Source organism: Gordonia phosphorivorans, assembly GCF_042432625.1.
Taxonomy (GTDB): Bacteria; Actinomycetota; Actinomycetes; order Mycobacteriales; family Mycobacteriaceae; genus Gordonia; species Gordonia phosphorivorans.
In genome coordinates, this window is record NZ_JBHLWV010000031.1 from 1 (window position 1) to 48,630 (window position 48,630).

A 48,630-nucleotide genomic window follows, 5' to 3' on the forward strand; every position below is an offset into this window, starting at 1 on the left:
GGAACCTCGAGAACTCACGACGCCGGATACGATTCCACTGCACCCGCAAACAGCGGGCAGGCATCCAGATTCACTGCTGAGGTGCCCGCTCAACTTCGAAGAGCCGGTTTACAGGAGGGTTTAGCAACGAGTTCGTTAAGGCCGAACTATCAATCACAACCGCCGAGACAGTCTCCATCACAATCGAATGCGGAGCGCCCCTTGACCCAAAATCAAGCAAAGGGATTTCCGCCTATCTGACAAGCTACACGCCGAAGTACACGATTGATCGATACTACGTCAGCGGCGGCGGGCTTGCGGAGCGGTCAGCGGTTCAGGAAGGAAAAGAAGGGAGGGCTGTCCAGTGTCGTTCCATAGCTCGCGCTTGAATCTGCCGACGTTCGCTATTGCGATCGTTTGCACTGTCCTTATCTCTGGGTGTTCCGCGAAAACCGTGGCGCCACCACAAGTAAGCTCGGCGACACCAACTTCGAATTTCAAAGACAGTCTGCCAGACCTTGAGGCCTCAGAGTTGATTGGATTGACCGAGAATCAGGTTCAGTCCAGGCTTTACACTAAAAAGTATTCGAACACGAGCAGCGGCATGGAAATCATGAACGACTTTGGGCGAGTTCGGTATCGTCATCAAATAGTTGATCTGACCCGCCTAGTCACGCCGGAAGTGGCGTCGGAATACCGTGACTATACGGGAGAGTTCACGGCGATCGCAGCGTGCGTACGCCACGATGAGAGCGCCGACAGCTACTCAATCTTCGTCGGCGGTCTACCCAGCCCGCTAATCACGACAGCAATCCTGGCACAGGCGAACCGCGGTGACTTCAACCAACATCTCACCGAATACAACGGTTGCAGAGCGCCCGGACCAAAAGTTCCAATATCGCTCGTGAGCTGATCAAGCCCTGTCGGGAAGATCGGCTGCAGGGGCCGAAATTGCCGCTCTCCAGAATGAGGTGAAGAAGAATTTCAACTGGTCAGGTGCTCTGACTGCCGTGTCATCCCGCAACCTCGATGAGACACGCCCTAGAAGATGTCGAAAAGCGGGGGGGGGGCGGGCAATATGCCCGCGGACCCCCCGCTTTTCAGCACTCTTCAACACACGGGGGCCGAGTCCACGATGCTGCCCGGCCGACCGTTCCCGGTCAGCCGTCGGTTACCAACGCGATGGCCGGGTACGACTAGCGTGCGGTCAGCGGCCGAGGGGGCCGCGGCCCAGCCGCAGCAGGAGCATGGCGAGGGTGTGGCCCTCGGAGCCGAGCGAGGAGAACCGCTCGAGGACCTTCACCTCGCGGCTGTGCACCAGGCGGGGACCGCCGGCGGCCATCCGCGCCGCGCCGATCTTCTTCGACACCGCCGAGCGGCGCTGCACGGCGGCCAGGATCACCGCGTCCATCCGATCGATCTCACTGCGCAACTCGTCGATGTCGTCGGGCAGATCGGCCACATCGCTTCCCAGGTCGTAACCCGACAGGTCGATCTCGGAGAACTGCTGTTGGGAATCCTGGTCGCTCACGGTTTCCGATTTTGCCATGTCGGCCGCAGGGGCCCGGCTCCAGTGTCTGTCTCGGTGACACACTGGTGCCTATGACCGACGAGCGCGCCCCGGCCATCTCCCGTCTCTCCCTCGGTGCGATCGTCCTCATCGTCGCCCAACTTGTGGTGCGCGTGGTGCTGGTGGCGCGCGGCAACTTCTACTGGGACGACCTGATCCTCATCGGTCGCGCCTCGTCGACGCCGATCCTGAGCTGGGAATACCTCGGCCACAGTCACGACGGGCATTTCATGCCCGCCGCGTTCCTGGTCGCCGGCGTGACCACGGTGCTGGCCCCGCTGCAGTGGTGGCTGCCCGCACTCACCCTGGTCCTGCTGCAGCTGCTCGCCTCGGTCGCCGTGTGGCGGATGATCCGCATCGTGGTGGGCGAGCGCGCCCGCGCCGGGCTCGGCGCGCTGCTCGCCCTCGGCTTCTATCTCTTCGTGCCGATGACGGTCAGCGGTTACCTCTGGTGGGCCGCGGGCCTCAACACGCTGCCCATGCAGGCGGCGATGGCCTTCATCGTCGGCAACGCGGTGCTGCTGGTCCGGGGCGTCGAGGACCCGCGGCGCCGGCGCACTCTGGTGATCGGCTCGGTGGTCGCCTTCGTGGTGGCCCTGGCGTTCTTCGAGAAGTCGCTGTTCATCCTGCCGGTGGCGGTGGTCGCCGCGCTGCTGGCCGTCCGCGCGGAGCCGGGCGTCGGGACCGGCGACTACCGTTCGTCCGCGCTGACGGTCGCCTTCATGCGCGCCCGCACCCTGTGGGCGTGGCTGGCCGGCGTCTTCGCGGTGTGGGTGGTGATCTTCCTGTCGGTGTCGACGGCGACGGCGGGCTCGCATTCGCTGGCGCAGATGTGGAAGTTGGTGTGGCGCAGCATCGATTCGGCGATCGTGCCGTCGACCGTCGGTGGGCCGTGGGAGTGGGATCGCTGGATTCCGTCGCCCCCGATGGGCTTCCCCGCCGTGTGGATGATCGTGGCCGGCTGGGTGCTCATCGCGGGTGCGGTGCTGTGGTCCTGGCGGGCGCGCCGCGGGGCGGTCGCGATCTGGGCGTGCGCCGGTCTGTACGCGGTGGCCGCGCAGCTGCCGGTCATGTGGAACAGGTCGAGCGAGGCCACCGCCCTGGAGCTGGCCCAGACCATGCGGTACCTGCCGGACACCGCGCTGGTCATCGCGCTCGCGATCGCACTGGTGGCCGCCGCTCCGGCGCGCGGGGCGCACGGCGCGCACAGCGCGCCCGGCCCGTCCTCGTCGAACCCGGTCGCACGGGCGGCGACGGTGGTCGGTGCCGTCGCGATCCTGGTGTCGGCACTGGTGAGCACTGCGGCCTATTCGACGTCGTGGCAGCGCGACCCCACCGCCGCGTACCTGGCGACCGCGGAGAAGTCCCTGACCGAGAACGCGGATCTGGTGATGTTCGATCAGGCGCTGCCGCTGGAGGTGCTGACCCCGGTGGCCTATCCGAACAACCAGATCAGCCGGGTGTTCGGGCGACTCGACCCCCGGCCGCGGTTCGGAGATCACACCGACAAGCTTATGGTGCTCGACGAGAAGGGGGCCATGGTGCCCGGCGGGGTGAGCCCGATGCGGGAGGTGGCGCCCAGCGCGGGGACGTGCGCCAAGCCCACCCTGACCGAGCGCACCCGGCTGGAGCTGTCCGGTCCGCTCATCGAATGGCGGTGGACGGTGGCGCTGAGCTACTGCGCCGACCGCGACGGCGAGATCGCCGTCTCCCTGGGCGGGCGCGAACTGCGGGTTCCGGTGCGGGCCGGGCTGCACCCGATCTACTTCCAGCTGGCCGGGAGCGGCGAACACCTCACGGTTCGTCCCCTCACCGACGGACTGGCGTTGCACACCGGCGCGGGCCGGGTGGGCGAACCGATCGTCGCCGCGTACGCACCCTGACCCACCGGCGGCCCGGATGTCCGAGCCCGCCGGTACCCTGGACAGGCGATGATGACCACTTCTGACCAGCTCCTCGACGGCCTCAATCCCCAGCAGCGTGCGGCGGTGCTGCACAGCGGCTCGCCCCTGCTCATCGTGGCCGGGGCGGGCTCGGGCAAGACCGCCGTCCTGACCCGACGAATCGCCTACCTGCTGTCCGAGCGCGACGTGACGCCCGGCCAGATCCTGGCGATCACCTTCACCAACAAGGCCGCCGCGGAGATGCGCGAACGCGTCATCGAGCTGGTCGGTCCGCGCGCGAACTACATGTGGGTGTCCACCTTTCACTCCACGTGCGTGCGGATCCTGCGGGCGCAGTCGAACCTGCTGCCGGGGCGTAACTCCAACTTCTCCATCTACGACGCCGACGATTCGCGGCGGCTGTTGTCGATGGTGGTGCGCGATCTGGATCTGGATCCCAAGAAGTACGCCCCGCGGGGTCTGTCGACGGTGATCTCGAACTTCAAGAACGACCTGAAGTCGCCGGAGGAGGTCGCCGCCACCCTGGCCGACATTCAGCCGCAGCAGGGGCAGACGGCCGAGGACATCGCGCGCGTGTACGACGAGTATCAGCGTCGTCTCGCCGCGGCCAACGCCTTCGACTTCGACGACCTCATCGGCGAGACGGTCGGGCTGCTGCAGCAGCACCCCGAGGTGGCCGAGTACTACCGCCGCCGGTTCCGGCACGTGCTGGTGGACGAGTACCAGGACACCAACCACGCCCAGTATGTCTTTGTGCGCGAGCTGGTCGGCGAACCGGGCCAGAGCGGCACCGCCCCGTCCGAGCTGTGCGTCGTGGGTGACTCCGATCAGTCGATCTACGCCTTCCGCGGCGCGACGATCCGCAACATCGAAGAGTTCGAGCGCGATTACCCGGATGCGGAAACCGTTCTGCTGGAACAGAACTACCGCTCCACCCAGACCATCCTCAGCGCCGCGAACGCGGTGATCTCGCAGAATCCGAACCGTCGCGTGAAGAAGCTGTGGACCGACTCCGGGGACGGCGACCTGATCGTCGGCTACGTGGCCGACTCGGATCGGGCCGAGGCGCAGTTCATCGCCAAGGAGATCGACGAGCTCACCGACTATTCCATCGGCGGCTCGCAGTCGGCCTCCTACTCCGACATCGCCGTCTTCTACCGCACCAACACCGGCTCGCGGCCCATCGAAGAGGCGTTCATCCGGCACGGCATTCCGTACAAGGTGGTCGGCGGCACCCGCTTCTACGAGCGCAAGGAAGTGCGCGACATCGTCGCCTACCTGCGGGTGGTCGCCAACCCCGACGACTCGGTGAGCCTGCGCCGGATTCTGAACACGCCGCGGCGCGGGATCGGCGACCGCGCGGAAGCGTGCGTCGCGGTGCACGCGGAGAATCTGGACCTCAGCTTCTACCAGGCACTGCTCGAGGGCGCGCAGGGCCGCGTGCCGCTGCTCAACACGCGCGCGGTGAAGCAGATCGGCGGCTTCGTCGACCTCATCGAGGGCCTGCGGCAGGAGTTCCTGCTGTCCTTCGCGCCCGACGACGACACTGCCGCCGCCGATGCGAGCGCCGAGGGCGCCGACATCGGAGACCTGGTGGAGGCCATCGTCACCCGGTCCGGCTACCGCACCGAACTGGAGGCGTCCAACGACCCCCAGGACGGCGCGCGGCTGGACAACCTCAACGAGCTCGTCGCCGTCGCCCACGACTTCAGCGTGGAAGCGGCGCAGGAGATCGAGGACCTCGACGACGAGGCGCTCGACGACGGAGACGACGTCGCGCAGGCCGATCGCGACGGCGAACCCGAGCCCGGTTCGCTGGCGGCCTTCCTGGAAAAGGTCGCGCTGGTCGCCGACGCCGACCAAGTGCCCGATGAGGGCGACGGGGTGGTCACCCTGATGACCCTGCACACGGCGAAGGGCCTGGAGTTCCCGGTGGTGTTCGTGACCGGCTGGGAGGACGGCCAGTTCCCGCACGCTCGCGCGCTCGGCGACGCCGGCGAGCTCAGCGAAGAGCGGCGCCTGGCCTATGTCGGGATCACCCGAGCCCGGGAGCGCCTGTATGTCACGCGCGCGATCATGCGCGCGGCCTGGGGGCAGCCGGTGGAGAACCCGGAGTCGCGCTTCCTGCAGGAGATTCCGCAGCATTTGATCGAGTGGAAGCGCACCGCACCGCGGCGGTCTGCGCATGGCGGTTTCGGGCGGGACGGCGAATCCCGATCCACCGGCCGCCCGTTCGGGTTCGGTTCCGCCGGGTCGTCCGGAGAAGGGATGCGCGGGCGTTCGTCGTACTCGTCGGATCCCACGCGCGGACGCAACAAGTCGGTGGTCTACGAGATCGGCGACCGGATCAGCCACCCGAAGTACGGTCTGGGCAAGGCGGTCGCCAAGGTGGGTGCCGGACCCACCGAGCAGATCACCTTCGACTTCGGCGGCAATGTGGGTCGCGTGACGCTGCTGACCCTGGGCGGCCTACCCGGCGAGAAGCTTTAGCGCGGACCGCCGGGGTCAGGCGCGGAAGGATCAGGCGCGGGGGGATCAGCGGATGCTGATGCCCTTCGACGCCAGCCACGGCATCGGATCGATCTTGGTGGTGCCGTTCTTCCACACCTCGAAATGCAGGTGCGGCCCGGTGGAGAAACCCTCGGAGCCGACCAGGGCGATCACGTCGCCGGCGGTCACCTTCTGACCCTCCTTGACCAGCACACCCGAACTGGCCATGTGGCCGTACATCGTGATGGTGCCGTCGGCGGCCTTGATCTGCACCCAGTTGCCGTAGCCGGAGGCCGGACCGGCCTTGACCACGGTGCCGTCGGAGACGGCGTGAATCGGGGTGCCGAGCGGGGCCGCCAGGTCGACGCCGCCGTGGAAGGTGCCCCATCGCTCGGCGTAGGGGGAGGTGAAGTTGTACTTGGCCTTGATCGGCGCGGAGAACAGGGGCTTGCGGGAGGCGGCCTCGCGAGCGGCGGCCGCGGCGGCGAGCTGCTTGCCGACGGTCAGCTGCTTGCCGTACCCGCCCATGTCGGCCTTGCTGGCCGCCGGGACCACGCCGCCGTCCAGATCCGAGGTCTTCGAGGCCAGGGTCGGCGCGCCGACGGTGGCCGAGCCGGTGTCGGCCGCGGCCAACGGTGCGATCTCGCCGGCTACGGGCTCGGCGGTGGTGGAGGTGCCGTGGTTGCCCGAGCCGCTGACCGCGACGGCCACGGCCCCGGCGGCGACGGCCACGAGGGCGGCGCGCGCCTTCACCGCGGCAGGCGGGCCGCTGCGATGGCGGCCGGTGCCGGTGGTGGCGTTGTTCGGCGGATCCTGGGTGGTCGACGCGGCGCTGGTGGCCGGTGCCGGGCTCGACGCCGCGGTCGCGGTCAGGCCCAGGCGGACCGAGCGCGACGGCAGCGGGAAGTCGCGGGTCGTCGGCGACATGTCGGCGGCTGCCAGGTCGGTGGCGTCCGTGCGGTCGGCGACAGCCGTCGCGCCAAGATCGCTGCGTGCAGCCAAGTCCTTCACCTCAGTTTCAGGTTGATGGGTCAGTGCTTCTTCGTGACCTTCTCGTTATCAACCTCATGAACGGTAGCGAACGACGTGCGGTCCCGTCCACCCGTTCGGCCGTATGGGGCCCCAGATGTGGGGCCACGGCGTTCTCACCGGCGAAGATATTCCTACCGGCGGGTAAGTGATTCTTTGCACACGCGCCGAGGTCGAGGCCGACGTGGCGCGCGCACCCGACTACAGTTCTCTGTGGTCCGCGTTACCTCGCGGACTTCTACCAAACACACTTCAGATGGTGAGCTGAATGGATCTCTTCGAGTACCAGGCGAAGGAACTGTTCGCCAAGCATGGGGTACCGACCACACCCGGTCGTGTTACCGACACCGCAGCCGATGCACGGGCGATCGCCGAGGAAATCGGCAAGCCGGTCATGGTCAAGGCGCAGGTGAAGGTCGGCGGCCGCGGTAAGGCCGGAGGCGTCAAGTACGCCGGTACCCCCGATGACGCACATTCCCACGCCGACAACATCCTCGGGCTCGATATCAAGGGCCACGTCGTTAAGAAGCTGCTGGTCGCTGAGGCCAGCGACATCGCGGAGGAGTACTACATCTCCTTCCTGCTCGATCGCGCCAACCGCAACTACCTGGCCATGTGCTCGGTGGAAGGCGGCGTCGAGATCGAGGAGGTCGCCGCGAACAACCCCGATCGTCTGGCCAAGATCGCCGTCGACCCCACCAAGGGCGTCGACCTGGCCACCGCACGCGCGATCGCCGAGGCCGGCCACCTGCCGGCTGAGGTTCTCGACGCCGCCGCGGTGACCATCGCCAAGCTCTGGGAGGTCTTCGTCGCCGAAGACGCCGTGCTGGTGGAGGTCAACCCGCTGGTCCGCACTCCGGACGATCAGATCCTGGCCCTCGACGGCAAGGTCACCCTGGACGAGAACGCCGACTTCCGTCAGCCCGGCCATGCCGACTTCCAGGACACCGACGCCACCGACCCCCTTGAGCTCAAGGCCAAGGAGAACGACCTCAATTACGTCAAGCTCGACGGTGAGGTCGGCGTGATCGGCAACGGCGCCGGCCTGGTCATGTCGACCCTGGACGTCGTCGCCTACGCCGGTGAGAACCACGGCGGCGTGAAGCCCGCCAACTTCCTGGACATCGGCGGCGGCGCTTCGGCCGACGTGATGGCCGCCGGCCTGGACGTGATCCTGGGCGACTCGCAGGTCAAGAGCGTCTTCGTGAACGTCTTCGGTGGTATCACCGCATGTGACGCTGTCGCCAACGGCATCGTCGGCGCGCTGGCGAAGCTGGGCGACGCGGCCACCAAGCCGCTCGTGGTCCGCCTCGACGGCAACAAGGTCGAGGAAGGCCGCAAGATCCTGGCTGAGGCCAATCACCCGCTGGTGACCCTCGCCGAGACGATGGACGAAGGCGCCGACAAGGCTGCCGAACTGGCAAGCAAGTAAGGGGCCGCAACAACATGTCTATCTACCTGAACAAGGACAACAAGGTCATCGTGCAGGGCATCACCGGCGGTGAAGGCACCAAGCACACCGCCCTGATGCTCAAGGCCGGCACCAACGTCGTCGGCGGTGTCAACGCCCGCAAGGCCGGCACCACTGTCAGCCACGTCGACGCCGACGGCAACGCCGTGGAACTGCCGGTCTTCGGCAGCGTCGCCGAGGCCATGGAGGTCACCGGAGCCGACACCTCGATCGCCTTCGTGCCGCCGGCGTTCTCCAAGGACGCCATGCTCGAGGCCATCGACGCGGAGATCCCGCTGCTCGTGGTCATCACCGAGGGCATCCCGGTGCAGGACTCGGCGTACGCCTGGGCCTACAACGTGGACAAGGGCGCCAAGACCCGCATCATCGGCCCGAACTGCCCCGGCATCATCACCCCGGGCGAGTCGCTGGTCGGTATCACGCCGAACAACATCACCGGCAAGGGTCCGATCGGCCTCGTGTCGAAGTCGGGCACCCTGACCTACCAGATGATGTACGAGCTGCGTGACCTCGGTTTCTCCACCGCCATCGGCATCGGCGGCGACCCGGTCATCGGCACCACGCACATCGACGCGATCGAGGCTTTCGAGGCTGACCCCGAGACCAAGATCATCGTGATGATCGGTGAGATCGGCGGCGACGCCGAGGAGCGTGCGGCTGATTACATCAAGGCCAACGTCACCAAGCCGGTCGTCGGCTACGTCGCGGGCTTCACCGCTCCCGAGGGCAAGACCATGGGCCACGCCGGCGCCATCGTGTCCGGCAGCTCGGGCACCGCGCAGGCCAAGAAGGAGGCCCTCGAGGCCGCCGGTGTCAAGGTCGGCAAGACGCCGAGCGAGACCGCCCGCCTGGCACGTGAGCTGTTCGACGCGCTGTAAGCACCACCTGTGACGAGCAGTGCTCGTCGACCCGCCCCGAAGTAGCCGTATCCGGCTCTTCGGGGCGGTGTGCATCCGGCATACTGTGTCGGTGACTGAAGTCGAGGTAACGGGGCGCAGCGAGGGGGCGCTGGCGCAGTTGCCACTGGTTTCAATGGCCCGTGCCGCAACGGAAGTGGTGCTTGCGGTGCCGCGCGCAGCGGTCTCCACCGTCGTCGGTCTGCCGCGGGCCGTCTTACGCGCCGCGCTCGACGAGGTGTTCGCCTACCTCGGGGAAGCGGACCTGACCGGGGTGCTGCTGTCGGCGGTCGACTTCGACCGGGTGCTCGGCGCCCTCGATCTGCAGGCGCTGGTGAGCCGCCTCGACCTGAATGAACTGCTCGCGGGGGTGGACCTCAACCCGCTGCTCGCCACCATCGACCTCAACCCGCTGGTAGCCGGGCTGGATCTGGAGGCCGTCATCGCGCGGATCGACATCGATGCGATCGTGGCCCGCGTGGACATCGACGCGATTCTGCAGCGCACCGACATCGCGTCGGTGGCCGCCAACGTCGTCGACGAGATCGACCTGAACTCCATCGTCCGCGGCGCGAGCGCCACGGTGAGCACGGAGATGATCGCCGATGTCCGCGGCGGCAGCGAACGCGCCGACGACCGCGTCGAGGTGTTCGTCAATCGCATGCTTCGGCGCAAGGGCACGGAGCGGTCCGACGCCGCCGACGATGAGGACTCGACGCCATGACCGAGGTGCGGACCGCGGGGATCGTGAGCCGAACGCTGGCGGCATTCCTGGACCTGCTCACCGTGCTGGCGATGCTGGCCGGCACCTTTCTCACGGTCGCGTTCGTGGCCTTTCTGGTCGACGTCCGGAGCTTCGACTTCCCGACGGTGCCGTGGTTGTTCACCGTGCCCGGTTTCCTGGTGGGCTGCATTCTGTATCAGGTGATCGCCTGGACCGTGTTCGGCCGCACGCTGGGGCAGGGGCTGATGGGGCTGCAGGTGGTCCGCCGGAAGTCCACCGCCAATCTGCACGTGCTCCAGGCGTTCGGCCGGGCCGTGGTGTGCACGCTGTTCCCGCTGGGATTGGCCTGGGTGGTGCTGTCGCCGAAGCGTCGATCAGTGCAGGACATCGCGGCCCGGAGCCGCGTGATCTACGGGCATCGTCGACGGTGAACGCACGGGAGCTGATCGCGGCGCTGGTCGAGGACTGGTGCAGCTGGGACATTCCGGTGGCACCGCAACCGGTGCACGCCGATCTGGGCGCCTTCGATCCGGAACGACTCGACTCCGGCGCGCACTCGGACTACGCCGAGCAGTTGGCGCGGGCCGCCGAGCGCACCGGCGTCGACGAGTCGATCCTGACGGGTGTGGGCATGGTGACCGCCCCGGACACCGGTGATCGGTTTCCGTTGGTGCTGATCGTCAGCGAGTTCGGCTTCCTGGGCGGCTCCATCGGACGGGTGGCCGGAACCCGCGTCGTGGCGGCCCTGCAGCGGGCCACGGCCCGCGGACTGCCCGTGCTGGCGCTGCCCGCGTCCGGCGGCACCCGCATGCAAGAGGGCACGCCGGCCTTCTTGCAGATGGCCGCGATCACCGCGGCGGTCAACGCCCACAAGGCCGCGGGCCTGCCGTACCTGGCGTACCTGCGCCATCCGACGACCGGCGGGGTGCTCGCCTCGTGGGGGTCGCTGGGGCACGTGGTGTGGGGCGCTCCGGGCGCGCTCATCGGTTTTCTGGGGCCGAAGGTCGCGACGACGCTGCGCGGGGAGGCCTTCCCGCCGGGCGTGCAGCAAGCCGAGAACCTGTATCGCCACGGCGTGCTCGACGGCGTCGTCGACGTCGACGACCTGCCCGCCCGGGTGGCCCGGCTTCTCGCGGTCTGGCGGGCGGAGGCCGACCCGCTCGAAGTGCCGCGATCGTGGGCCCGTACGTCCGGACATCCGGAGAACGCCTGGTCGGCGGTGCAGCAGTCGCGAAAACCGGACCGACCCGGCCTCGACTGGATGCTGGACGCGGTGCCGTTCGCGCCGATCGTCGATCATGGCCCGGTGCAGGTGGCGCTGGTGCAGCTGGGCGGCCACGCGGTGGTCATGGTCGGGACCGACGGGCCCACTCAACGTGCCGGCGAGGCGATCGACGTCGCGGCACTGCGGGCGGCGCGGCGGGGGATCGCACTGGCGGCGGAGCTGCAGTTGCCGCTGCTGACGGTCATCGACACCCACGGCGCCCAACTGTCGGTGCGCGCCGAAGAGGAGGGTCTGGCGGCGGAGATCGCGCACTGCCTCTCCGACTTCCTCGCGGCACCCGTGCCCACCGTCTCGGTGTTGGCCGGGGCCGGGGCGGGCGGCGCCGCGCTGGCGCTGTTCCCCGCCGACCTGGTGATCGCCACGAGCGACGGCTGGCTGGCGCCGCTGCCGCCGGAGGGGTCGGCGGCCCTCGTCTACGGCGATCCGGGGCGCGCGCCCGACCTGGCGCAGGCGCAGCACATCTGGGCCGTCGACCTGCACCGCGCCGGGCTCGTCGACATTCTGGCCACCGGGCGCGCCCAGATTCTCGACTACGTCGTCGAATACCTGGATCCCGGGCCCCGGCCGCGGCCGGAACGTCGTTCGAACAGGTGAGTACGTCTTCGGGATGGTTCAATACGAAGATGAGCGAGAACGAGAACTACGGTCAGCAGTGGGTGCCCGGTGCACCGAACGCCCCGATGCAGCACGTCACGGGGCCGCAGACCGGTGGTCCGTATCCGAACTACGGCCCGCCCACCCAAGGCACCGGCCAGCCGATCCCACCCGGTCAGACCGGAATGTACGGTCCGCCCCAGGCCGGTCCCCCGCAGTACGCGCAGCCTGCCCGGCCGTCGTTCCTCGCCCTGATGCCGCTGCCGATCAAGTTGGCGGTCTGTTCCGGCTTGATGGGCCTGGTGACCTTCTTCATGGGCTTCCTGTCGTGGGTGACCATCGGTGAGACCATCGACTCCAAGGCCGAGGACTGGGCCATGGACCAGGGCAACAGCATCGGTATTCCGGCGTTCCTGACGATGGTCTTCACGCCCGGTTGGTTCCTGCTCGGCTTGGGCGCCGCCGCGGTCGCAGCGTTCGGTTTCGTGGCCGCCAAGTGGCGTCGGTTCCTGCCGCACGTGGCCTTCCTGGTCGTCGTCTCCTGGCTCGGCCTGCTCGCGTGCGCGCTGGCTCTGCCCGGCTTCATCAGCCTGGGGACCGGCGCCATCCTCGCGCTGATCTTCGGTTCGTTCCAGCTGCTGCTCATCGGTGCGGCGGTCATCATGGACGGGCTCAACGAAGAGGCGTGACCGACCACTCCGTCGACGCAGCACCCACCACCCGCCGAGGCCAAGCGAAGGCTGCCCGGCGGGTGGAGTTGCTCGCCGCGGCCGCCCGCCAGATGGCGGCCCGCGGTTTCGCCGGTGTCCGCTTGGAGGACATCGGTGCCGAAGTGGGCGTGAGCGGCCCGGCGATGTATCGCCACTTCGCGTCCAAGAACGACGTCCTGGACCAGCTTCTCCTCGACATCAGTGAGCGGCTGTACGCCGGCGGCACCGAGGTGATCGCCCGCGGCGGACCGCCTTCGCAGGTGCTGAGCAACCTGGTCGAGTTCCACATCGACGTGTTGGTGACCAAACCCGACCTGATCGCCATCCAGGATCGTGATCTGGGTTCGTTGACCCCGGAGGCCAACCATCGGGTGCGTTCGCTGCAGCGCCGCTATGTGGAGAGCTGGGTCCAGGTGCTGCAGGCCGCCGCGGACGCCGAGGGCCGTGCGCTCGTCGAGGCCGAAGCCCGGGTGCGGGTGCACGCGGGCTTCGGACTGCTCAACTCGTCGCCGCGCCTGCCTGCCTTCGACGAGGACGCGCTGCGCCGCCTGCTCTCGCGGATGGCGTTGTCAGCGCTCCTGGTGGACCTGCCCTAACCGTGGGACGCCCGGCGGGCGAGTTCGGCGCGGAAACGCGCGACGTTCGCCAGCTTGATCCCCTCGTAGCCGCGGACCATGTCGGGCAGTTCGGCCACCGCGGTCGCCTCGGCCAGGCGCTCGCGCTCGGGTGCGGTCCCGAGGGCGCCGACCACCGCGTCGAGGGCGGCCCGGTACTCGTCGATCAGGGCGCGTTCGGTCCGGCGGACCTCAGTGCGGCCGAACGGATCCCAGCGTGTCCCGCGCAGTCGCTTGGCTCCGGCCAGGGTGCGCAGCACCGGCCGGGACCAGGCGCCGAGGGCGATCTTGCGGCGCATGCCGAGTTCCCGGAGCGCCGGCGGGTGCAGGCGGACCGCGACGGCGGCGTCCTCGCCGAACGCGGCGGACACCTGCGCGGCGAAGTCGGTGTCGGCGGTCAGTCGGGCCACCTCGTATTCGTCCTTGTACGCCATCAGCTTGTACAGGTTGCGTGCCACCGCCTCGGTGAAGCCGGGATCGCCGACCCGCTCGTGCAGGTCGGCCACATCGGCCAGGTAGCGGCGCGCGTAGGCCTCGTCCTGGTAGGCGATCAACTCGTCGTAGCGGCGGGCGACGGTGGCGCGCAGCGTCTCGTCGGCGCCGGCCAGGGTCGCCGCCGCCCGCCGAGCGGCCGGACTCGCCGTGTGTGCGTCGGGGGCGGTGGTCGGCGCGATCGCCGCGGCCAGCGCGTCGGGATCGGCGACTGCCTGGCGTCCGCGCCGGAAGGCCTGCACATTCGCTTCTACGGCCACCCCGTTGGCGGCGATGGCCCGCTCGATCGCGGCGGCCGAGATGCCCAGTGCGCCGGACTGGTGGGCGGCGCCCACCATCAGCAGGTTGGCGTACTGCTCGTCGCCGAACAGGTCCTCGGCCAGCCCCGCGGCGTCCAGGTGCACGGCGCGGGCCACGTCGGCGTCGATCGTCGACCGCAGCCCCGCCGGGTCGGGAAAGGCGACGGCGGTGTCGCTGACCATCGCGCCGGTCGGCACCTGCGCGGTGGAGATCACCGCGGTGGTGCGCTCGGCCGAGACCACCTTCAGATTGGCCGGGTCGGCGCCGACCAGTTGGTCACAGGCCAGGTACAGATCGCAGTCGCCGGTGGCCAGTTTCGCGGCCCGCTCCGAATGCGTCGGAGACAGCTTGAGGTCGCTGACCACGGCGCCGCCCTTCTGCGCCAGGCCGGTCATGTCCACGGTGCGGGCGTCGAGGCCGTCCAGCACCGCGGCGGTGGCCAGCACCTGCGACACGGTGACCACCCCGGTGCCCCCGATCCCGGTGATGCGCACGGTGCGGCTCCCGTCGACGGTGGGGACCGGCGTCGGCGTCGGCAACTGCCCCGCCGCCAACGGCTCCACCCGGCGGGCGGCCCGGCCGGTCGTCGGGGTCACGGTGACGAACGCCGGACAGTCGCCGTCCAGGCAGGAGTAGTCCAGGTTGCACGAACTCTGATCGATGCGCGTCTTACGGCCGAACTCGGTGGCGACCGGATGCACCGACAGGCAGTTGGACTTGGCGCCGCAATCGCCGCAGCCCTCGCAGATGCGTTCGTTGATCATCACCCGCGTGCGCGGCGTCGGGGCCAGGTCGCGCTTGCGCTTGCGGCGCAGTTCCGCGGCACACGGCTGATCGTGGATGAGCACCGTGACCCCGGGGATCGCCGCGAGATCGGTCTGTACCCGCTCGAGGTCGTCGCGGTGATGCACGCGCGCGGACACCTTCGCGCGCCGCAACTCCCGCCGGGTGCGCTCGGGATCGTCGGAGGTCACCGCGACGGCGGCGACGCGCTCGGCGGTCAGCAGCGACACCAGCTGCGGCAGGCTCATCTCGCCGACCGGGTCTTGGCCGCCGGTCATCGCGACCGTCCCGTTGAACAGCAGCTTGTAGGTCACGTTCACCCCGGCGGCCACCGCGGCGCGCACGGCCAGCGACCCCGAATGCAGGAAGGTGCCGTCGCCGATGTTCTGCACGAAGTGGCGCTGCTGCACGAACGGTGACATGCCGACCCACTGGGCGCCTTCGCCGCCCATCTGCGTCACACCGGTCACCTCGCCGACCTGGGCGGGATCCATCAGCAGCACCATCGCGTGGCAGCCGATGCCGGCCCCGACGAGGGTGCCCGGCGGCACCGGGGTGGAGCTGTTGTGCGGGCACCCCGAGCAGAAGTACGGCGAGCGCACGGCCAGCGGCAGCCGGATGCGGGCGCTGCGCGGGGCGGGGCGGTCCAGCCAGCGCAGCGCCGGCTCGATCCGGTGGGCGCGACCGAGGCGCTGGGCCAGACCGCGCAGCACCGCGTCCACGTCGAGCTCGCCGAAACGGGAGAACAGGGTGGCGCCGTCGTCGGTGGCCTTGCCGACGATGGCGGGCACGTCGCGCCGTCCGAACAACAGATCGCGGAGCATGGTCTCCACGAAGTCGCGCTTCTCCTCGACCACGATCACCTCGTCGAGCCCGTCGATGAAGGTCTCCACGATGGCCGGCTCCAGCGGGTACACCATGCCGAGCTTGAGGATCCGGATGCCGAGACGACCGAGGTCGGCGTCGTCGATGCCCAGCAGGCGCAGCGCCTCCCGCACATCGAGGTAGGTCTTGCCCGCGGCGACGATGCCGATCCGGTCGTCGGCGCTGCGCGCCACGATCCGGTTCAGCCGGTTGAGGCGGGCGTACTCCACCGCGCGGGGCAGGCGGATGGTCAGCTGATTGTGCTCGGCCTCCATCAGGTCGGCGCCCAGCAGCCTGCCGTTGGGCACGTGCAGACTGGTGCCGAGGGTGCCGTAGTCGACGGCGGGCCCGTCCGGGTCCAGCAGCACCGTCGACGCGCCGTCGGCCACGTGCGCGGAGATCTTGAGCGAGGTCCACAGCCCGGAGGTGCGGCTCATCAGCGCGGCGTGCACGCCCAGTGCCAGGATGTCGCCGCTGTCGGCGGGGTAGAGGATCGGCATGTACAGGTCGGCCAACGCCATCTCCGACGCGCACGGGATGGTGGAACTCTTGGCGCCCGGATCGTCGCCGACCAGGGCGACGGCGCCGCCGGCGGCGTGGGTACCGATCATGTTGGCGTGCCGGAGCGCATCGGTGGCGCGGTCCAGGCCGGGGGCCTTTCCGTACCAATAGCCGACGACGCCGGCGCGCGGTGCTCCGGTGGCATCGGAGGACAGTGGGCCCACGCGGGCCGCCAACTGCGAACCCATCACCGCGGTCGCGGCCAGTTCCTCGTTGAGGCCCGGGCGGTGGGTGATGTCGTGGGCGGCCAGGTAGTCGCCGCGTCGGGCGATCTCCAGGTCGTAGCCGGCCAGGGGCGACCCCTCGTAGCCGGAGATGAAGGAGGCCGTGCGGAGTCCGGCGCGACGATCGGTGCGGGTCCGATCGCCGATCATGCGCAGCAGCGCGGCGATGCCGGGCAGCAGCACCGGCCCGGGTTGGGTGCCGTAGCGCTCGCGCAGCGGGGAGGCGGTCGTGGGGGCCGGGTGATCGGCGATGGTCATGGGGGTCACCTGAACCTTCGTGTCGGCTCGTGCACCGGATCCGAGGGTGTGGGCGGCGGCGAGCGGCGGGGCGGCCGCGGTGGTGGTGCGGCCGCCCCCAGGATATAGGAAACTGTGAGGTGGCTCACGGAGTCGGGCTCGGCGTGAGGGACTGTACAAACCTTCGGTGCGTCACGTACGCTCAACTCAGTTAATCGCTGATAACTGATTACCACCGGCCTTCGGGACGGCAGAAAGGGGCGTCGATGACCACCACGGAGGACATCGTCGGCACGGACGTCGGCGGGGCGGCCGCTCATCGCGGCAACGTCGAAGTGCTGCGCGAACGGCTCACGCAGGCGGCGGAGGGCGGCGGCGCGAAGGCACGGGATCGGCATCTGAGTCGAGGCAAGCTGCTGCCGCGGGACCGCATCGACGCGCTGCTGGACCCGGGCTCGCCGTTCCTGGAGGTCGCACCGCTCGCCGCGTTCGGCATGTACGACGACAAGGCGCCGGGCGCGGGCGTCGTGGCCGGCATCGGCCGGATCCACGGACGCGAATGCATGATCGTGGCCAACGACGCCACCGTCTCCGGCGGCACCTACTACCCGGTGACGGTGAAGAAGCACCTGCGTGCGCAGGAGATCGCCGCGGCCAACCGTCTGCCGTGCATCTACCTGGTCGATTCGGGCGGTGCGATGCTGCTGAACCAGGACGACGTCTTTCCCGATCGCGAGCACTTCGGGCGCATCTTCTACAACCAGGCCAACATGAGCGCCGCGGGGATCCCGCAGATCTCGGCGGTCCTCGGTTCGTCCACCGCCGGCGGCGCTTACGTCCCGGCGATGAGCGACGAGAACGTGATCGTGCGCAACCAGGGCACCATCTTCCTGGCCGGTCCGCCGCTGGTGAAGGCGGCCACCGGCGAGGACGTCACCGCTGAGGACCTCGGCGGCGGCACCATGCACTCGTCGATCTCCGGCGTCACCGACCACCTGGTCGACAACGACGAGCAGGCGCTGGCCAAGGTGCGCGAGATCGTCGCGACCTTCGGCCCGCAGGAGCCCGAGCAGTGGGAGACGGTGCCGACGGTGGCGCCGACGCGGCCGCAGTCGGACCTGTACGACGTGGTCCCCACCGATCCGCGCATCCCGTACGACGTGCGCGAGGTGATCGAGACGATCAGCGACGGCGGCGAGTACACCGAGTTCAAGGCCAACTACGGCACCTCGCTGATCACGGCGTTCGCCACCGTCCACGGCCATCCGGTGGGTTTCGTGGCCAACAACGGCGTGCTGTTCTCCGAGTCGGCGCAGAAGGGTGCGCACTTCATCGAGCTGTGCGACCGCCGCCGCATCCCCCTGATCTTCCTGCAGAACATCACCGGTTTCATGGTGGGCCGCCAGTACGAGGAGGGCGGCATCGCCAAGAACGGCGCCAAGATGGTCACCGCTGTCGCCTGTGCCCGCGTGCCCAAGCTGACGGTCATCATCGGCGGCTCCTTCGGTGCCGGCAACTACTCGATGTGCGGCCGGGCCTACTCGCCGCGCTTCCTCTGGATGTGGCCCAACGCCCGCATCTCGGTGATGGGCGGACCGCAGGCCGCCGACACGCTGGCGACGGTGCGTCGTGCGCAGCACGAGCGGTCCGGGCAGACGTGGTCGGCGCAGGACGAGGAGACGTTCAAGGAGCCGATCCGCAAGCAGTTCGAGGAGCAGTCGGACTCGTACTACTCCACCGCGCGACTGTGGGACGACGGGATCATCGATCCGGCCGACACCCGCACGGTGCTGGGCCTGGCGCTCGAAGCCTGCCGCCATGCGCCCCTCAACGACGTCAACTACGGCGTCTTCCGCATGTGATCCTCCGGCAAGCTCACGACACCTCACTCCGCGACCACAGGATTCAGTGATGACAACCGCCATTTCTTCCCCCGCCACCGCGAGCCCGCGGACCATCCGCAGCGTGCTGGTGGCCAACCGCGGCGAGATCGCCTGCCGCGTGATCGACACGCTGCGGACCATGGGTATCCGGTCCGTCGCGGTGTACTCCGACGCCGACGCGAACGCCCCGCACGTGCGGGCCGCCGACGTGGCCGTCCGCCTGGGGCCGGCCCCCGCGGCCGAGAGCTACCTGGACATCGCGAAGGTCGTCGCGGCGGCCCGCGCGACCGGGGCCGATGCGGTGCACCCCGGCTACGGTTTCCTCTCCGAGAATCAGGAGTTCGCCGCCGCGCTGGCGGCCGCCGACATCGCGTTCGTCGGACCGCCCGCGCGGGCCATCGCCACCATGGGCGACAAGATCACCGCGCGCGCGGCGGTCGTCGAACGGGGCGTCCCGGTGGTGCCCGGACTCTCGCGGCCCGGCCTCACCGACGCCGACCTGATCGCCGCGGCGCCGGACATCGGTTTCCCGGTGCTCATCAAGCCCAGCGCCGGCGGCGGCGGCAAGGGCATGCACCGCGTCGACGATCCGGCCGAGCTGCCCGCCGCGCTGGTCACCGCGCGCCGCGAGGCGGCCTCGGCGTTCGGCGACGACGCCCTGTTCCTCGAGCACTTCGTGCTGACGCCGCGCCACATCGAGGTCCAGGTGCTGGCCGACGAACACGGCAACGTGATCCACCTGGGGGAGCGTGAGTGCTCGCTGCAGCGCCGCCACCAGAAGGTCATCGAGGAGGCGCCGTCGGCGCTGCTCACGCCGGAGACGCGGGCCCGCATCGGGCAGGCCGCCTGCGACGCGGCCCGCAGTGTGGGCTACACCGGGGCCGGGACCGTGGAGTTCATCGTCTCGGCCACCGCGCCCGACGACTTCTACTTCATGGAGATGAACACCCGACTGCAGGTGGAGCACCCGGTCACCGAACTGGTCACCGGTGTGGACCTGGTGGAACAGCAGGTGCGGGTGGCCCGCGGCGAGGTGCTCGCCATCGCCCAGGACGACGTGGTGCTCACCGGGCACGCGGTGGAGGCCCGCGTCTACGCCGAGGATCCCGCGCAGGGCTTCCTGCCGACCGGCGGCACCGTGCGCACGCTGCGGTGGCCCACCGCCCTGGCCGCGCACGTCCGCATCGACTCGGGCATCGACGAGGGTTCGGTGATCGGCTCGGACTACGACCCGATGCTGGCCAAGATCATCTGCCACGGTGCCGACCGCACCGAGGCCTTCGACCGGCTCGACGAGGCCCTCGCCGAGACCGCTCTCGTGGGCGTGGGCACCAACATCGACTTCTGCCGCTACGTGCTGGGACAGGAGGCGGTGCGAGCCGGCGAACTCGACACCGAACTGCTCGATCGGCTGGTGGTGGACTACGCCGCGCCCGCGCCCACGCCGGCGGCCCTGGTGGCCGGGGCGCTCGGCACCCTCGATCTCGGCGACGCTGACGACGTGTGGAGCAGCGCGGTGGCCTTCCGGATCGGCGTGCCCTCGCCGGTGGTCACCCGGCTGGTCTGCGACGGCCGGACCTACACGGTCTCGGCGCTGGTCACCGACTCCGACACCCACACGTTGCACGCCGAGGTGGACATCACCGTCGACGAGGAGACGACCTGGCGGGGCACCGTGTACCTCCGGCCGCGCGGGGACCACGCGGTGACCGTGCGCTGCGACGGCGTCGGAGCGCGCTGGGTGGTGGAGCAGACCTCCGCGCTGCGGCGCTGGGTCGCCGGTGAGGACGGCACCTGGGTGATGCAGTTGGCACACACCCTGGCCGACGCCGACGACGCGCTGGCCGTCGGCGATGTGCGCAGTCCGATGCCGGGCACCGTGGTGGCCGTCCCGGGCACCGACGGCGCCGTGGTCGCGGCCGGCGATCCGCTGGTCGTGGTCGAGGCGATGAAGATGGAACACACCCTGCGGGCACCGGCCGACGGCATCGCGTCGATCAGCGTCCGTGTGGGTCAGAAGGTGGATGCCCAGCAGATGCTGGCGCACGTCGTCGCCGAATCCGAGGAGCCCGCCGCTACCCCGGAGTAGTCCGCGCGGTGGTGCGGTCAGTCACTAACGTCAGCCCTAGAACTCGTGAGCAAGAAGGTACTTCGAAGATGGAACTGAGCCAGGAATACACCGACCTCATCGGCAGCGTGCGTGAGTTCGCGCAGCAGGTCGTCGCGCCGGTGTCGTACAAGCACGACAAAGAGAAGTCGTTCCCGTACGACGTGGTCAAGCAGATGGGCCAGATGGGCTTGTTCGGCCTGCCGTTCCCCGAGGAGTACGGCGGCATGGGCGGCGACTACTTCGCCCTGGCGCTGGCCCTGGAGGAACTGGCCAAGGTGGACCAGTCGGTGGCCATCACCCTGGAGGCCGGCGTCGGCCTCGGTGCCATGCCGATCTACAAGTTCGGCACGCAGGAGCAGAAGGAGCGCTGGCTGCCCGACCTGGCCGAGGGCAAGCGGCTGGCCGGTTTCGGGCTCACCGAGCCGGGCGCCGGCAGCGATGCGGGCGCCACCGCCACCACCGCCGTCGAGGACGGCGACGAATGGGTGATCAACGGCGGCAAGCAGTTCATCACCAACTCCGGTACCGACATCACCTCGCTGGTGACCGTGACCGCGGTGACCGGGACCCGGCCGGACGGCGGCAAGGAGATCTCGACGATCATCGTGCCCGCGGGCACCCCGGGCTTCGTCGCCGAGCCGCCCTACGACAAGGTCGGCTGGAACGCCTCGGACACCCATCCGCTGAGCTTCACCGACGTCCGGGTGCCGCGGGAGAACCTGCTGGGCACCCGCGGTCGCGGCTACGCCAACTTCCTGTCCATCCTCGACGAGGGGCGCGTGGCGATCGCGGGCCTGGCCACCGGTGTGGCGCAGGGCTGCGTGGACGAGTCGATCAAGTACGCCGCCGAGCGGCAGTCGTTCGGCAAGTCGATCGACCAGTACCAGTCGATCTCGTTCGCCATCGCCCGGATGGAGGCGCGCGCCTACGCCGCGCGCACCGCGTACTACGCGGCCGCCGCCAAGATGCTGGCCGGCAAGCCGTTCAAGAAGGAGGCCTCCATCGCCAAGATGATCTCCAGCGAGGCCGCGATGGACAATGCGCGCATGGCCACGCAGATCCACGGCGGCTACGGCTTCATGAACGAGTACACGGTGTCCCGCCACTACCGGGACTCCAAGATCTTGGAGATCGGCGAGGGCACCACCGAGGTGCAGCTCATGCTGATCGCCCGCGCGCTCGGACTGCCCGCATGAGCGCGGCCGAGTCGACGGCGCCGGGCGCGCGGATCACCCAGCGCGGCCTGTGGTTCGAAGAGTTCCAGATCGGAGCCGTGTACGAGCACCGGCCGGGCCGCACCCTCACCGAGGCCGACAACGTCCTGTTCACCACCCTCACGATGAACACCCAGGCGCTGCACCTGGATGCGGCGTGGTCGGCGACGCAGCCGGGTTTCGACGGTCAGCGCCTGATCAACTCCATGCTGACCCTGTCGACGATCGTCGGCCTGTCGGTGGCCCAGTTGACGCAGGGCACGCTGGTGGCCAACCTCGGCTTCTCCGACATCGCTTTTCCCGCACCGATGTTCGCCGGCGACACGCTGTATGCCGAGACCGAGTGCACCGGTAAGCGCGTGTCCAAGTCGCGGCCGGGGGAGGGCGTCGTGTCGCTGACCCACCTCGGCCGCAATCAGCACGGCGTCGTGGTGGCGCGCGCCTCCCGCTCGACCCTGGTTCGTCTCGATCCCGAAGGACAGCGATGACCGACTCCCCAGCCCTCTCGTCCGGGTGGCTCCCGGCCGGACCGGCCCTGCTCTTCTGCCCGGCCGATCGGCCGGAGCGTTACGCGAAGGCGGCCGAGCGCGCCGACGTGGTGATCCTCGACCTCGAGGATGCCGTCTCGCCGGAGAACAAGGCGGCGGCCCGCCAGGCCCTGATCGACACCCCGCTGGACCCGCAGCGCGTGGTGGTGCGGGTCAACGCCGTCGACACCGACGAGCACGCCGCCGACCTGGAGGCGCTGGCCCGCACCGACTACCGGGTGATCATGCTGGCCAAGGCGCAGGACCCGGCAGTGGTCGCCGCCCTTGACTATTCGGTGGTCGCACTCATCGAGACACCGCTCGGCGTGGTCCGCTGCGAGGAGATCGCCGCGGTCGACAACTGCGTCGGCCTGATGTGGGGGGCCGAGGACCTCGTCGCCGGTCTGGGCGGCAAGTCCAGTCGTTTCGCCGCGGCCGAGCCCGGGGCGGGCGCCTACCGCGACGTCCCGCGCTTCGCGCGCGCTCGCGTCCGACTGGCCGCCGGCGCCTTCGGCCGGGCCGCCATCGATGCGGTGCACGTGGACATCGCCGACGTGGTGGGCCTGGACCTGGAAGTGCGGGATGCGGTCGCGTTGGGCTTCGCGGGCACCGCGTGCATCCATCCGTCGCAGGCCCAGGTGGTACGCGACGGCTACGCGCCGTCACCGCAGGAGGTGGCCTGGGCGCGCCGCCTGCTGGCCGCCGCCGACGAGTTCGGCGGGGGCGTGTTCACATTCGACGGCCAGATGGTCGACGCGCCCGTGTTCGGGCAGGCCGTAGCGGTCCTGCGACGCATCGGAGAGGAAGTGTGATGAGCGAACTGTCGTACGCGAAGGGGGAGGACACCCCGGCGCTGCTGGAGGACACCATCGGCGTCACGCTCGCCAAAACCGCTGCGGCACATCCGGATTCGGTGGCACTGATCGATGCTGCCGCGAACGAGGGTGCCGGCCGCCAGTGGACCTACCGCGAGTTCCACGCGCAGGTGCGGGCACTGGCCGCCGGTCTGCGGCGCCTGGGCCTGACCCCCGGCGACCGGCTGGCACTGTGGGCGCCGAACCGGTGGGAATGGGTGATGACCCAGTTCGCGGCGGCCGAGGCCGGTGTGGTGCTGGTGGTGCTGAACCCGTCGTACCGTCGACACGAGGTGGCCTATGCGCTCAACCAGTCGGGCGCCTCGGTGGTCTTCTCGGCCACGGCCTTCCGGGATTCGGCGTACGCCCAGATGCTCGAGGACGTGCGGGCCGAGGTGCCGGACCTGCGGTCGGTGATCCTGTTCGAGTCGCCCGCGTTCGACGATCTGCTCGTCGCGCCCACCGGGGCCGAACTCGAACAGCTGGCGGCGGTCGCCGCCACGCTGCGGGCCGAGGACCCGATCAACATCCAGTACACGTCGGGCACCACCGGCAATCCGAAGGGCGTCACGCTCTCGCACCGCAACATCGGTAATAACGGCTACCTGGTGGGCGAGCTGTTGGAGTACACCGAGGCCGACTCGATCTGCACCCCGGTGCCGTACTACCACTGCTTCGGCATGGTGATGGCCAACCTGGCGGCCACCTCGCACGGCGCCACCATGGTGATCCCGGCGCCGGCCTTCGATGCGGCGGCCACGCTGGCGGCGGTGGAGAAGTACCGGTGCACCAGTCTGTACGGCGTACCGACGATGTTCATCGCCGAACTGGCACTCCTGGATTCCGGACGGGAGTTCGACCTGAGTTCCCTGCGGACCGGCATCATGGCCGGCTCCACCTGCCCCGAGTCGGTGATGCGCCGGGTGCTCGACGAGATGCACATGTCGCAGGTGTCGATCTGCTACGGCATGACCGAGACCAGCCCGGTGTCCACCCAGACCCGCATGGACGATCCGCTGGAGCTGCGGGTCGGCACCGTCGGACGCGTCGGTCCGCATCTGGAGATCCAGGTGGTGGATCCGGCGACCGGCGAGCAGGTGCCGCGCGGTGAGGCCGGCGAACTGTGCACGCGCGGCTACTCGGTGATGCTCGGGTACCGCAACGACCCGGTGAAGACGGCCGAGGCGATCACCGAGGACGGCTGGATGCGCACCGGCGACCTCGCGGTGATGGGCGAGGACGGCTACGTTCGCATCACCGGTCGGATCAAGGACCTGGTGATCCGCGGCGGCGAGAACATCTATCCGCGCGAGGTGGAGGAGTTCCTGTACACGCACCCGGACATCGTCGACGCCCAGGTGATCGGTGTCCCGGACGAGAAGTACGGCGAGGAACTGATGGTCTGGGTGCAGCTGCGTGAGGGCGCCGAGCCGATGACCGCCGAGAGCCTGCGCGAGTTCGCCGCCGGCGCCATCTCTCGACACAAGATCCCCAAGTATGTGCACGTGGTCGAGAGCTTCCCGATGACCGTGACCGGCAAGGTGCGCAAGGTCGAGATGCGGGCGCAGGCCATCGATCTGCTCGGCCTCGAGCAGTAGGCCGCGGCCCCGCGCGCACCCCCGTAGAACCAGCAGGAGAACATCCCCCCATGAGCCAACACCCCTCCGGCGACGTGACGCCGTATGACGCCTTCGTCGCTTTCCTCGCGGAACGGACCGGTCTCGACCTGCCGTCGTACGACGCGGTGTGGCAGTACTCGGTGGAGGAGCTGCCCGGCTTCTGGCGGGCGATCTGGGACTTCTTCGAGCTCGACGAGGTGGCCGAGCAGCCGCTCGGCGACGGCGACGCGGCGGTGCTCGCCGACGCGGAGATGCCGGGCGCCGACTGGTTCCCCGGGGCCCGTCTGAACTATGTCGACGCGGTGCTGCGGCACTGCGATCGGGACGGGGCGGCCATCGTCGGCCTCGACGAGTCCGGTAACCGCACCACGATCGCCTGGCGGGACCTGCCCGGGCAGGTGGCAGCGGTCGCCGGGGCGCTGGCCGACGCCGGCATCGGTGCGGGCGACACCGTCGCCGCCTACCTGCCGGACATTCCGGAAGCGGCGGTCGCCTTCCTGGCCACGGCCTCGCTCGGTGCGATCTGGTCCGGTTGCGGGCAGGACTACGCGCCCGAGGGCGCGGCGGGGCGCCTGGCGCAGTTGCAGCCCAAGGCGCTGTTCTCGTGCGCGGGCTACCGGTTCAACGGCAAGGACGTGGACAAGTGCGCCGACAGCGCCGAACTGGCCGGCCTGCTCGACGAGCTGGTCCTGCACATCCAGGTCGGTGCGGACGCCGACGCGGCCGAGACCGCCTGGGCCGACGTCGTCGCCGACACCACGCGCACACCGTCCCCGGTGAAGGTGCCCGCCGACCATCCGCTGTGGGTGCTGTTCTCCTCGGGCACCACGGGTCGCCCGAAGGGCATCGTGCACGGCCACGGCGGCGTCCTGGTGGAGCACCTCAAGCAGACGGCGTTGCACTGCGGCCTCGGGCCCGAGTCGGTGTTCTTCTGGCACACCGCGCTGAGCTGGATGATGTGGAACTATCAGGTGGCCGGACTGCTGGTGGGGGCGCGCATCGTGACCTACAGCGGGTCGCCGCTCTACCCCGACGCCGACCGGCTCTGGCAGATCGTCGCCGCCGAGCACGTCACCTTCTTCGGGACCAGCCCCGGCCAGCTCAACGCCTCGCGCAAGGCCGGCCTGGTGCCCGGACGCGACCACGACCTGTCCGCGTTGGGGACCCTCGGCAGCACCGGCTCCACCCTTCCGGCGGATCTGTTCGAGTGGGTGTACGAGAACGTCGACGCCGACCTGCCGATCTCCTCGGTGAGCGGCGGCACCGACATCGTCAGCGGGTTCGCCGGCGGCAGCACCGGGGTGCCGGTGGTGGCCGGCGAGCTCCCGGTCCGCCACCTCGGCGTGGCGCTGGAGAGCTGGTCGTCGGACGCGCGCCCGCTGATCGGCGAGGTGGGCGAGCTGGTGGTGACCGCACCGATGCCGTCGATGCCCCTCTGCTTCTGGAACGACGACGATCAGGCCCGCTACCGGGCCGCCTACTTCGACCACGAGTGGGACCGCCCGCTTCCGCACCCGGTGTGGCGGCACGGGGACTGGGTCACGGTCACCGACCGCGGTTCGCTGCTGTTCCACGGCCGCAGCGACGCCACCCTGAATCGGCACGGCATCCGGATGGGCTCGGCCGACATCTACGAGGTGGTCGAGGGCGTCGACGAGATCGCCGAGGCCTTCGTGCTCGGTGTCGACGGCCCCGACGGCGCCTACTGGATGCCGATGTTCGTCACCCTGGTGCCGGGCGCCGAACTCACCGACGAACTCGTCCAGCGCGTGGTCGGCGAGATCCGGTCCCGACTGTCGGCGCGGCACGTCCCGGACGAGATGATCCTCGCCCCGGGCATTCCGCACACGCGCACCGGGAAGAAACTGGAGGTCCCGGTCACCGCGATTCTGGCCGGGCGGGACGACGTCAACGTGGATCCGAAGTCGATCGACGATCCGGGACTGATCGACTGGTACCGCGAGCGCGGTGCGGCCCACCGGTGGTGACGTGCGCCGCATCCGAACCTGTGCGCGAACGGTGCCTGTACTAGCGTAGGTGCCGTTCGTGGGTCATCGTCGACGGTGGCCGTTCCCAACGCCAGGAGGATCTCCATGACGTATCCGCAAGGCCCGAGCTACGGCCAGGGCGACCCCGGCCAGAGCCAGCAGCAGTACGGCGCCGGTCAGTACGGTCAGCAGCAGTACGGCCAGCAGGCCCAGCAGTACGGGCAGCCGCAGTACGGGCAGCAGCAGTACCAGGCGCCCAAGCCGCCGTCGCAGGGTCTTCCGCACAATTCGTCGTTGATCCTGTCCGCCGTGGTGGGCGGCCTCGGCGTCATCATGCTGTTCTGCGGCTTCCTGCCGGCCTTCACGGCAGAGCGCTACCGCGGCGGCACCGAGTCCATCAAGATCTTCGACACCTTCTACGTGGCGCCGTGGATCATCTTCGCGGTGGCAGGCATCGCAGCCCTCCTGACCCTGGTGATCGGTGCGAGCAAGCACTTCATCGCCGGTATCGCGGCGATCAATGTGACCGCCTTGCTGGTCACCATCTTCATGTTCGCCGGGGGCGATTCTGGCAGTGAGGCCGACACCGGCGCCGGCGCCATCGTGCTGCTGATCTTCACCGTCATCGGTGCGCTGGCCGCCATCGCCTGGCTGCTGGTGGCGAACGGCAACATCAAGACCGCTCCCGCCCCGGCGGTCGGCGCGGCCCCGGCCTACGGCCAGGCCGCGACCGGCTCGTACGGGCAGCCTGCGGCGCCCAGCTACGGCCAGGACGCACCCGCGACCAGCTCCTACGGTTCGGCTCCCGCATACGGCTCGGCCCCCTCGTACGGTTCGGCCCCGTCGTATGGCTCGGCCCCCTCGTACGGTTCTTCCGAATCGGCCGCGGGCAGCGAGCAGGCGACCACCTACAACCCGGTGCCGTCGGCGGGGGAGACCTCCGGCGACGACGGTTCGGCGACGACCTTCTTCGGTCTCCCGGACACCTCGGGTACCGCCGGGGGCGAAGGCACCGGCACCACCGGAACCGAGCGCGACAAGTAACCCCGCGCCGCACTCGACCGACGCCGTCGCCCCGTGTGGGGCGGCGGCGTCCGTCGTTTCCGCCCTTCGCGCGGTCGAATCACCGTCGCGCTGTCGGAATACTCCGGCAGCGCGAGCCAGGTCCGGCCGCGCGACCGGAGACCGGCAGCGCGACCATCACAATTTCCCCCTGTGCGGCGTGGCCCCTTCGGACGCGCCACCGGACGTGCCACCCTCGATAGCGATGCCTGCAACCACCGAATCTCTGGTCACCCGTCTCCGGCAGGGACGGGTCACTCGGCGTGGCGAACATCCGGTCGGGCACCCGGTCACCTGGAACCTGCTGAAGGTCGCCCTGCTGGTGCCCATGATCACCACGGTGATCCTGGCCCTGGTGCTCACGGTGACCAAGCTGCTGGCCGGTGGCGCGTTCGGCGGGCTGGCCGGTCAGTCGGCCGCGGCGTGGCTGGCGGTCAATCAGGTGCCGCTGATCGTGGGCGGCGTGACCCTCGGGGTGCTGCCGCTGCTGCCCACCCTCGCCCTCATCGTCGCGGTCGCGGTGGTCACCGCGCGGGCGTGCCGGGAAGTGAGCACCCTGCAGGACGTCGGAGCGATCGCCGGGGCGGCCCTGGCCGGTCCGCTGCTGTGGACGGCGCTGGCGTTGGCCGTGGTGGCCGACGGTGCGGCGGTGTCCGCGCTCGGCCAGCCCGCGCCGCTGCCTGCCTTCGGATTCACCCTGTTGGTGCAGGCCATCGGCGTGGCGATCGGCGTGGGCCGACGCTGCGCCGAGCCGCTCCTGGAGATCTACGAGTTCCCGGTCGCCGACCGGGTCGGCGCCCGCGCGGGGGTCCTCGCCTTCGCCGGGCTGCTTGTCGGCGGCACGCTGCTGGTGGTGGTGGCCGTCATCGCCAAGTGGAGCCGCGTCGGTGAACTGATCGCGACCGGCAACTCCTTCGACGGCTACCTCGGTCTGACGCTGCTGTCGATCCTGTACTTGCCGAACGTGGTGGCCGGGGCGCTCGGCATCGCGGTCGGGGCGAGCGCGCAGGTCGGCACCGCCACCATGGATGCGATCAGCGTGCACCCCGGTGCGGTACCGCCGGTGCCGATCCTGGGCGCGCTGCCCGAGTCGAGCCTCGGCGCGTTCGGCGCCTTCGTGTTCGTGGTGCCGGTGGCGGTCGGGGTGGCCGTCGGCTGGTACTGCCGGAGCTTCGATCTGGCCAAGCACCTGCGGGCCGTGGCGGTGGCCGCGGCGACGTGCGCGGCCCTGGTGGTGCTGTCGTGCGCGATGGCCGCCGGCGCGGTCGGGGAACTCGGCCGGGTGGGCGTGAGCGCACCGCTGGCCGGGGTCTACACCTTCGCGTGGATCGCCGTGGCGGGTGCGCTCACCGCGGTCGTGCACCGGTACGCACCCGCCGGATGGTTCGGCACCGGCGACCCGGCCGACGACTTCGACCTGGACCGGCTGCTGGCGCAGGACGCCGAGTTCGCGGACCTGGAGATCGTCGAAGACCCGGACCGGACCGAGACTCCCGAGGACGCAGATCTCGCCGAGGACGATCCCGAGGACGCGGACCCCGCCGACGATCCAGCCGACGACCCGGTCGAGGCGACCGCGCCGGATACCGAGGAGACCGGAGTCGCCGACGACGATGCGAGCGCGGTGACCGCTGAGCTGCCCGTCACATCCGGGGAGGCAGACTCTCCGGACCCGGCCCCCGAACGCCCGCACGCGGGCGAGGGGCACTAATCTTCCAGGTGTGAACAACCGGTCCGAATCGCGTGCGCCCGTCGTGGCGATGGCTTCGGGTACCGGTTCGTTGCTGGCCGCGCTGATCGAGCGCGCCGCCGCCCCGGGATCGTCGTTCCGGGTGGTGGCGGTGGTGGTCGATCGCGATTGCCCGGCACGGGACGTGGCCACCGCGGCCGGGATACCGGTCGTGCTCTGCCGCCTCGGCGACCATCCCGACCGGGCGGCCTGGGATCGGCAGCTGCTCGCCGTCGTGGACGACTTCGCTCCGGACTGGGTGGTGACGGCCGGCTTCATGAAGATCCTCGGACCCGCGTTCCTGGCCCGGTTCGCCGGTCGCGTGGTGAACTCGCATCCGGCGCTGCTGCCGGCCTTCCCGGGCGCGCACGGCGTCGCCGATGCACTGGCCTACGGCGTCAAGGTCACCGGCACCACGGTGCACCTGGTGGACGGCGGCGTGGACACCGGTCCCATCCTCGCGCAGGCGACGGTTCCGGTGCTGCCCGACGACACCGTCGACTCCCTGCACGAACGCATCAAGATCTCAGAACGCGAACTCCTCCCGGACGTGGTGGAGGCCGTGGTGGCCCGCGGCGTGGTCACCGATGGACGAAAGGCACATATCTCATGAACGCATCCGCAGGCACCCGGCCGATTCGTCGGGCCCTGGTCAGCGTCTACGACAAGACCGGCCTCACCGAGCTGGCGACGGCACTGCACGCGGCGGGCGTGGAGATCGTCTCGACCGGCTCGACCGCCAAGACCATCGCCGCCGCCGGGGTGCCGGTGACCGAGGTCAGCGAGCTGACCGGCTTCCCCGAATGCCTGGAGGGGCGGGTCAAGACGCTGCACCCGCGGGTGCACGCGGGCGTGCTCGCCGACACGCGCAAGGACGACCACCTGGCCCAGCTCGCGGACCTGGACATCAAGCCGTTCGAGCTGGTGTGCGTCAACCTGTACCCGTTCACCGAGACCGTCGCCTCCGGCGCCGGCCCCGACGAGTGCGTCGAGCAGATCGACATCGGCGGGCCGTCGATGGTGCGCGCCGCGGCCAAGAATCATCCGTCCGTCGCGGTCGTGGTGGACCCGAGCGATTACGCGCGCGTGGCCGAGGCGGTCGCGACCGGCGGTTTCGCCCTGGCCGAGCGGCAGGCGCTGGCGGCCAAGGCCTTCCGCCACACCGCCGACTACGACGTCGCCGTCGCCTCCTGGATGAGCAGCGTGGTGGCGCCCGACACCGAGTCGTCGTTCCCGGTGTGGACCGGTGCCACCTGGGATCGCAGCGCGGTGCTGCGCTACGGCGAGAACCCGCACCAGAGCGCGGCGCTGTACACCAGCCACGCGGGTCCGGCCGGGCTGGCGCAGGCCGAGCAGTTGCACGGCAAGGAGATGTCGTTCAACAACTACACCGACGGTGACGCCGCCTGGCGGGCCGCCTACGACCACGCCGAGCCGGCCGTCGCGATCATCAAGCACGCCAACCCGTGCGGCATCGCCGTGGGTGCCGACATCGCCGAGGCCCATCGCAAGGCGCACGAGTGCGATCCGGTGAGCGCCTTCGGCGGCGTGATCGCGGCCAACCGCGAGGTCTCGGTGCAGATGGCCGAGCAGGTGGCCGAGATCTTCACCGAGGTGATCATCGCTCCCGGCTACGCCGACGGCGCCGTCGAGGTCCTCGCCCGGAAGAAGAACGTCCGCATCCTGATCGCGCAGCCGCCCACCGAATCGGGCGTCGAGCTGCGGCCGATCTCCGGCGGCGCGTTGCTGCAGGCCCGCGACGTGCTCGACGCCGAGGGCGACGATCCGGCCAACTGGACCCTCGCGGTGGGCGAACCGGCCGACGCCCAGACGCTCGCCGATCTGGTCTTCGCCTGGCGCGCCGGTCGCGCGGTCAAGTCCAACGCGATCCTGCTGGCCCACGACGGCGCCTCGGTGGGCGTCGGCATGGGCCAAGTGAACCGGGTCGATTCGGCGCACCTCGCGGTGAACCGGGCCGGCGACCGCGCCCGCGGTTCGGTGGCCTCCTCGGACGCCTTCTTCCCGTTCCCGGACGGACTGCAGGTCCTCATCGACGCCGGTGTGCGCGCCGTGGTGCAGCCCGGCGGTTCGGTCCGCGACAACGAGGTCATCGAGGCCGCGCAGGCCGCGGGCATCACCATGTACTTCACGGGTGCCCGGCACTTCGCGCACTGATCGGCAGTTCTATGTCCGCGAAGGTACCTGTGAGGGGCCTTCGAGGACACAAAAGTTCGGCTGCTCGCCGGTGAGCACGGACACAGCATGAGTCTTCTCGACATTCTGGTGCTGGTGCTCGCCGGCATCGCGGCCGGTGCCGTCGGCTACGCGACCGGACTGGCGTCGATCATCAGTTACCCGGCGCTGCTGATGGCCGGGCTGTCGCCGATGACTGCGAACGTCACCAACACGGTGGCGCTGGTGGCGGTGGGCGTGGGGAGCTTCGCCAAGTCCGGCCGGGTGCTTCTGGCCGAGGACGGCGGCAAACCGCTGGCCCGCGCGTCGCTGATCGCCCTCGCCGGTGGTGCCGTCGGCGCCGGGGCGCTGATGCTGGCGCCGTCGTCCGTCTTCGAAGTGGTGGTCCCGTACCTGGTGGCGTTGGCCGCCATCGCGCTGCTGTTGCAGCCTCGCCTGCGCGCCCGCGTCGGCGAGCGTGCCGAGCATCCCGCCTGGTGGCTGGTCGGCGTGTTCGCGGTGTCGATCTACGGCGGCTACTTCGGCGCCGGTGCCGGGGTGATGTTCGTGGCCCTGGCGATGGTGCTCACCGGCCTGCCGCTGTGGCGGGCGACGCTGCTGAAGTCGGCCCTGCTGGGCATCGCCAATGCCGTGGCCGCGATCGGTTTCCTTGTCTTCGCCGACGTCCACCTCGTCGCCGCCCTGGCGATGGGCGCCGGCTGTCTGCTGGGCGGTTGGTTGGGGCCGCCCATCGTCGAACGGCTCCCGGCCACCCCGCTGCGCATTACGATCGGCGTCGCCGGCCTCGGACTCGCGGTCTGGCTGGCGGTCGGTTCCTGAGCGCCCGCCGACTGGGCGGGTCGGTAGCGTGGCGGTCGTGACCGAGATCGTGCGATGCCCCTGCGGGAGCGGGGAAGGGCTGGCCGCGTGCTGCGGGCGGTATCTGTCGGGGGAGGCCGCGGCGCCGACGGCGCGGGCGTTGATGTGCAGCCGCTACACCGCCTTCGCGGTGGGCGACGTCGACTACCTGCGCGCCACCTGGCATCCGCGCACCCGGCCCGCCGTGCTCGAGCTGGACCCCGATCAGCGCTGGCTGCACCTGACGGTGGAGGCCGTGGGCGGGGGCGGGCCGTTCGACCCCGAGGGCACCGTCGAGTTCACCGCGGTCTACCGGGACGGCGCCGGACGCGGACGGCTGCACGAGCTCAGTCGCTTCGTGCGCGAGGGCGGTCGGTGGTTCTACGTCGACGGCGACCTCGACTGAGGGGGGAACCGAACCGGCGGCCGGTGCGTCTAATGGTTCATGGGGGATACACACCGGTCCGCAGGCTTCTTCGTCGCCGGGGAGTCCGGCGCCAGTCACGGCGTGTTCTTCCGCGAGGAACTCGCCGATCTCGGTATCGATGCACGTCGGCGCCGGAAGCTGCTGCGCGACGGTGAGCTGACCACGCCGCGAAAGGACTGGTACGCGACGCCGGTGCACGACGCGAAGGTCGCGGCCGCGGTGCGGGCGGGTGGTGTCCTCGCGTGCGTGTCGGCGCTCCAGCGCTACGGCTTCTGGGTTCCGCCCGGATACTCCGACGAGCACGTTCGGAGCGGGCGGTGGGCCGATCGTGCCTCGTGCACGGCGTACTCACCGATTCGGGCGGGCCGGACGGCGGTCGACTCGATCATCGTGGCTCTCGAATGTGCTGCTCGCTGCATGGCGGCCGAAGATTGGATCGCGGTCTGCGATTCGGTGCAGCAAGGTCTGGGGGTGTCCGCCGACCGGATTCGCGCCGAGATGGGTCGGCTTCCGGCCTGCGCGGAGGCGCTCTTGGACAAGACCGACCACCGTTCGCAGTCCGGCACCGAATCCATCGCGCGGGTTCGACTGCGTGCTCTGCACTTCAAAGTGGTGGTGCAACCGCAGATCACCGAGGTCGCGCGGGCGGACTTGCGCATCGGCCGCCTGATCATCGAATGCGACGGCGCGCAGTTTCACACGGACAAGACGAATTACCAGAACGACCGCCTGCGCGACCGCAAGTCGACGATCGGGAATTGGTTGACGTTTCGCCTCACCTACGACGATGTCCTGTTCGGCTGGGACGGCGTCGTCGAGGACATCCGAGCGATCACCAGGCCGGGACGGCATCGTGGGCGTGCGTCCGGTATGACAACGGCACCCTGATCGGTCACGGCGTCATATCTGCGGAGTGGAGGCCCCAGGTGCCGTTGTCGTACCGGGTCTAGCTCCCGGGGAACTCCGGGTCGCGTCCGGTGAACGCGACCAGTCGTGCGGTGGGTGAGGCATCCGCCGGTGTGGGCAGCGCCGGGCCGAAGACGCCGGGCCTGCGCGTCACTTCGTCGGGGATCTGCGCGAACATCTGCTCGGTGTAGGCGATCGCCTCGGCGGGCAGGTCCACGCTGCGGCCGCCGGCGGCCGCCAGGTCCCAGCCGTGCAGAAACAGGTCCACGGCCGGGAACGACAATCCGTCCCGCACGGTGCGCGGTCCGGCGGGGGACTCGACGACGCGGTCCAGGTCGTCCACGGTCGCCACGGCGGTGCGCGCCCGGGCGGCGAGCTCGGCCCACCAGGCCGCAGGCGGGCCGGAGACCACGCTGCCGGGCGGATCGGCGTGTGCGAAGTCCATCGCCTCGCCGGACAGGATCGCGATACCCATGCGAGTGCCGGCGCCGACGTGGCCGAGCACGTCCCGGGCGGTCCAGCCCGCGCACGGCGACGCGCGGTCCCAACCGTCGTCCGCCACGCCGTCGACGACGTCGCTGAAGAAGTCCAGTCCGTTGGTGTACATCGCTAGGGCATCCCAGGTCATCGGGGGCCTCCTTGGGAGATTGCGCGGGCGCGGTGAGATCGCGGGGCACTTTTCACGCTACGCCCGGGACCGGGCGCGCGCCGGGCATCGGCCGACGACGCGGTGGCCGATGATCGGGGCGGTCTGTCGGTCCGGACGGGTAGCGTGGGCGACGTGCCTTCGGAGACTGTGATCGAGACCGCCGCCCATCCCGCTCCCGCCGCCGCGACGCTCGGTGAACTGCGTGCCAGTGACCACCGCCGGCGCGACATCCGGGACGAGATCCGCCACAACCTGCTGACCGCATTGCGGGCCGGCGACGATCCGTGGGAGGGCATCGTCGGATTCGAAGCGACGGTCATCCCACAGCTCGAACGCGCGTTGATCGCCGGGCACGACGTGGTGATGCTGGGCGAGCGCGGGCAGGGCAAGACCCGCCTGCTCCGCACCCTGGTGAACCTGCTCGACGAGTGGACCCCGGTGATCGCCGGCTCCGAACTCGACGAGCATCCGTACGAGCCGATCCTGCCCGCGTCTCGCCGCCGCGCCGCCGAACTCGGCGACGACCTGCCGATCGAGTGGCGGCACCGCAGCGAGCGCTACAGCGAGAAGCTGGCGACGCCGGACACCTCGGTCGCCGACCTCGTGGGCGACATCGACCCCATGAAGGTGGCGCAGGGCCGCAGCCTGGGCGACCCGGAGACCATCCACTTCGGGCTCATCCCGCGCGCGCACCGCGGCCTCATCGTCATCAACGAACTGCCCGACCTCCCCGAACGCATCCAGGTCTCCATGCTCAACGTGATGGAGGAACGCGACATCCAGGTGCGCGGCTACAACCTGCGGTTGCCGCTGGACGTGCTGGTGATGGCCAGCGCCAACCCGGAGGACTACACCAACCGCGGCCGGATCATCACCCCGCTCAAGGACCGGTTCGGCGCCGAGATCCGCACCCACTACCCGTTGGAGCTCGACGATGAGGTGGACGTGATCGAGCAGGAAGCCGACCTGGTGGCCACCGTGCCGTCGTTCCTGATCGGCGTCCTGGCGCGGTTCACCCGGTACCTGCGTGAGCATCCGTCGATCGACCAGCGCTCGGGCGTCTCGGCGCGCTTCTCCATCGCCGGCGCCGAGACGGTGGCGGCCGCGGCCCTGCACCGGGCGACGGTGGTCGGGGAGGACCTGGCGGTGGCCCGGCCGGTGGACCTGGAGTCGGTGGTGGAAGTGCTGCGCGGCAAGGTGGAGTTCGAGTCCGGCGAGGAGGGCCGGGAACTGGAGATCCTCGACTACCTGCTGCGCAAGGCGACCGCCGACGCGGTGCGCGCCGAACTCGGCGGCCTGGATCTGCGTCCCCTCGTCGACCGGCTGGAAAGCGGCGACGCGGTCCTCACCGGAGATCGGGTGCCCGCGGCGGAAGTGGTCGCCGCCCTCGGCGACGATCCGGAGGTCACGGCCGTGATCGACGAACTCGCCGAGCGACTCGAGGTCGACGACGCCGAGCGGGCGAGCGCTCTCGAGTTCGCGCTGGAGGGACTGTTCCTGGCCCGTCGCATCGGCAAGGAACCCGACGAGCGGGGCCGCACCGTGTACCGCGTCGAGACCGACGACACCGACGACCACCAGCGCTGAAGACGATGAGCCATGACGACTAACCGACACCACCGGTCCCGCTACCAGCGCTACACCGGCGGGCCCGATCCGCTGGCACCGCCGGTGGACCTGCGGGAGGCCCTGGCGGCGATCGGCGACGACGTGATGAGCGGGACGTCGCCCGATCGTGCGCTGCGCGAGTTCCTGCGCCGCGGTGGCGCCTCGAACCCCGGGCTGGACCGGCTCGCGGAGATGGCGAACCGGCGTCGGCGGGAACTGCTCCGGTCGCGGAACCTGGACGGCACCTTCGAGCAGATCCGTCGCCTGCTCGACGACGCGGTGCTGGCCGAACGCAAACAGCTCGCGCGCGACCTCGACGACGACGCCCGTCTGGCCGAAATGCAGATCGGCAGCCTGCCGACGTCCACCGCGCAGGCCGTCCGGGAACTCTCCGACTACCGGTGGCGCAGCCAAGATGCGCGCGAGAAGTACCGGCAGATCTCCGATCTCCTCGGCCGCGAGGCCCTCGACCAGCGCTTCGCCGGCATGAAGCAGGCGCTGGAAGGGGCAGATGACGACGACCGTCGGCAGATCTCGGAGATGCTCGCCGACCTGAACGAGCTGCTCGACGCCCACAACCGCGGCGAGGACACCACCGAAGCCTTCGAGCAGTTCATGGACAAGCACGGGCAGTACTTCCCGGAGAATCCACGCAACACCGAAGAGCTCATCGACGAGCTGGCGCGCAGATCCGCTGCGGCGCAACAGTTCTTCAATTCGCTCAGCCCCGAGCAGCAGGCCGAACTCGCCGAACTCTCCCAGCAGGCGTTCGGCTCGCCCGCGCTGATGAATCAGCTGGCGCAGATGGATGCGAGCTTGCGCGAGGCCCGGCCCGACCTGGACTGGGATGGGGGACAACAGTTCTCCGGTGACCAGCCGATGGGGATGGGTGAGGGCGCGGCCGCCCTGCGGGACATCGGTGAACTGGAGGAACTGGCCGAGCAGCTCTCCCAGGCCTACGCCGGTGCGCAGATGGAAGACCTCGACCTGGACGCCTTGGCGCGCCAGCTGGGCGACGAGGCGGCCGCCGACGCGCGCACGCTCGCGGAGTTGGATCGTGCGCTGCGCGAGCAGGGCTTCTTTCAGCGCAACCCGGACGGGCAGCTGAGTCTGTCGCCGAAGGCCATGCGGCAGCTGGGTGAGGCGATCCTCAAGGACATCGCGGCGCAACTGTCCGCGCGGTCGGGGGAGCGACGAGCCGACACCGCCGGACGCTTGGGCGAGCCGACCGGGGCCACCCGCGAGTGGGCCTACGGCGACACCGAGCCGTGGGACGTCACCCGGACCCTGTCGAACGCGGTGCTGCGGACGGTCGCGGCCGCGCCCTCCGGCGCCGACGCCCTGACCGCGATGGCGGCAGGCGGCGTGCGGATCGAGATGGGCGATGTGGAGGTGTCCGACACCGAGGCGCGGCCGCAGGCCGCCGTCGTGCTGCTCGTGGACACCTCGTTCTCGATGGTCATGGAGGGCCGGTGGACGCCGATGAAGCGCACCGCGCTGGCCCTGAACCACCTGATCTCGACGCGTTTCCGGTCCGACGAACTGCATCTGATCGAATTCGGCCGCTACGCCCGGGACACCTCGGTGAGCGAATTGACCGGCCTCGAACCGCGGATGGAGCAGGGCACCAACCTGCACCACGCGCTGCTGCTGGCCCAACGCCATCTGCGCCGTTTCCCCAACGCGCAGCCGGTGCTCCTGGTGGTGACCGACGGCGAGCCCACCGCGCACCTGGATCCGGACGGGCAACCGTTCTTCTTCTATCCGCCGCACCCGCAGACCATCGGGCTCACCGTGCGCGAACTGGACCACATCTCCCGGATGGGCACCCAGATCACCTTTTTCAAGCTGGGCGACGACCCGGGTCTGGCCCGGTTCATCGATCAGATCGCCCGCCGGATCGGCGGACGGGTGGTCAGTCCCGACGTCGACGGCCTCGGCGCGGCCGTCGTCGGCGACTACCTTCGCTCCCGCTGACCGGTCGGGCGGCCCCTCGACGCATTAAGGTGAAGCCCGTGACCCAGGAACCGCATGGCGCCAAGTACTTTCCGGTCCCGCTCGGCGATCAGGCGCGAGCCACGACGCGGGCCAGCACGGCCGACCGCGAGGAGGCGAACGCCTTCCTGTCCGCGGCGATGAGCGTGGGCGCCCTGACTCCGGAGGAGTACACCGAGCGCGCGGGGACCGCCCTGGCCGCGGTGACCCTGGCCGAGCTGGACGAACTCTGTGCCGACCTGCCGATGGACCGGTTGGGCGGCGCGGTCGTCAGCGGTCGGCTGGACACCACGCAGGTGAGCACCTCCGGCGCGGCTCCGGTGACGCGCGTGTCCGGGATCATGTCCGGCGGTTCTGTCGGCGGCGGCGCCGTCGTGTCCTCGCATCTGAGCGCCGTCGCGCTGATGGGCGGCGTGGAGATCGACCTGCGCGACGTCGAGTTCACCGCGCCGGTGCTGACCGTCTCGTGCCGGGCGATCATGGGTGGAATCCGGATCGTGGTGCCCGACGACATCACGGTGGAGGTCCACGGTTCGGGCATCATGGGCGGCTTCTCCGGGCGGGGAGCGGGCCCGGGCCGACCGGGCGCCCCGCAGGTGATCATCAACGGTTTCGCGCTGATGGGCGGGGTGGAGACCGAGCGGGCCGCCCGCGGCCAGAACATCGGTCCCCGTCGCCCGAATTAGGGCCTCAGGTCAGCAGCACCGCGAGGACCGCGATCACCGGGATCGACACCAGGGTGGTCACCAGCGCGCTGTCGCGGGCCAGGATCTCACCCCGCTGGTAGCGCGTGGCGTACACCAGCACGTTCTGGGCCGTCGGCAACGCGGCGATCACCACCTGCGCGAACAGGGCGTGCCCGGTCATCCCGAACCCCCAACGCGCCAGCGCGTAGGCCAGCGCCGGCATCAGGGCCATCTTCAGGACGGACGCCAACGCGGTGTCCCGGCGCGGGCTCGCCCCCTTCTTGAACACCTGCACGCCGGTCAACGTCAGGCCGAAGGTGAGCAGGGCCAGCGGCACCGACGCCTGGCCGAGCATGTCCAGCGGGGAGAACACCGCCTCCGGCAGGCGGATACCGGCCACCGAGAGGGCCAGGCCGATCAGCCCGCCGATCACGATCGGGTTGCTCACCGGCGTCGCCACCGTGCGCCACAGCGATTGGCGGTGGGTGGCGTCCAGGGCCGTCAGATCGAGGGTCACCAGCGCGATGGGGGAGTAGATCATGATCTGGAACAGCAGCAGCGGGGCGATGAAGGATGCATCGTCGAGCACGAAGATCGCGATCGGCAGACCCAGGTTCACGCTGTTGACGTACGACGAGGACAGCGCGCCGATCACGGCATCCGGGATGGCCCGGCGCCACACCAGTCGCACCACGGCGAAGTAGACGGCGCCGGTGGCGAGCGCGGTGGCCGCGGCGACCGCCAGTGTCGAGGAGAAGACCACCGACAGGTCATTGGTCGAGAGCGAGGTGACCATCAGTGCGGGGGTGCAGACGAAGAAGACCATGCGGGCCAGCACCGATACGGCGTGTTCGCCGAGGACGCGGGTGCGGCCGAGGAGGTATCCGATGCCCACCACGATGAAGATGACGGTGAACCCGGAGACGACGCCTGACACCCAGGTGATGGTAGGGGATCGGCGCCGTTTTGCAGGACCCGTGCTCGACCCGTTAGTCTGTTCTAGTTGCGCGTCGCGCGATCTAGCGAGGCACGCTTGCGAGCAACGGTCGCGAGTCGGCCGGATCGGTCTCACCGAACCCCACTCGCGCACGAAGGTAGAGCAAGTAGAGAAGGGCTGGAACCATGGCAGTACCGAAGCGCCGGATGTCGCGGGCTAACACCCGCAGTCGTCGTTCGCAGTGGAAGGCGGAAAACGCCCCCCTGCAGGAGGAGAAGGTCAACGGTGTGACCCACCGTATTCCGCGTCGCCTGGTCAAGGCTGCGCAGCTGGGCCTGGTCGATCTCGACCGCCGCTGACCTCAAGACCCCGACGGGCCGTTACCAACGCGAGTTGGTGACGGCCCGTCGTGCATCCGCGCGACACGGACGCCTTACTGGGCGAGGGCCTTGTTGACCAGGCGGCTCACGCTGTTCGGAATGAACTTGGCGGCGTTGCTCAGGACCGTGGTCTGCGCGCCGACCGAGTAGCTGGTGCGGCGCGTCAGGCGGTCCACCGCGTTGGGGTGCACCGACTCCCAGATCTTCTCGGCGACGTCCTCGGCGGTCAGGCGGACGCCGAGGGTCTTGGTGCTCTTGGCGTCGGTCTCGGCCAGGGCGGTCTTGGCCCACAGCGGCCAGATGGAGACCACACGGATGTCGTCGTGCTGCCACTCCAGTTCCAGCGCCTCGGTGAGGCCGGCGACGAAGAACTTGGTGGCGCTGTAGACCGCGATGCCGGGCTGCCCGTAGATGGCCGACGCCGAGGCGATGTTGACCAGGTGCGCGCCCGGGGTGGCGGCCAGGTAGCGGTGGGCGGCCTGTGCGCCCAGGGCCACACCCAGCGCGTCGATGTCGATCTGTGCCTTGATCGCGGCGGGGGTGAGGGCCGCCAAGTCGCCGGAGATCAGGATGCCCGCGTTGTTGTCGAGCACGTCGAGTCGACCGCCGGTGTGCGCGGTGAAGTCGGCCAGCGCCGCCTCCCAGTGGTCGGGGTCGGTCACATCCAGGGTGCCGGTGATGAACTCCGGATGGGCGGCCCGTACGGACTCGAGCGAGTCTTCGCTGATGTCGTAGACGCCCACGGTCCAGCCGTCGCGGGCGAATCGCTGGGCGGTGGCCAGGCCGATGCCCGCTGCTCCGCCGGAAATGAAGATCGATCCCATGGGTTCCTCCGCTTCGAGATGCCGCGAGGCGGCCGCCCCGCGCTGGTTACTCATCAGTAAGGTTTCCAGACCCTTTCCGGGCCCGCAAGGCGGTGCTACTGTGACAATAAGCGTTGTAATGGTTAGATGAATCACAGGCCGCGAGCGGCGAGGGAGTGAAGTTCCATGACTGCAGCCATCGAGCGCGAGCAGGTTCGGGGCGGGGCGGAGAGCCGACCCGATCGGGGGCCGGACGAGGTGGCCGACCGGTTGCTGGCCTCGGCCGCCCGGCTGTCCCGGAACGCGATGACCGAGATCGACTGGTCGTTGCCGATGGACCCGGAGAAGTACGGTTGCAGCCCGGAATGGTCGTCGTTGTACGGCACCGACTACTGGGACGAGCTGACCGTCGAGCAGCGCATCGCGCTCACCCGGCACGAGTTCGCGTCGATCATGTGCATCGGGATCTGGTTCGAGATGATCCTGCAGCAGATGGTCCTGACGGACCAGTATCTCGGCGAATACCACAGCCCCGAGTTCCAGTTCGCCCTCGTGGAGATCGCCGACGAGTGCCGCCACTCGATGATGTTCGCCAAGGCCTCGGAGAAGATGGTCGGCAAGTCCTACCACCCGCATCCGAGGATCGGCCGCCTCGGCAAGGTCTTCAAGCTGATCGCCAAGGACGAGGTGGCCTACGCGGGCATCCTCGTCGCCGAGGAAGTGCTGGACGTCTTCCAGCGCGGCTGCATGCGCGACGACCGGGTGCTGCCGTTCATCCGAACCATCAACGAGATTCACGTCCTCGAAGAGTCGCGGCACATGAAGTTCGCGCGCGAAGAGGTCCGCGAATCGATGCGGGGGATCAGCGCCAAGCGCCGTCATGCCAGCGCGCTGTCGGTGGCGCTGGGGGCCACCCTCATCGTCGAGAGCCTGATCCAGCCGCAGGCCTACGCCGACGCCGGTCTCGACGTCTCCCGCGCTCGGCGCGAGGCGGCCGGGAACGAGCACTTCCACTCCATGATCCGCAGCAGCTGCACGCACCTGATGGAGTTCCTCGACGAGGTCGGGCTGCTCACCACACCGGCCATGCGGTTCTACCGCAAGGCCCACATGCTCTAAAGGGGGCCCGGTGGCTTTCGTCATCACCCAGTCGTGCTGCAGCGACGCGGCCTGCGTGTCGGTCTGTCCGGTCAACTGCATTCACCCGACGCCCGAGGAGCGCGGCTTCGGGACCTCGGAGATCCTGCACATCGACCCGGTGGCCTGCATCGACTGCGGCGCGTGCGCGGACGCCTGCCCGGTGAACGCGATCTTCCCGATCGAGAACCTGGCGCCGCGGGACCGGATCTTCGCCGAGATCAACGCCGACTATTACACCGCGAATCCGGACATCACCTCGGGCTGGTCGGACGTGGTCTATCCCGACCTCCCGCGACTGCCGGAGGGGCTGCGGGTGGCGGTGGTCGGCACCGGGCCGGCGGGCGGGTACGCGCTGCGCACCCTTCTGCACCGATCCCGGGCCCGGGTCACCGTGTTCGACGCTCTGCCCACCCCCGGCGGGCTGGTGCGCGCCGGGGTGGCCCCGGACCATCCGAGCACCAAGGACGTGATGGCGACCTTCGACCTGCTCTATCGCGACCCGGCGGTCACCATGGCGACCAATGTGCGCATCGGCGACGACGTCGCGGCCGGCGAGGTGACGCCGGCGGAATTGGCCGAACACTTCGACGCGGTGTTCTACGCGGTCGGCGCCGATGATTCGCGCGCGCTGGGGATCACGGGCGAGGACCTGCCCGGATCCACCTCGGCCACCGACCTGGTGGCCTGGTACAACGCGGTGCCCAGGGCCGACGGGCCCCGTCTGCCCGCCGCAGGCAGCGGCCGGGCGGTGATCGTGGGCACCGGCAACGTGGCCCTGGACGTCGCGCGGATCCTGGTGTCCCCGCCGGAACTGCTCGCCGGCACCGACATCGCCGATCGCGCGCTGGCACTGCTCGCCGAACAGAGCATCCGCGAGGTGGTCGTGCTGGGACGCCGCGGCCGGGAATCGGCCGCCTACTCGGCCGCGGAGTATCGCGCCCTCTCGGTGATCGGCGGCGTCCAGGTGGAGGTCCACGACGATGCCGACGGCCCGCTGCCGGATCTGAACCGGCCGGCGGATCCGACGCGCCGACGGATCGTCTTCCTCTTCTCCACGGCGCCGCTGCGGGCCGACGGCGACGGCCGCGTCGAGACCGTGACAGTGGCGACCGGGGGACGGGAGCATCGCATCGCGGCGGATCTGCTGGTTCGGTCGATCGGCTATCGCTCCGCGCCCATCGCCGGTCTGCCGTTCGACCAGGCCCGCGGGGTCTTCCCGAACGAGGAGGGTCGCCTGCTCGACGCGACGGGCGCGGTGGTGCCGGGCACCTACGTGGTGGGTTGGGCGGCGCGCGGCTCGGTGGGCGGTATCGGGGCCAACAAGTTGCACGCCGTCGCCACCGTCGAGAAGTTCCTGGCCGATGCCGCCGCCGACCTGCTGCCCCGGACGAGCGCGGACCCCGAGGAGTTCACAGCCCTGCTGCGCGCACGACAGCGACGGGTGGTCGGCTACCGGGGGATCGCCGCCATCGATCGGCGCGAACGCGAGAACGGTCGGGCCCAGGGCCGGCCGCGCGTAAAGTTCACCGAGCTGTCGGACATGCTGGCCGCGGCGCAGAGCGGACGGGGTCGGCGGCGTCGGTGAACCCGCCCGGTCGCGGCGCGCCCTCAGTGCACTCTTAGTCCCGAACGATAAGACTGTAGGCATGCGCATCCTTGTGGTCGACGACGACCGGGCCGTCCGCGAGTCCCTGCGGAGGTCGCTGACCTTCAACGGGTACACCGTGGAAACGGCGGGCGATGGAATCGAAGCACTCGAGAAGGTGGTGGCCGACCGGCCGGACCTGGTGGTGCTCGACGTGATGATGCCGCGACTGGACGGGTTGGAGGTGTGCCGCCGGCTGCGTGCCGCCGGCGACGATCTGCCCATCCTGGTCCTCACCGCCCGCGACTCGGTGTCCGAGCGGGTGAGCGGCCTGGACGCCGGGGCCGACGACTACCTGCCCAAGCCGTTCGCGATGGAAGAACTCCTGGCGCGGCTGCGAGCCCTGTCCCGCCGCACCGCCCGCGACGACGACGCCGATTCCGAGGCGATCAGCTTCGAGGACCTGACGCTCGATCCGGTCACCCGCGAGGTCACGCGCGGGGAACGGCAGATCAGCCTCACCCGCACCGAGTTCGCGCTGCTGGAGATGTTGATGGCCAACGCCCGACGGGTGCTCACCCGCAGCCGGATTCTCGAGGAGGTCTGGGGCTACGACTTCCCGACGTCCGGCAACGCGCTGGAGGTCTACATCGGCTACCTGCGGCGTAAGACCGAGGCCGACGGCGAGACCCGCCTGATCCACACGGTGCGCGGCGTGGGGTACGTGCTGCGCGAGAACGCGCCGTGAGCGGGGTCGTGCGGGCGTGAACCTGCCTTCCTCCGGCCGCCCGATGCGCAGTCCGCTCTCCCTAACCCGCGGGGTGTCGCTGCGCACCCGGGTGGCGCTGCTGGTGGCCGCCGTCGTGATGCTCTCGGCCACGCTGATGGCCGGTGCGACCTACGTGTTCGTCTATCGCGCGCTCTACCAGGACGTGGACAGTCAGCTCACGGTGCGCGCCGACGGTATGACGGTGCTGGCCAACACCGGGCAGTTGTCCGAGCCGAGCCGCCTGCTCACCGGCACGGTGTTCTCCACCAACATCACCATCGCGCTCGTGCAGCCGGACGGGCGCGTGTTCAGCGTCGGCCAGGTCCCGTTCGAATCCGCCGAGCGGGAGATCGCCGAATCCGACCCGGGGGACAGCCCGACGCAGAGCCTGCGCACGGTGGGCAACCATCGCGTGCTGGCCCGCAAACTGCCCGACGGCAACACCCTGGTGCTGGCGCAGAGTCTGGATCGCACCGACGCCATCCTCAATCGGCTGGCCTCGGTGCTGTTCGTGGCCGGCGGTATCGGGGTGGCCTTCGCCGCGGCCGCGGGCACCGCGGTGGCACGCGCCGGACTGCGGCCGGTGACCCGGCTGACCGGCGCCGTCGAACGGATCGGCAGAACCCAGGACCTGCGTCCGATCCCGGTCAGCGGGACCGGCGAACTGGTGCGTCTGACCGAATCGTTCAACGCCATGCTGGCCGCCCTGGCCTCCTCCCGCGATCAGCAGGCGCGACTGGTGGCCGACGCCGGTCACGAACTGAAGACGCCGCTGACCTCGCTGCGTACTAATCTCGAACTGTTGATCGCGGCCTCCGAGCCGGGAGCCCGCCAGATTCCCGCCGCCGACATGATCGAACTGCGTTCGGACGTGATGGCGCAGGTCGAGGAGTTGTCGACGCTGGTCGGGGATCTCGTTGATCTGGCACGGCACGATTCGTCGACGGCGGTCTTCGAGGAGTGCGAGATGTCGGAGGTGATCGAGGAAGCGCTGGTGCGGGTGCGTCGACGTCGCACCGACATCGACTTCGAGATGGACACCCAGCCGTGGTTCGTCTTCGGCGAGGCCAGCGGGCTCTCCCGCGCGGTGCTCAACGTCCTCGACAACGCCGCCAAATGGAGCCCGCCGGGGCGCGCGGTGCAGATCAGCCTGCACCAGATCGGCCCGGAGACCGCCGAACTCACGGTGGCCGACGCCGGCCCCGGCATTCCGCCGGAGGACCGCGAGTTGGTCTTCGAACGCTTCTATCGCGCGACGGCGACCCGGTCGATGCCGGGTTCGGGCTTGGGCCTGGCCATCGTCCGGCAGGTGGTGGTGCGCTTGGGCGGGACCGTCTCGGCCGGTCAGTCGGCGGCGGGCGGTGCGCTGATCCGCATGACCCTGCCGGGCAGCCCCGTGCACACCGAGCCGGACCCGGTCCTGGTCCGCCGCTGATCGGCGCGCCGCGGGAGGCTGTCCGCGGGTTGGCAGGAATCGCTGAGCACGCTCACAGGAAAACCTTCTAAGGTGAAACGCATGACAGACCGCGGACCCCGCGATGACCATCCGAACCCGTACGCGCCGCCCGGTGGGCACCCCGTTCCGGGTGCCAGCGGCATGCCGCACCACGCGGCTCCCGCCGGCTACGGCGCCCAGCCTTCGCAGCAGCCCATGCCTGGGCAGTATCAGCAGCCGACCGTGCCGCACCAGCCGGTCGCACCCCAACACCAGGCGGGGCAGGGCCCGGATCCGACGCTCGCATACGGCCCCGGCGGCGTTCCCCCGTACGGTTCCGGCGGCCAAGCGCCGTACGGTGCCGAAGGCGGAACGCCCTATGGTTCCGGCGGCGAGCCGCCGTACGGCCCGCCCACGTCGGGGATGCCGACCCAGCAGCCGCAACCACCCCAGAAGAACGGCCGCGGACCGCTGTGGATCGCCATGGTCGCTGTCCTCGCGTTGGTCGCCGGTCTCCTCGGCGGTGTCGTCGGCGTCATTGCGACCCGCGACGGTTCCACGTCCGACGCACCGGAGGTGCTGGCCGGTTCCCCGAACACTCGCGTGACCACCCAGCCGCCAGCCAAGCCCGGGTCGGTGCAGGACGTGGCCGCTCGGGTGCTGCCGTCGGTGGTCTCCATCGGGGTCTCCACCGGTCGGCAGAGCGGGTCCGGTTCGGGGGTGATTCTGTCCGACGACGGAACCATCCTCACCAACGCCCACGTGATCATGGCCGGTGGTGACAAGCCGGCCGACAACGTGCTGGTCAGCTACAGCAACGGCAATCGCGCCAAGGCCACCGTCGTCGGGGTGGACGCGATGTCCGACATCGCCGTCATCAAGGCCGACAGCACCGGCCTCACTCCCATCGCCGTCGGCGCCTCGGACAATCTGTCGGTGGGCCAGGACGTGATCGCCATCGGTTCCCCGCTGGGGCTGGAAGGCACCGTCACCACCGGCATCATTAGTGCGCTCAACCGGCCCGTCACGACGGGCGCCGCCGACGGTTCCGTCGAGTCGGTGATCAACGCGATTCAGACCGACGCCGCCATCAATCCGGGTAACTCCGGTGGTGCGCTGGTGAATTCGTCCGGTGCGCTGATCGGCATCAACACCGCGATCGCCACCGTCGGCAGCGGCCAGGGCGAGGTCGGGTCCATCGGCCTCGGCTTCGCGATCCCGATCGACCAGGCCATGCGGGTGGCCAACCAGCTCATCGCCGGCCAGAAGGTGACCCGGGCCAACCTCGGGGTCAACGTGCGGCCGAGCCCGGAGGCGACCGAACCGGGGGCCCTGGTCGAGAGCGTCGTCAGCGGTGGACCCGCAGCCCAGGCCCGTATCCCGCAGGGCGCGCTCATCACCGCCGTGGACGACGCCAAGGTGGCCTCGTCGGCAGCGCTGGTGGCCGCCATCCGGTCGAAGGAGCCGGGACAGTCGGTGAAGATCACCTACACACACCAGGGCAAGGAACAGACGGTTACCGTGAAGCTCGGGGAAGCCTGAGCGGATTCGTCCGACCGACATCGAGGAGAGGTTCGACATGATCGACGCAGCAGACGCGCAGGCCGACGCGGCCGCCCGTGACCTGATCGACGCGCAGGCCGACGCCGTCGAGCCGTTGCTCCGCGCGCTGGTGGTGGTGATCGATGATCGCGCCACGGAGAACCCGGACCCCAACCGGTTGGGCCTGTTGGTCGGTGAGCTGCTGGAAGAGGGGCACTACCACGTCGACGCGACGGTGGCCGTGGTCGGCGACGAGGTGGAGATCCGGAACGCGCTCAACACCGCGGTGATCGGCGGCGTGGACCTGGTGGTGTCGGTGGGCGGCGTCGGCGTGCGTGCGCGCGACGTGGCCCCGGAGGCCACCGAGCCGCTGTTGGACCGCCGCCTGCGTGGCATCGAGGAGGCGCTGCGCACGTCGGGCCTGTCGGCCGGCGCCACCGACGGTGGACTCTCGCGCGGCCTCGCCGGTATCTCGGGCCAGACCCTGGTGGTGAACCTGGCGGACTCGCGTGCCGCCGTCCGCGACGGCATGGCGACGCTGATCCCGCTGTCGCGCTTCATCATCGACCAGATCAGTGAGTTCTAAGCCGGCCGACGACCACTCGTCGTCGGCATCGGACTCCGCGGAGCAGTGGCGACGACGTCGCCGGTTGGACGAGATCTTCGGGGACGTGGTCCCGGAGACTATGGCGGACGCGGGTGAGTCGGCTCACACCGATCGCGGCCGGGGCTGGTACGAGCAGAACAAGCCGCCCCATCACGGCTAGCGTGGCCAGCGGTTCTCCGGATCGCCGCCCGGTGACCGCCGGTCGCACCGAGCGATCCGTTCATCTCGCAGCGTTCGTCGGATCGTACGGAACTTGTCGTTCCGATGGCAGTACTACCCGCTGATCGGTTACGGTTTTCCCGACGGGCTATCGCGGGTTAAAGGCCAAAATGTGTGTATGGCCCGGGCGTGGCGTGGGGGTGTTCTATCGGCTTCGGCCTCCCCATCCGTGTTGGATGCCGTTGCCGTCTTCCCAGTT

Annotated in this window: 41 protein-coding genes; 35 read left to right on the forward strand and 6 right to left on the reverse strand. The window is 69.7% G+C overall.

What is annotated here, in order from left to right:
- Positions 1-520 precede the first annotated feature (520 nt).
- A complete protein-coding gene (locus tag ACFFJD_RS16455; RefSeq protein ID WP_382366133.1) occupies positions 521-892 on the forward strand; it encodes a hypothetical protein in 372 nt (123 codons plus the stop codon).
- 294 nt (positions 893-1,186) lie between these two features.
- On the opposite strand, the gene ACFFJD_RS16460 is transcribed toward ACFFJD_RS16455, so the two are convergent.
- Complete coding sequence (locus tag ACFFJD_RS16460; protein WP_382366135.1) at positions 1,187-1,510, reverse strand: chorismate mutase; 324 nt, start codon at positions 1,508-1,510, stop codon at positions 1,187-1,189.
- Positions 1,511-1,581: 71 nt separating this feature from the next.
- On the opposite strand from ACFFJD_RS16460, the gene ACFFJD_RS16465 reads away from it, so the two are divergent.
- Positions 1,582-3,432 carry a hypothetical protein gene (locus tag ACFFJD_RS16465; RefSeq protein ID WP_382366137.1) on the forward strand — a complete coding sequence of 617 codons (1,851 nt, stop codon included), beginning with the start codon at positions 1,582-1,584 and terminating at the stop codon, positions 3,430-3,432.
- A gap of 48 nt (positions 3,433-3,480) precedes the next feature.
- Positions 3,481-5,943, forward strand: coding sequence for a UvrD-helicase domain-containing protein (locus tag ACFFJD_RS16470; protein ID WP_382366139.1), 2,463 nt, complete (start codon positions 3,481-3,483; stop codon positions 5,941-5,943).
- 45 nt (positions 5,944-5,988) lie between these two features.
- Here ACFFJD_RS16470 and ACFFJD_RS16475 read toward each other — a convergent pair whose 3' ends face one another.
- Complete coding sequence (locus tag ACFFJD_RS16475; protein WP_382366141.1) at positions 5,989-6,954, reverse strand: M23 family metallopeptidase; 966 nt, start codon at positions 6,952-6,954, stop codon at positions 5,989-5,991.
- 286 nt (positions 6,955-7,240) lie between these two features.
- Between ACFFJD_RS16475 and sucC the strand changes: the two genes are divergently transcribed.
- From sucC to ACFFJD_RS16510, 7 genes are all read left to right on the forward strand, one after another.
- Positions 7,241-8,404 (forward strand): ADP-forming succinate--CoA ligase subunit beta, encoded by a 1,164-nt coding sequence (sucC, locus tag ACFFJD_RS16480; protein WP_382366143.1) that lies wholly within the window; start codon positions 7,241-7,243, stop codon positions 8,402-8,404.
- Between the two features lie 14 nt (positions 8,405-8,418).
- Positions 8,419-9,321, forward strand: coding sequence for a succinate--CoA ligase subunit alpha (gene sucD / locus ACFFJD_RS16485; RefSeq protein WP_246994164.1), 903 nt, complete (start codon positions 8,419-8,421; stop codon positions 9,319-9,321).
- A gap of 91 nt (positions 9,322-9,412) precedes the next feature.
- Positions 9,413-10,063 carry a hypothetical protein gene (locus tag ACFFJD_RS16490; protein ID WP_345312153.1) on the forward strand — a complete coding sequence of 217 codons (651 nt, stop codon included), beginning with the start codon at positions 9,413-9,415 and terminating at the stop codon, positions 10,061-10,063.
- Positions 10,060-10,494, forward strand: coding sequence for an RDD family protein (locus tag ACFFJD_RS16495; RefSeq protein WP_382366146.1), 435 nt, complete (start codon positions 10,060-10,062; stop codon positions 10,492-10,494). The genes ACFFJD_RS16490 and ACFFJD_RS16495 overlap by 4 nt, the downstream gene beginning before the upstream one ends.
- Positions 10,491-11,942 carry a carboxyl transferase domain-containing protein gene (locus ACFFJD_RS16500; RefSeq protein WP_382366148.1) on the forward strand — a complete coding sequence of 484 codons (1,452 nt, stop codon included), beginning with the start codon at positions 10,491-10,493 and terminating at the stop codon, positions 11,940-11,942. The genes ACFFJD_RS16495 and ACFFJD_RS16500 overlap by 4 nt, the downstream gene beginning before the upstream one ends.
- 29 nt (positions 11,943-11,971) lie before the next feature.
- The gene (locus tag ACFFJD_RS16505; protein ID WP_382366150.1) at positions 11,972-12,631 is read left to right on the forward strand and encodes a DUF5336 domain-containing protein; all 660 of its coding nucleotides are present in this window, start codon (positions 11,972-11,974) and stop codon (positions 12,629-12,631) included.
- Positions 12,628-13,248 (forward strand): TetR/AcrR family transcriptional regulator, encoded by a 621-nt coding sequence (locus tag ACFFJD_RS16510; protein ID WP_382366152.1) that lies wholly within the window; start codon positions 12,628-12,630, stop codon positions 13,246-13,248. Before ACFFJD_RS16505 ends, ACFFJD_RS16510 begins: the two co-directional genes overlap by 4 nt.
- Here the strand turns inward: ACFFJD_RS16510 and ACFFJD_RS16515 are convergent.
- Positions 13,245-16,748 carry an indolepyruvate ferredoxin oxidoreductase family protein gene (locus ACFFJD_RS16515; protein ID WP_382366154.1) on the reverse strand — a complete coding sequence of 1,168 codons (3,504 nt, stop codon included), beginning with the start codon at positions 16,746-16,748 and terminating at the stop codon, positions 13,245-13,247. The genes ACFFJD_RS16510 and ACFFJD_RS16515 overlap by 4 nt on opposite strands.
- Before the next feature lie 245 nt (positions 16,749-16,993).
- Between ACFFJD_RS16515 and ACFFJD_RS16520 the strand changes: the two genes are divergently transcribed.
- The 14 genes from ACFFJD_RS16520 to ACFFJD_RS16585 all read left to right on the forward strand — a co-directional run bounded on the left by ACFFJD_RS16520 (position 16,994) and on the right by ACFFJD_RS16585 (position 34,058).
- The gene (locus ACFFJD_RS16520) at positions 16,994-18,589 is read left to right on the forward strand and encodes a carboxyl transferase domain-containing protein (RefSeq protein ID WP_382366156.1); all 1,596 of its coding nucleotides are present in this window, start codon (positions 16,994-16,996) and stop codon (positions 18,587-18,589) included.
- Positions 18,590-18,638: 49 nt separating this feature from the next.
- Positions 18,639-20,699, forward strand: a complete 2,061-nt coding sequence (locus ACFFJD_RS16525; protein ID WP_382366158.1) for an acetyl/propionyl/methylcrotonyl-CoA carboxylase subunit alpha — start codon at positions 18,639-18,641, stop codon at positions 20,697-20,699.
- 68 nt (positions 20,700-20,767) lie between these two features.
- Positions 20,768-21,916 (forward strand): acyl-CoA dehydrogenase family protein, encoded by a 1,149-nt coding sequence (locus ACFFJD_RS16530; protein ID WP_382366160.1) that lies wholly within the window; start codon positions 20,768-20,770, stop codon positions 21,914-21,916.
- Positions 21,913-22,422, forward strand: coding sequence for a MaoC family dehydratase (locus ACFFJD_RS16535; RefSeq protein WP_382366162.1), 510 nt, complete (start codon positions 21,913-21,915; stop codon positions 22,420-22,422). Before ACFFJD_RS16530 ends, ACFFJD_RS16535 begins: the two co-directional genes overlap by 4 nt.
- The gene (locus tag ACFFJD_RS16540) at positions 22,419-23,273 is read left to right on the forward strand and encodes an HpcH/HpaI aldolase/citrate lyase family protein (RefSeq protein ID WP_382366164.1); all 855 of its coding nucleotides are present in this window, start codon (positions 22,419-22,421) and stop codon (positions 23,271-23,273) included. Before ACFFJD_RS16535 ends, ACFFJD_RS16540 begins: the two co-directional genes overlap by 4 nt.
- Positions 23,273-24,913, forward strand: a complete 1,641-nt coding sequence (locus ACFFJD_RS16545; protein ID WP_382366166.1) for an AMP-binding protein — start codon at positions 23,273-23,275, stop codon at positions 24,911-24,913. Before ACFFJD_RS16540 ends, ACFFJD_RS16545 begins: the two co-directional genes overlap by 1 nt.
- 50 nt (positions 24,914-24,963) lie before the next feature.
- Positions 24,964-26,922, forward strand: a complete 1,959-nt coding sequence (locus ACFFJD_RS16550) for an acetoacetate--CoA ligase (RefSeq protein WP_382366168.1) — start codon at positions 24,964-24,966, stop codon at positions 26,920-26,922.
- A gap of 105 nt (positions 26,923-27,027) precedes the next feature.
- On the forward strand, positions 27,028-27,966 hold the full coding sequence (locus ACFFJD_RS16555) for a DUF5336 domain-containing protein (protein WP_382366170.1): 939 nt from the start codon (positions 27,028-27,030) through the stop codon (positions 27,964-27,966).
- A 223-nt stretch (positions 27,967-28,189) separates the two neighbouring features.
- Positions 28,190-29,695, forward strand: a complete 1,506-nt coding sequence (locus ACFFJD_RS16560) for a cell division protein PerM (RefSeq protein WP_382366172.1) — start codon at positions 28,190-28,192, stop codon at positions 29,693-29,695.
- 49 nt (positions 29,696-29,744) lie between these two features.
- The gene (gene purN, locus ACFFJD_RS16565) at positions 29,745-30,326 is read left to right on the forward strand and encodes a phosphoribosylglycinamide formyltransferase (protein ID WP_382366207.1); all 582 of its coding nucleotides are present in this window, start codon (positions 29,745-29,747) and stop codon (positions 30,324-30,326) included.
- Positions 30,323-31,888 carry a bifunctional phosphoribosylaminoimidazolecarboxamide formyltransferase/IMP cyclohydrolase gene (purH, locus tag ACFFJD_RS16570; RefSeq protein WP_382366175.1) on the forward strand — a complete coding sequence of 522 codons (1,566 nt, stop codon included), beginning with the start codon at positions 30,323-30,325 and terminating at the stop codon, positions 31,886-31,888. Before purN ends, purH begins: the two co-directional genes overlap by 4 nt.
- An 87-nt stretch (positions 31,889-31,975) precedes the next feature.
- Positions 31,976-32,725 carry a sulfite exporter TauE/SafE family protein gene (locus ACFFJD_RS16575; RefSeq protein WP_382366177.1) on the forward strand — a complete coding sequence of 250 codons (750 nt, stop codon included), beginning with the start codon at positions 31,976-31,978 and terminating at the stop codon, positions 32,723-32,725.
- Between the two features lie 37 nt (positions 32,726-32,762).
- The gene (locus ACFFJD_RS16580; protein WP_382366179.1) at positions 32,763-33,149 is read left to right on the forward strand and encodes a YchJ family protein; all 387 of its coding nucleotides are present in this window, start codon (positions 32,763-32,765) and stop codon (positions 33,147-33,149) included.
- A gap of 39 nt (positions 33,150-33,188) precedes the next feature.
- Positions 33,189-34,058 (forward strand): endonuclease domain-containing protein, encoded by an 870-nt coding sequence (locus tag ACFFJD_RS16585; protein ID WP_382366181.1) that lies wholly within the window; start codon positions 33,189-33,191, stop codon positions 34,056-34,058.
- A gap of 58 nt (positions 34,059-34,116) precedes the next feature.
- Here the strand turns inward: ACFFJD_RS16585 and ACFFJD_RS16590 are convergent, their stop codons facing one another.
- Complete coding sequence (locus ACFFJD_RS16590; RefSeq protein WP_382366183.1) at positions 34,117-34,704, reverse strand: TIGR03086 family metal-binding protein; 588 nt, start codon at positions 34,702-34,704, stop codon at positions 34,117-34,119.
- Positions 34,705-34,857: 153 nt separating this feature from the next.
- Between ACFFJD_RS16590 and ACFFJD_RS16595 the strand changes: the two genes are divergently transcribed.
- From ACFFJD_RS16595 to ACFFJD_RS16605, 3 genes are read left to right on the forward strand one after another with little or no spacing between them, the layout of a single operon-like run.
- Positions 34,858-36,312, forward strand: coding sequence for a sigma 54-interacting transcriptional regulator (locus ACFFJD_RS16595; RefSeq protein ID WP_382366185.1), 1,455 nt, complete (start codon positions 34,858-34,860; stop codon positions 36,310-36,312).
- A 12-nt stretch (positions 36,313-36,324) separates the two neighbouring features.
- Positions 36,325-38,310, forward strand: a complete 1,986-nt coding sequence (locus ACFFJD_RS16600; protein ID WP_382366187.1) for a VWA domain-containing protein — start codon at positions 36,325-36,327, stop codon at positions 38,308-38,310.
- 38 nt (positions 38,311-38,348) lie between these two features.
- A complete protein-coding gene (locus tag ACFFJD_RS16605; protein ID WP_382366189.1) occupies positions 38,349-39,014 on the forward strand; it encodes a DUF1707 SHOCT-like domain-containing protein in 666 nt (221 codons plus the stop codon).
- A gap of 4 nt (positions 39,015-39,018) precedes the next feature.
- Here ACFFJD_RS16605 and ACFFJD_RS16610 read toward each other — a convergent pair whose 3' ends face one another.
- On the reverse strand, positions 39,019-39,951 hold the full coding sequence (locus tag ACFFJD_RS16610) for an AEC family transporter (RefSeq protein WP_382366191.1): 933 nt from the start codon (positions 39,949-39,951) through the stop codon (positions 39,019-39,021).
- Between the two features lie 185 nt (positions 39,952-40,136).
- Between ACFFJD_RS16610 and rpmF the strand changes: the two genes are divergently transcribed.
- On the forward strand, positions 40,137-40,310 hold the full coding sequence (gene rpmF, locus ACFFJD_RS16615) for a 50S ribosomal protein L32 (RefSeq protein ID WP_382366193.1): 174 nt from the start codon (positions 40,137-40,139) through the stop codon (positions 40,308-40,310).
- Positions 40,311-40,384: 74 nt separating this feature from the next.
- On the opposite strand, the gene ACFFJD_RS16620 is transcribed toward rpmF, so the two are convergent.
- A complete protein-coding gene (locus ACFFJD_RS16620; RefSeq protein WP_382366209.1) occupies positions 40,385-41,155 on the reverse strand; it encodes an SDR family oxidoreductase in 771 nt (256 codons plus the stop codon).
- 165 nt (positions 41,156-41,320) lie between these two features.
- Here ACFFJD_RS16620 and ACFFJD_RS16625 point away from each other — a divergent pair, with 165 nt between their 5' ends.
- The 7 genes from ACFFJD_RS16625 to ACFFJD_RS16655 all read left to right on the forward strand — a co-directional run bounded on the left by ACFFJD_RS16625 (position 41,321) and on the right by ACFFJD_RS16655 (position 48,372).
- Positions 41,321-42,253, forward strand: a complete 933-nt coding sequence (locus ACFFJD_RS16625; RefSeq protein WP_382366195.1) for an AurF N-oxygenase family protein — start codon at positions 41,321-41,323, stop codon at positions 42,251-42,253.
- 10 nt (positions 42,254-42,263) lie between these two features.
- Entirely contained in the window at positions 42,264-43,859 is a 1,596-nt protein-coding gene (locus ACFFJD_RS16630) for an FAD-dependent oxidoreductase (protein ID WP_382366197.1), read from the forward strand.
- A gap of 61 nt (positions 43,860-43,920) precedes the next feature.
- On the forward strand, positions 43,921-44,607 hold the full coding sequence (locus ACFFJD_RS16635; protein ID WP_382366199.1) for a response regulator transcription factor: 687 nt from the start codon (positions 43,921-43,923) through the stop codon (positions 44,605-44,607).
- Between the two features lie 43 nt (positions 44,608-44,650).
- Positions 44,651-46,063, forward strand: coding sequence for a HAMP domain-containing sensor histidine kinase (locus tag ACFFJD_RS16640; protein WP_382366211.1), 1,413 nt, complete (start codon positions 44,651-44,653; stop codon positions 46,061-46,063).
- A gap of 81 nt (positions 46,064-46,144) precedes the next feature.
- Entirely contained in the window at positions 46,145-47,605 is a 1,461-nt protein-coding gene (locus ACFFJD_RS16645; RefSeq protein ID WP_382366201.1) for a S1C family serine protease, read from the forward strand.
- A gap of 37 nt (positions 47,606-47,642) precedes the next feature.
- Positions 47,643-48,191 (forward strand): MogA/MoaB family molybdenum cofactor biosynthesis protein, encoded by a 549-nt coding sequence (locus ACFFJD_RS16650; protein WP_382366203.1) that lies wholly within the window; start codon positions 47,643-47,645, stop codon positions 48,189-48,191.
- Positions 48,181-48,372 carry a hypothetical protein gene (locus ACFFJD_RS16655; protein WP_382366205.1) on the forward strand — a complete coding sequence of 64 codons (192 nt, stop codon included), beginning with the start codon at positions 48,181-48,183 and terminating at the stop codon, positions 48,370-48,372. The genes ACFFJD_RS16650 and ACFFJD_RS16655 overlap by 11 nt, the downstream gene beginning before the upstream one ends.
- The last annotated feature ends 258 nt before the right edge of the window (positions 48,373-48,630 follow it).

Coding starts and splice junctions, on each gene's coding strand:
- ACFFJD_RS16550 (WP_382366168.1), top strand. CDS start 24,964: ATGAGCCAACACCCCTCCGGCGACGTGACGCCGTATGACGCCTTCGTC.
- ACFFJD_RS16465 (WP_382366137.1), top strand. CDS start 1,582: ATGACCGACGAGCGCGCCCCGGCCATCTCCCGTCTCTCCCTCGGTGCG.
- rpmF (WP_382366193.1), top strand. CDS start 40,137: ATGGCAGTACCGAAGCGCCGGATGTCGCGGGCTAACACCCGCAGTCGT.
- ACFFJD_RS16645 (WP_382366201.1), top strand. CDS start 46,145: ATGACAGACCGCGGACCCCGCGATGACCATCCGAACCCGTACGCGCCG.
- ACFFJD_RS16575 (WP_382366177.1), top strand. CDS start 31,976: ATGAGTCTTCTCGACATTCTGGTGCTGGTGCTCGCCGGCATCGCGGCC.
- sucD (WP_246994164.1), top strand. CDS start 8,419: ATGTCTATCTACCTGAACAAGGACAACAAGGTCATCGTGCAGGGCATC.
- ACFFJD_RS16555 (WP_382366170.1), top strand. CDS start 27,028: ATGACGTATCCGCAAGGCCCGAGCTACGGCCAGGGCGACCCCGGCCAG.
- ACFFJD_RS16515 (WP_382366154.1), bottom strand. CDS start 16,748: ATGACCATCGCCGATCACCCGGCCCCCACGACCGCCTCCCCGCTGCGC.
- ACFFJD_RS16635 (WP_382366199.1), top strand. CDS start 43,921: ATGCGCATCCTTGTGGTCGACGACGACCGGGCCGTCCGCGAGTCCCTG.
- ACFFJD_RS16540 (WP_382366164.1), top strand. CDS start 22,419: ATGACCGACTCCCCAGCCCTCTCGTCCGGGTGGCTCCCGGCCGGACCG.
- ACFFJD_RS16525 (WP_382366158.1), top strand. CDS start 18,639: ATGACAACCGCCATTTCTTCCCCCGCCACCGCGAGCCCGCGGACCATC.
- ACFFJD_RS16505 (WP_382366150.1), top strand. CDS start 11,972: ATGAGCGAGAACGAGAACTACGGTCAGCAGTGGGTGCCCGGTGCACCG.
- ACFFJD_RS16640 (WP_382366211.1), top strand. CDS start 44,651: ATGCGCAGTCCGCTCTCCCTAACCCGCGGGGTGTCGCTGCGCACCCGG.
- ACFFJD_RS16625 (WP_382366195.1), top strand. CDS start 41,321: ATGACTGCAGCCATCGAGCGCGAGCAGGTTCGGGGCGGGGCGGAGAGC.
- ACFFJD_RS16545 (WP_382366166.1), top strand. CDS start 23,273: ATGAGCGAACTGTCGTACGCGAAGGGGGAGGACACCCCGGCGCTGCTG.
- ACFFJD_RS16600 (WP_382366187.1), top strand. CDS start 36,325: ATGACGACTAACCGACACCACCGGTCCCGCTACCAGCGCTACACCGGC.
- purN (WP_382366207.1), top strand. CDS start 29,745: ATGGCTTCGGGTACCGGTTCGTTGCTGGCCGCGCTGATCGAGCGCGCC.
- ACFFJD_RS16560 (WP_382366172.1), top strand. CDS start 28,190: ATGCCTGCAACCACCGAATCTCTGGTCACCCGTCTCCGGCAGGGACGG.
- ACFFJD_RS16520 (WP_382366156.1), top strand. CDS start 16,994: ATGACCACCACGGAGGACATCGTCGGCACGGACGTCGGCGGGGCGGCC.
- ACFFJD_RS16470 (WP_382366139.1), top strand. CDS start 3,481: ATGATGACCACTTCTGACCAGCTCCTCGACGGCCTCAATCCCCAGCAG.
- ACFFJD_RS16650 (WP_382366203.1), top strand. CDS start 47,643: ATGATCGACGCAGCAGACGCGCAGGCCGACGCGGCCGCCCGTGACCTG.
- ACFFJD_RS16590 (WP_382366183.1), bottom strand. CDS start 34,704: ATGACCTGGGATGCCCTAGCGATGTACACCAACGGACTGGACTTCTTC.
- purH (WP_382366175.1), top strand. CDS start 30,323: ATGAACGCATCCGCAGGCACCCGGCCGATTCGTCGGGCCCTGGTCAGC.
- ACFFJD_RS16585 (WP_382366181.1), top strand. CDS start 33,189: ATGGGGGATACACACCGGTCCGCAGGCTTCTTCGTCGCCGGGGAGTCC.
- ACFFJD_RS16535 (WP_382366162.1), top strand. CDS start 21,913: ATGAGCGCGGCCGAGTCGACGGCGCCGGGCGCGCGGATCACCCAGCGC.
- ACFFJD_RS16530 (WP_382366160.1), top strand. CDS start 20,768: ATGGAACTGAGCCAGGAATACACCGACCTCATCGGCAGCGTGCGTGAG.
- sucC (WP_382366143.1), top strand. CDS start 7,241: ATGGATCTCTTCGAGTACCAGGCGAAGGAACTGTTCGCCAAGCATGGG.
- ACFFJD_RS16620 (WP_382366209.1), bottom strand. CDS start 41,155: ATGGGATCGATCTTCATTTCCGGCGGAGCAGCGGGCATCGGCCTGGCC.
- ACFFJD_RS16495 (WP_382366146.1), top strand. CDS start 10,060: ATGACCGAGGTGCGGACCGCGGGGATCGTGAGCCGAACGCTGGCGGCA.